We start from the raw sequence: 56,175 nt of genomic DNA on the forward strand, positions 1-56,175 counted from the left end.
TGCACGTCAGGTCCATCGCACCGCCCGGCTTGGACGGCACGATGCATTCCGCAGCGTGCACCCGCCCTGCCAGCAGCAGGACAGCAGCGAAGATGGAAAACAGGATCTTCATGGCTTCATTATGATCAGAAGCGGTGCTGGATGCCAACCATTACGCCGTGCTGGCTGTCGCCGAAGCCGGCATCGTCGCGCGACAGGCCGACCAGCTGGTCATGCTTGCCTTTGGTGTAACCGACAGTCGCATACAGGTCGGTGCGCTTGGACGCTGCGTAGCGATAGCGCAGCACATACATGGTCGGATCGGCGTCCTTGCCCGCAGCCAGGTTGCGCTGGTCGATGTGGTAGACGGCACCGGTGATGGTGACGTTTGGCTGCGGCTTGTATGCCACGCCAGCCCACAGCGTGTTGCCTTTTACGTCAGCCGTGGCGGCCTTGCCGGACACCAGCTTGAAGGTTCGGCCGCCGAGCCAGAACTTGAAGTCGCCCGTGGCGTAGTAGCCACCCAGGTGGTAGGCGGTGGTCTCGTCGCGGTTGCCGGTAGCGACCACGTTGTTGCCGTTGATGCGCTCCGCGGTGAACATCGCACCCAGCGACTCGGACTGGTAGCTGACCGCGCCTGCGTACTTGGCGCTGTCGGCCGAGCTGGCGTCGGCGCCCTGCTGCTCGCCCATGCCGTAGCTGAAGCCATAGTTCCAGTCGCCGGTCTTGCCGGAGTATTTGATCAGGTTATCGAAGCCGGTGGTCATGCCGTACTTGCTTGGCAGGGTGGCGCTGCCGCCGGTCGCCCAGGAATAGTAAGGCGCAAAGCCCATTGGGTCGAAGCGGATGACGGTGTCGTACACGCTGGTGAACGAACGGCCCAGCACCACGCGGCCCCAGTTGCCCTCCAGGCCGACGTTGGCTTGGCGCTTGAACAGGTTGCCGTCCTGCGCGCCGGTATCCATCAGGATGCCGCTTTCCAGCTGGTACACGGCTTTCAGGCCGCCGCCCAGGTCTTCGTTGCCTTTGATGCCCCAGCGCGAAGTATTCATGCCGCCGGAGCTGACGTGGGTGACGCTGCCGCCGCCGGCCTGGGCATTGTTGGTAATGTCGACACCCATGTCGAGCAAGCCGTAGACCTGCACATTGGATTGGGCGTGGGCGGAAGTATAGGCGGCAAACATCATTGCGACGGCCGCTGCCATCGAAGTTCTTTTCACAATCAGTCTCCTGGGTTTATAGTTATTTCAGTCATGCCTCGCTCTGGCACGGTTCAACTATAAAATCGCCAACCTTTCAAACGCCTTTCAGGCAAATGCCATGCGAATATTGTTAGTGGAAGACCACACCGAATTACAACACTGGCTTTCCAAAGCCCTGCGTGATGCCAACCTTTCAGTCGAATGCGCCGATAACGGCGCCGACGCCGACTCCCTGCTCCTGACCCAGGAATATGCCCTGGTGATACTCGATTTGACTCTGCCCCGCATGGACGGGCTGGAAGTGCTGAAACGCCTGCGCGCGCGCGGCGGCAAGACGCCTGTATTGATCCTGACCGCGCGCGGCGGCCTGGAAGACCGCGTGCAGGGCCTGAACCTTGGAGCCGACGATTACCTTGCCAAACCTTTCGAACTGGCGGAACTGGAAGCGCGCGTCAAGGCTTTGCTGCGCCGCAGCGTGGGCAATGAATCGCTGGTGTATGAATGCGGCGCGCTGCGCTTCGATACGGTCAGCCGCATGTTTTCCTATTTCGGCGAAAACCTGCAGCTCACGCCGCGCGAACATGCCGTGCTGGAAGCGCTGATCACCAAAGGCGGCAAGCCGGTGGCAAAAGAAAAACTGTTCGACCAGGTGTTCTCGCTGGCCGATGACGCCAATCTCGATGCCATCGAACTGTATATCCACCGCGTACGCAAGAAGCTTGATCGCAAGGAGCCCGGCGCCGCGGCCATCACTACCCTGCGCGGGATAGGCTACCTGCTGCAGCCGGCCGAAGCGAAGGCCTGATGAAGGCCATGCTCGCCATGGGCAGCCTGCGCGGCCAGCTGCTGCGCTGGCTGCTGCTGCCATTGGTCCTGCTGGAGATCATTAACACCATTTCCGTCTATTACAACGCGGTGGACGCGGCCGACATGGCGTACGACCGCTCGCTGCTGGCCTCCACCCGCGCGCTGGCGGAACGCGTGTCGGTCGAAGGCGGCAAGGTGGTGGCCGACGTGCCCTACGTCGCGCTGGACAGTTTTGAGACCGACACGCTGGGCCGCATCTACTACAAAGTCACCGGCATCAATGGCGAAACGGTGTCCGGCTACGACGACCTGCCGAAAGTTCCGCCGAATGTGCCGCGCTCCGAGAACTATCCTGCCCTGGTGCGCTTCTATCACGCCAACTATAACGGTCAGCCAATCCGCATCGCGGCCCTGCTGCAGCCGGTGTACGACGACAATATGCGCGGCATCGCACTGATCCAGGTCGGCGAAACGCTCGACGCGCGCAATGGCCTGACGCTGAAAATCCTGTATGACACCATCGCCTGGCAGGCGAGCGTGGTGCTGCTGGCGGGCCTGCTGGTGTGGTTTGCAGTCAAGCTGGTGCTGCGGCCGTTGATGCAGTTAAAGCATGAAGTCGAGTCGCGCGACGTATCCGACCTGTCCGACCTTGATCCGGCATTGGTGCACAAGGAAGTGCGGCCTCTGGTGCAGGCCATGAACGCATCCACCACCCGCATCGCGGGCCTGATCGCCAGCCAACGCCGCTTCATCGCCGACGCTTCGCACCAGCTTCGCACTCCGCTGACGGTACTGAAAACCCAGGCCGAACTGGCGCAGCGCGAGCTGGAACGGGCTGCGTCAGCCTCGCCGGAGCTGCGCAATGTGGTTGCCAGCATGGCCGCCACCACCGACTCCACGGTCCATCTCGCCAATCGACTATTGATGCTGGCTCGCATCGAGCATAGCGAGAATCGTGAGCCGGTGCCGGTGCCATTACGCGAGACGGTACAGCAAGTCGCGCTGGAATTGGCTCTATCCGCCGTGAACCGCGGCATCGACCTTTCGCTGGAGGGCGATGGTGAAGCCAGCGTCTACGGCCAGGCTTTGCTGCTGCACGAGCTGGTGTCAAACCTGGTCGACAACGCCTTGCACTACACTCCGCGCGGCGGCAGCGTCGTATTACGCGTGATGCCAGGCGAAACGCAGGTCGTTCTGGAAGTTGAGGACAGCGGGCCCGGTATTCCGCCTGAGGATCGCGACCGCGTGTTCTCTCCCTTCTACCGCGCCGCTTCGACCATGCAGGCCAATCCGGGAGGCTCCGGCCTGGGGCTGGCCATTGTGCGCGATATCGCCGTCCTGCACCACGCCGAGCTTGAACTCGACCAAGGCTCGGGTGGGCGTGGTCTGCTGGTGCGCGTCAAGTTCCCGCGCGCCATGCCTCCACCGGCAGCATGATGCTGATGCGGGTGCCGGACAAGCAATCCATAGCAAAGGTGCCGCCCAGCGCCTGGACCCGCTCCCGCATGCCCGCCAGCCCGACGCCTGCAGCAGTGCGCGCCGGGTCGAAGCCTACGCCATCGTCTGCCACCGCGATCTGCAAGGCCTCGCCGTGCCGCGCGACTTCGACATTGGCCGTGCCGGCGCGAGCGTGCTTCACGATGTTAGACAGCGCCTCCTGCACGATACGGTAGGCCGAGATCGCGGCGTCGCCATCCAGACCGGCGAAATCGCCCTCGGTGCGCAGCGAGAAGCGGCAGGCCGGGTGGCTGCTGCCGACTTGCCGCACCATTTCTTCCAGCGCACCCTGCAGGCCAAGCATGTCCAGCATTTCCGGCCGCAAGCGGCGCACCAGCGTCCTGCCACTGTTGTACAAGCCCAGCGCCAGCTTCGTGATCGCCTGCGCCTTGTCGCGAATCTGCGTCGCCGCGTCCGTCGGCGGCAGATTGCCCGCCAGGCCGGCGATCTGCTGCGCCTCCAGCCGCACCGCGATGAGCGTCGCGTTCAACTCGTCGTGGATCTCCAGTGCAATGGCCTGGCGTTCGTCTTCGACTGCCGTGGTCACGCGTTGCAACAGGCGACGTTTCTCCGCATCAGCCGCGCGCACGGCTTGCATGGACGCCCGCAGCGATGCGGCAAAGCCGCTGGTCATCTGCCACGCCAGCCCTGCGCAGACAAGCAAACCCGCCAGCGCCACCGCCAGTTCAAGCTGGAAACGCGAGCGAGCCTTGCGCAGCATGACAGTTGGCGACATGCGCACCTGCACGTAGCCCATGTTGCCGACATTGCGGTTGCCGCCGCCAGTCACGTAAAGCAAACGCTTGTGCACCGCGGCCTCGTAATAGCGCGCCTCGGGCACCCCGTCGCCGCGCGCGGTCACGTCCAACAGGGGCTTGCGGTCCGCATCGAGCAAGGTCACGCGATGGATCGCGCTGTCGGTCTGCAGCATGCCGTCGATCGTCGCGCGCAGTTCGTCGAACTGCCCACGTACCAGGCTGATTTCACTGCTCGTCACCAGTGCTGTGGCCAGCAACTGCCCGCGCTCCGCAAGCTCGGCATGCACCTCGGATTGACGCGATTGATAGCTGTACCAGGTAAGTGTAACGAACAGCGCCAGCACCGGCAGCAAGGTAATCGCCAGCAGCCGCCCGCGGGTGCCGACGCGCCATGTGACCCGCATCAGGCTTGCAGTACGCCGTGGCGCACGGCCAGGCGGGTGATGTCTGCCGCGCGCTCAACACCCAGCTTGTCCTTGATGGCCTGGCTGGAGTTGCTGATGGTCTTGCTGGAGACGCCGAGCTTTTCGGCGATTTCAGCGTTGGTCAGGCCTTCCGCCATCAGCTTGAAGATTTCAAGCGAACGTTCATCCAGCAGCGCCTGCGGCGATTGCTCGCCCAGCACCGACAGGCTGGCCAGGCGTTCCGCGATGGCCGGCATGAAATACAGCTCCCCTTGCGCAGCACGCTGCACGGCGGTGAAAAGTTCGGCCGGATCGCAATCCTTGGTGACCAAGGCCCGCGCACCAATGCGGTAGGCCTCCTTGACCAGCGCATCCTGGTCGAACTGGGTCAGGAAGATGATGTGCGCCTTGGGGGCCGCTGCCAGGATCTGGCGCGCCGCGTCCAGGCCCGTCATTTGCTCGCCGAAGCGCATATCGAGGATAGCAACGTCGGGTGCCAGTGCCTGGTAAGCCTCAACGGCTTCAGCTGGCGTCCGGGCCTGGCCGACAACTTCCACGCCGAAACCGGCAAGCGCCATCGCAAATCCCCCCATCACGACCGGGTGATCATCTGCCAGCAGTACTTTGATCTTATTCATAGCATTCCTCATTTCCAGATGATGGAAGGATATCACGCCAAAGGGTAGCAATAAAAATTGCTTGCATATTTCCATTGAATGGAAGAATATCTTGCCATGGACTGGCAATTCGGCCTACCAACAAGAAGAAAGGAGCATTTCCATGAACTTCGATACCTCTCGCAAGAACTACTCTGGCCTGGCTTTCGTCGCCGTACTGCACCTTGTTGCCGCCGGCATCGCCCTGAAGCACTCAACGATCCTGATCACCCGCAGCGAGCCGACCGTGATCGTCGATGTACCGCCGCTGGAGCGCCAGGATCCTGAGCCGCAACGCTCCAAGGAATTCGAGGTCCAGGAAAAGGCAGCGCCGGTGATCGCCCCGCCTCCGCCGGACGGCATCAAGATCGAGGTTCTCGAACACACCATCACGACATCCCCGCCGGAGACTGCACATGGCCACAGCGAACCAGGGGGCGGCGGTGGCGGCACCGGCGGTGGCAGCGTCGAAGCTGTGCGCCACGAGCCAGTGAACGTTGCGGCGGTGATCGATGCGGCCAATTGCGCGAAACCCACCTACCCCGCCGGTGCCTTGCGCAACGGCGACGAAGGCACAGTCACCCTGGCCTTCCTGATCGGCAAGGACGGTCACGTGGCCAGCGCCAAGATCGAACGCACCAGCGGCCACCGCGACCTGGATCGCGCCGCGCTGCAAGGCCTCTCGCTGTGCGCCTTCAAGCCCGGCACCGTAGACGGCGTGGCACAGGAATCGTGGGCTCGCATGCAATATGCCTGGCGTCTCGACGAGTGAGCAATAGAACGCGGCCGTAAAGCGAATTCCCCTATCATGCGCCGGTTAACCATGTGGTTCCCGGCGCATGCTCTATGTTCATCAAGCTTTCTTTCCGCCAATTACTTCTGGGCGTCTTCCTGCTGATCGCCCTGCTGCTCAGCGCTACCTCGATCCAGGCTTTGCTCACGCTGGACCGGCTGGCCACTGAAAGCCGCGAAGTCGGCCAGCACGCCGTCGTGCTGACCGCGAACGTGCAGCGCCTGGCCGAACGCAGCGTGGCCATGGAACGCAGCGCGCGCCAGTTCCTGGTGCTGGACGATCCAGCCTTCCGAGACCGCTACGCGGCAGCCTGGCGCGACGGCCAGGATGCGCTGTCGGCGCTGGCGGCCGGACTGCCCTCCGCGCCCAAAGCCAGTTTCGCCGCCTGGCGCGACCAGGGCGAGCAAGCCTGGCGCGCACTGGAGGCTCCCAACGCCAAGCGCGCCCAGCGCCAAAAGATGCTGAACACCGCGTTGGCGGGCCTGGCACCGGTCAACGAAGAACTGGCGGACGAAGTCAAACGCGAAGTCGACCAGCGCAACCAGCGCATCCTGCTTGGCCTGGAACATCGGCGCAGCGTGCTGGGCGGACAACTGCTGGCCTCCATCAGCCTGGCCGCCGCCCTGGCCCTTGGCTGCGGCATGTGGCTGTCACGCCCCCTGGCGCAAATCGAAAGCGCCATCGACCGCCTGGGCGGCAACCGCTACGACCAGCCAATCGAAGTCGAAGGACCCAACGACTTGCGCCGCCTTGGCCAGCAACTGAATTGGCTGCGCCAGCGCCTGGCCAGCCTGGAAGCTGATAAATCGCGCTTCCTGCGTCACATCTCTCACGAACTGAAAACCCCGCTGGCCGCGCTGGTGGAAGGCGTCGCCCTGCTGGAGGATGAAGTGGCCGGCACGCTGACGCCGAACCAGCGCGAAGTGGCCGGAATCCTGCGCCAGAACACAGCCTCGCTGCAAAACCAGATCGAAGACCTGCTGCGCTATAACACCGCCACCTTCGCCGCCCAGCACCTGCAGCGCCAGCCCACCGATATCGTGGCCCTGCTGCGCGACACCGTCGACGCCCAGCGCCTGCAGTGGCAGGCGCGCCGCCTCGATGTGACGGTGGACGGCAGCGCCCCGGCCATTTCGGTCGATCCCGGCAAGCTCGCCATTGCCAGCAGCAACCTGCTGACCAACGCGGTCCGCTATAGCCCCGAAGGCGGCACCGTGCGCTTCATCATCGGCGAGCAGGCCGGCACATTGGCCATCGACTGCATCGACCAGGGGCCTGGCGTGGCCCCGGAAGATGCTGCCCATATTTTCGAACCCTTTTACCAGGGGATGCGCCAGCCGCCAGGCGCACGGCGGGGCAATGGCGTCGGCCTCTCCATCGTGCTCGAATACATCAGCGCCCACGGCGGATCACTGCAATTGCTGCCGACCAGTAGCGGCGCACACTTCCGGATCGACCTGCCTTATGAACATTAAAACCCTGCCTTTGCTGCCGATCCTGCTGCTCGCCTCCTGCGCGCAGCGACAGCCAGTAGCGCCAACGCTGCCGCCCTTGCCGCCGCCTCCGGCGCCCGCGCCACTGACGCTGCTTGTCGCGCCGCAGGACGAAGTGGCGCCGCTGCTGGCCTACTACCAGTCGCTGCGCCGCATGACGCAAGGCGAGTTGCTGAAGGAACTGAGCGGCTTGTCGCTGCAGCAGAAAACACCAAAGGTGCTGCTGCAATCGGCCATGGTGCTGTCGCTCACGCGCGGCAGCGGCGACCTGGCAAAGGCGCAGGCGCAATTCGACGTCGTCGCCACCGCGCCGGAGCCGGAAGCGCAAGGCTTGCGGCAGCTGGCGCAACTCCTCTCTGCACAATGCGCCGACACGCGCCGGCTGGTCGACGAGAGCGACCGCCTGCGCATGCAGTTGAAGGACAACCAGCGCAAGAACGAACAATTGAACGAAACCCTGGAAGCGCTGAAAGAAATCGAGCGCGGCCTGCCTGCGAGAGCCAGTAAATGAATGCACTTGTTTCCCCACGCTTGCTGCTGGTCGACGACGACGCCGACCTGCTGCGCCTGCTGTCGATGCGGCTGAGCGCCAACGGCTACCAGGTCACCGCCGTCGGCAGTGCCGAAGCCGCGCTGGCCAACCTGTCGATTGCGCTGCCCTCGCTGGTGATCAGCGATGTGCGCCTGCCCGAGCGCGACGGCATGTCCCTGTTCCAGCAAATCCGCAACCAGCACCCGGCGCTGCCGGTGATCCTGCTCACCGCCCACGGCACCATTCCCGACGCGGTGGAAGCGACCTCGCTCGGGGCCTTCGCCTACCTGACCAAGCCCTTCGATGCGAAGGTGCTGCTTGACCGCATCGGCCAGGCCCTGAGCGTGGCCGCACCGGACGCCACACCGGAGGCCGGCAGCGGCGCCTGGCGCGCCGAGATCATCAGCCGCAGCCGCGCCATGGAAGAAGTGCTGCATGAAGCGCAGCTGGTTGCCGCCTCCGACGCCAGCGTACTGATACGCGGCGAAAGCGGCACCGGCAAGGAATTGCTGGCACGCGCCATTCACCGCGCCAGCCGCCGCGCCGCCGCGCCGTTCATCGCCGTGAATTGCGGCGCGATTCCCGAGCAATTGCTGGAGTCCGAGCTGTTCGGCCATGTAAAAGGCGCCTTTACCGGCGCCGTCGCCAGCCGCGAAGGCTTGCTGCAGGCAGCCGACGGCGGCACCCTGTTCCTCGACGAGATCGGCGATATGCCGCTGCTGCTGCAGGTAAAGCTGCTGCGCGTGCTGCAGGAGCGCGTGGTGCGCCAGGTCGGCTCCGACAACGGCCGCCCGGTCAACGTGCGTGTGCTCTCCGCCACCCACCGCGACCTGGAAGCGGCCATGCTGGAAGGACAGTTCCGCGAGGACCTCTACTATCGCCTGAACGTCATCACGCTCACCCTGCCCCCGCTGGCGGAACGTCGCGAAGATATCGGGCTGCTGGCCACGCGCTTCCTGCAAATGCTGGCCGCCAAATACGGCAAGACCGTCAACGGCTTTGCTCCGGAAGCGTTGGAAGCGCTGTCGCGCGCCTCCTGGCCCGGCAATGTGCGCCAGCTCTACAACGTGGTGGAACATGCCTGCGCCCTGGCTACGGCGCCGCTGGTGCCGCTATCGCTGGTGCAGCGCGCGTTGCGCGTGCCGTCGCTGGAAGTCCTCAGCTATACGGAAGCCAAGCTGCGCTTCGAGCGCAATTACCTGGTGCAGCTCCTCAAGCTCACCGACGGCAACGTGGCCGATGCCGCGCGCCTGGCAGAGCGCAACCGCACCGAGTTCTATCGCCTGCTGCAAAAGCATGAATTGAACGCCGCGCAGTTCCGCATTGAACCTGTCGCCGAGGGGCGACAGCCATAAAGCCCGCCAAATCAAGGCCTTGCGCATTGCAGCCCAGACCGTGTCGCCGCGTGGCGACAAATTCAATGTTGCCGCACAGCTAAGTCATTGATTTCTCTACATGGCACGCGCCTTGCAATACCAGGGACAACGCACAAGCGTTGACTGCCAACTTGAAAATGGAGAGATAGACCATGAAGGATTCCAAACTGATCGCAGGCCTGTTCGCCGCCGCAGCATTCGCCCTCGCCTCGCTGTCCGCACACGCACAGCAAGAAGGCGCCATGGCCGGTGCCGCCGTGGCCACCGCCGATTCCACGCTGCAGGCCAAAGTCAAGGCAGCCCTCTCGGACCAGAAAGAGATCATCGTGTCCGCCAACCAGGGCGTAGTGGTCCTGAGCGGCACGGTGTCAAGCTCCGATGCCGGCGCCAAAGCGATCCAGGCGGCATCTGCCGTGGCGGGAGTGAAGGAAGTGAAGAGTGAGCTGACTGTCGCCGGCAAATAATGCCTTCGCTGCAGTAGTACCTCCCTTATCGGGCGACCCTGGGTCGCCCGCTTTTTTTCTCACCGGGTGTCGGCAACGCAGGACTTGTACCTGGCCGTGCATTCGGCAAAGGCAGCCTTTCCGATCGCCGCCTGGCCAAAGAATCGCACGCGCGCTCCGGCCGGCTTGGCGTCTGTTGTTTCCGCCCCCGACGCGCACAGCAGCGCCGCAGAGGCGAGCCATCCCATCCTGTTCATCTTTGCAAATGCTTTGAATTGAAGTTCTTGGCTTGCGCCATCCGCAACAGCAGGCGATGCCCGATCCTGTCCGTCCAGTTGAAGTTATTTTGCAGCACGACCACGGCGGTACGCGTCTGTTCGTCAATGCCGATGTAAGCGGTGTAGCCGGCCACCAGGCCAATCTGGTGCGCGATCCTATGGCCATCGATGTCGTCGACAAACCAGGCGCTGGCCGCCGCCTCCCGTTCACGCTCGAACTGCACCTTCAGGGTATCCCGCAGGCCCGCATCGAGCACGCCGCTGCCGGTCGAGGCCAAGTGGGCATTTGCGTAGGCCAGCAGATCGCTCGCGTTTGAGTAGAGTGCCGCCGAACCACTCATGATGTCGGTGAACTGCCAATCGGGGACAAGCTCGCCGCGCCGGATGAATTTGGGCTGGTCACCCGCGTGGCCCAAGGCCCGTTCGCCGTAGCCAGGCAATTTCTCAGGCACATAGCCAGTCCTGTGCAGGCGCAGCGGATCAAGTACTTTCTCGTGCACCAGCGCATCGACCTTCTTCCCGGTTTTCAGTTCCAGCACATAACCAAGCACGCCGTAGCCGATGTTTGAGTACTGAGGCACACCGCCATGATGCTTCTTGAATGTCGACAGGTACTCCAACAAATAAGCCCGGTCGAAGTGGCGATAAAAGCTCTTGCCGGTGAACAGATACTCCACAAAATAGAGCAATGTCCTCTCGGTCATCGGCTGACGTGGCAGGCCCGCGGTATGCGTGACAAGCTGGCGCAAGGTGATGCGTTTGGCATCCTCGCTAAGCGGCACACTCGCAGGCAACAGCGTCGCGAGGGTTTCGTCCCAACCCAGCACGCCCTCTTGCACCAGTACCGAAGTCGTCGCCGCCAGAAAGCCTTTGCTCAGCGACCCGACGGCAAACAGCGTTTGGCCATCGGGTTGGTGCCCGCCGTCCTGGTGCGTGGTCCCAAAGCCGAAGAACTGCCGCTTGCCATCGGGCGTCAGTACGCCAACCACCAGCCCCGTCGTTTCATTGGAATCGATCATCGGCTGCGCCAAGGCAGCAACCTCGGCCCCGATGTCGCCAGTTGCTGCCAGATGCTGTGCCGCGCGGAAGTCCGGATCCAGCTGCTTATCGGACAAGGTGCCGCATCCCGCCAGGACGGTCGAGATACAGGCCAGGCAAAAAATGCGAACCCAATTCTGCATAAAACTAAGATAACGACTGCTTTCGCCAGGCTTTATTCAAACTCGAAACGTACGTCTTTGACGATCTGGTGTTTGCCCCAATAGAAGTTGCAAACCCGGGCGGATTCGGCGCCATCCTTGCTCTCCGGGACACAACCACCCTTGATCGTGACTGTCTTCCCGCCTTGCAGCGACAAGGGGAACTCAAGCGCAGGGCCTTCAGGAACCTCGTGCTCCAGCCGGACGTTATCCGCGTAGTCATCCACCAGCGCGAAAATAAGAACTTTGTCGGCTTTCAGCGTGTAAATATCGTGCTGGAACGCCGCGCCCCTCACCAGGCACATTTCGATCAGGTATTTTTCGACGGTCTGTCGCTTGCACTCCGGCCCCTCTGCCGCATGCACGCCAAAGGCCGCGCCCAAGGTGCAAACAAGTGTCGCGAAAGATTTCACGTTAAACAATTTTATATTCCAAAAGGAAACAATTATATCAAAACTTCATGCCATCGCAGCTTGGAACAAAATAAGAAAATGGCCCCAGCGGGGCCATTGGGACGCCGGATGACGGGACGGTCAGGCGAGATTTTCCAGGCGGATCTTAGTGACGTTGCCGACAATGCTGGACAGCTTTTCGATCTTCTCGATGGCTGCGACCACGTTTTTCTCCTGCGTCTGGTGCGTCAGCAGGATGATGTCGGTGTGGGTCTCGCCTTCCGCCGGTTCCTTCTGCATCATCGCATCGATGGAGATGGTGGCGTCGGCCAGGATGCGGGTCAGCTCCGCCAGCACGCCCGGGCGGTCAGCCACCGTCATGCGCAGATAGTAGCTGGTGGTGATCTCGGACATCGGCATGATCTTGATGTCGGTCATCGCATTCGGCTGGAAGGCCAGGTGCGGCACGCGGTGTTCAGGATCGGCCGTCGCCAGGCGGGTGATGTCGACCAGGTCCGCAATCACGGCGGAGGCAGTCGGCTCAGGACCGGCGCCTTTGCCGTAGTACATGGTGGCGCCAATCGCGTCGCCCTGCACCAGCACTGCATTCATCGCGCCTTCCACATTGGCGATCAGGCGCTTGGCAGGGATCAGGGTCGGGTGCACGCGCAACTCGATGCCCTCGCCGCCGTTCACTTGCGCGCGGCGTGCGATGCCCAGCAGCTTGATGCGGTAGCCCAGTTGTTCGGCATATTTGATGTCGATCGCCTGCAGCTTGGTGATGCCCTCGATATGGGCCTTGTCGAACTGCACCGGGATGCCGAAGGCAATAGCGGACAGGATGGTCGCCTTGTGCGCCGCGTCGACGCCTTCGATGTCGAAGGTTGGATCGGCTTCCGCATAGCCCAGGCGCTGCGCCTCCTTCAGCACGGTGGCGAAGTCCAGGCCCTTGTCGCGCATCTCGGACAGGATGAAGTTGGTGGTGCCATTGATGATGCCGGCGATCCATTCGATGCGGTTGGCGGTCAGGCCTTCACGCAGGGCCTTGATGATCGGGATGCCGCCTGCAACGGCAGCCTCGAACGCCACCATCACGCCCTTGGCCTGGGCCGCGGCGAAGATTTCGGTGCCATGCATGGCCAGCAGCGCCTTGTTGGCGGTGACCACGTGCTTGCCGTTCGCGATGGCCTGCATCACCAGTTCCTTGGCGGTGTCATAGCCGCCAATCAGCTCCACGACGATATCGATTTCCGGATCGTTGACGATCGCGAACGGGTCTGCCACGACTTTGCACTGGCCTTCGGTGCGCTCTTTTGCGCGCTCCAGGTTGCGGGCCGATACGGCCACAATCTCAATGCCGCGGCCGGCGCGGCGGCGGATCTCTTCCTGGTTGCGTCGCAATACGCTGAACGTGCCGGCGCCCACATTACCTACGCCCAGCAAACCTACTTTAATCGATTTCATCTTCAAATTCCCTGGTGTTGTTAGCTGTGCCCGTGCCGCTTTCGGTAGCCTTCCATGAAGCGCGCGATGCGGCCGAATGCATCTTCCATATCGTCCGAATTCGACAGGAACACCACACGGAAGTGGTCCGGGCTATGCCAGTTGAAGCCCGTGCCCTGCACGATAAGGACCTTGGTTTCTTCCAGCAGTTCATACGCGAATTGCTGGTCATCCGCGATCGGGTAGATCTTCGGATCGAGGCGGGGGAACATATAGAGTGCAGCTTTTGGCTTGACCACGCTGACACCCGGAATGTCGGACAACAGCTTGTATGCCAGGTCGCGCTGCTTGAGCAGGCGCCCGCCAGGCGCCACCAGGTCGTTGATGCTCTGGTAGCCGCCGAGCGCAGTTTGGATCGCAAACTGCCCCGGCGCGTTGGCGCAAAGGCGCATCGAGGCCAGCATGTTCAGGCCCCAGATGTAATCCTTCGCATATTTCTTGTTTTCGCCCGAGAGCACCATCCAGCCGGCGCGGTAGCCGCAGGAACGGTAGCTCTTGGACAGGCCGTTGAAGGTCACGCAGAACACGTCGTCGCACAGAGCGGCGATCGAGGTGTGGGTGACGCCGTCATACAGCACCTTGTCGTAGATTTCGTCGGCGTAGATGATCAACTGGTGCTGGCGCGCCAGTTCAATAATCTGCAGCAGCACTTCGTCCGGGTACAGCGCGCCGGTCGGGTTGTTCGGGTTGATGACGACGATCGCCTTGGTGTTCGGCGTGATCTTCTTGCGCATGTCGTCGATGTCGGGGAACCAGTCCTGCTGCTCGTCGCAGACATAGTGCACCGGCTTGCCGCCGGACAGGCTGACCGCCGCGGTCCACAGCGGATAATCCGGCGCCGGCACCAGCACCTCGTCGCCGTTGTTCAGCAGCGCGTTCATCGACATCACGATCAGTTCGGACGCGCCGTTGCCCAGGTAGATGTCGTCCATGGTGACGTTGGCGACTTTCTTCTGCTGGGTATAGTGCATCACCGCCTTGCGCGGCGCGAACAGGCCCTTGGAATCGGTGTAACCGGCCGCATTGGGCAGGTTCATGATCATGTCGTGCACGATCTCGTCCGGCGGATCGAAGCCGAACGGCTGCATATTGCCGATGTTCAGCTTGATGATCTTGTGGCCCTCTTCTTCCATCAGGCGGGCCTTCTCCGGCACAGGGCCGCGGATCTCGTAACAAATCTCGTTAAGCTTGTTGGATTTCTGAACCGGACGCAAAATCAATCCCTTACGTATAAATGCTGCATTGCGAAAATACCCATTCTGCCGAATTAAATTGGTTTAATCAACCATCGATATGCGCAAAACGTTACAATAAGATCTCTATTGTATTTAAATATAGCGAAAAGTTATGAAGCTCCACTCCAGCACCACCGGCCAATACCAGACCGTTTCCGGCTATTTCGAAGGTGGAGTCGAGATCAACGGCAAGCCGTTCGACTACAGCCTGCTGGTGCTGCCGGAAAGCGCACCGCGCCCCTGGCCCGTGGCAAAGTTCGAGGAACTGACAGTCGAACATTTCGAACAACTGCTGGCCGAACAGCCCGACGTGGTCATCCTCGGCACCGGCGAGCGCCAGCGCTTCGTCCATCCGCGCCTGGCCGCGCCGCTGATCTCCAGGCAGATCGGCGTCGAATGCATGGACACCAATGCCGCCTGCCGCACCTACAACATCCTGATGGGCGAAGGCCGCAAAGCCCTGCTGGCATTGATCATTGAAAAATAACACTTTGCCCCCAACTAAACGCGCATGAGCCAAACCATCCCCGACTTCAGCGCCGCCATGACCGGCGGCCAAACCTTCCAGCTCTCCGGACGCCCCGCCAAAGCCACCGTACTGTTCTTCTACCCCAAGGACAACACCCCGGGCTGCACTACCGAGAACATGGCGTTCCGCGACCTGCACGACCAGTTCACCGCTGCCGGTGCTGAAATTTACGGCATCAGCCGCGACTCGCTGCGCTCGCACGAGAACTTCAAGACAAAACTGGGCTTGCCGTTCGAACTGATCTCCGATCCGGACGAAGCGGTGTGCCTGGCCTTCAATGTCATGAAGATGAAAAAAATGTACGGTAAAGATGTACGCGGCGTTGAGCGCAGCACGTTTGTGATTGACGCAAAAGGCCGATTGGTGAAAGAATGGAGAGGCGTGAAAGTACCAGGTCACGTCGATGAAGTGCTGGAATTCGTGGCAAACCTGGGCTGATGGCAAGGCCCTCGCCGCGAATGTGTTAGCTCAACGGGAGCTTTACATTTGAACGTGTCAGCCAGATTTTGAGTCGAGCAAGTCCTTCCACCCACTGTCCCCGGTGGCATGCCCACCGGCTTTCGGGCGACGCAGACGCCCGCCAGGCATCCTTTAGTTTTTCCGAACCACCCCATAGTTCATCCATGCCGGGCATTCGCCCTCGCGTGGATGCATCTTTTTTAGATTGAGATCCTGATGCCACTGCCAAAACTGCCTAGCAAGCCAGCCACCCTGCTGCTGGCTAAAGACTACCCGAAGGCGAGCGGAGCAAATCCGGTTCCCTTCCCTACTGAAGAAAAGGCAGCACCAGCGCCGAAGAAAGCGGCGCCCAAGACTGCTGCCAAAGCAGTAAAAGAACCGGTTGCGAAAAAGACTGCAGCGAACAAGACGCCTGCATTGAAGGCCGTCAAGCTGCCGGACGACGTACCAGCGCCACCGCGCACCAAGGCTGCGCCGCAGGCGCGCTCCAAGGTCACGCCGATCAAGGCCGATGCACCGCACCCGGCCAAGCACAAGGAACACGAAGTCGTGCTCAAGTCTGCCTCCAGCCGCAAGGCCGACGTGGTGGGCAGCACCAAGCTGTTCGTGCTCGACACCAATGTGCTGATGCACGACCCGTCGTCGCTGTTCCGCTTTGAAGAGCACGATGTCTTCCTGCCGATGATGACGCTGGAAGAACTGGACAACCACAAGAAAGGCATGTCCGAAGTCGCGCGCAATGCGCGCCAGGTATCGCGTACGCTGGATGCCCTGATCAGCAACACCGACGACGACGACATGGAAACCGGCATCCCGCTGAACAAGCTGGGCAACAAGGATGCCAAGGGCCACCTGTACTTCCAGACCAGGGTGCAGGTAGCCGACCTGCCGGAAGGCCTGCCGCAAGGTAAGGCCGACAACCAGATCCTGGCCGTGGTGCGTTCACTGGAAGCGGAGCAGCCTGGCCGCGCCGTGGTGCTGGTGTCGAAAGACATCAACATGCGCATCAAGGCACGCGCCCTGGGCTTGCCGGCGGAAGACTACTTCAACGACCATGTGCTGGAAGACACCGACCTGCTGTATTCGGGCATCGTCCAGTTGCCGGACGACTTCTGGAACAAGCACGGCAAGGACATGGAATCCTGGCAGGAGAATAAGCACGGCCAGTCGAGCACCTTCTACCGCGTGACCGGCCCGTTCATCCCTTCCCTGCTGGTGAACCAGTTCGTGTACCTGGAGCCGAACAACGGCGAGTCGCCGTTCTACGCGCAAGTGAAGCAGATCAACGGCAAGACCGCCGTCCTGCAAACCCTGCGCGACTACTCGCACAACAAGAACAGTGTGTGGGGCGTCACTGCCCGCAATCGCGAGCAGAATTTCGCGCTGAACCTGTTGATGAACCCGGAATGCGACTTCATCACCCTACTGGGCCAGGCCGGCACCGGCAAGACCCTGCTCGCGCTGGCCGCCGGCCTGGCGCAGGTGCTGGAGACCAAGCTGTATAACGAGATCATCGTCACCCGCGTCACGGTGCCGGTGGGCGAGGATATCGGCTTCCTGCCGGGTACCGAGGAAGAGAAGATGGGCCCGTGGATGGGCGCCTTCGACGACAACCTGGAAGTGCTGAACAAGTCCGACGGCGAAGGCGGCGAATGGGGCCGTGCGGCGACGCAGGACCTGATCCGCTCGCGCATCAAGATCAAGTCGCTGAACTTCATGCGCGGCCGCACCTTCGTCAACAAGTTCCTGATCATCGACGAGGCGCAGAACCTGACGCCGAAGCAGATGAAGACCCTGGTGACGCGCGCCGGTCCTGGCACCAAGATCCTGTGCCTGGGTAATATCGCGCAGATCGACACGCCTTACCTGACCGAAGGCTCGTCCGGCCTGACCTACGTGGTCGACCGCTTCAAGGGCTGGGCACACAGCGGCCACGTCACGCTGGCCCGCGGCGAACGTTCCCGCCTGGCAGACCACGCGAGCGACGTGCTGTAAGCAACGCCGCCCGCAGTCCACAAGCCCCGCCAAGTGCGGGGCTTTTTATTTTCCGCGCCGTGCGATCGGATGGTCTTCGTTCAACTGCAGCAGGTCCCACAGGTTGCCGTACAGGTCCGAGAAGACGGCAACCATGCCGTAGTCCTGCCGCTTCGGCTCGCGCACGATCCGGACGCCTTTCGCCTTCAACCGCTCGAAGTCGCGCCAGAAGTCGTCGGTATTCAGGAACAGGAATACCCGGCCGCCGGCCTGGTTGCCGACAAAAGGTTCCTGCTCCGGCCTGGATGCGCGCGCCAGCAGGATGGTTGTTCCACTGCCACCAGGCGGCGCCACGACTACCCAGCGCTTGTCCTGCTCGGGCTGGTGGGTGTCGTCAAGCAGCTCGAAGCCGAGCGTGTTGACATAAAAATCGATCGCCTCGTCATAGTCGCGCACAACGAGGGCAATGTGAACAATGGACTGCTTCATCAAGTTTTCTCCGTGACGAAATCGTGCTCCGCGTGAAACATCTTCGCGACATCTGCCGCATACATGCGCGTGGCATATTTGACCGTACCCCTCATTTCCGGCGCATCCTCCTCCAGATCTTGCGCACTACAAAGCCCGCTAAAAACAGAATCAACGACCAGGGCAGCAGGTAGGCCAGTCCAGTGATTGCACTCGCGATACCTTCCGACAGGTTGCTGCCAAACTCGCCGGTTGCCCGCTTGACCGGCGACCAGAAACCTCGCTGGGTGCGGGACTGGATGGAGACGTTCAGCAAGTCCATATTAACCCGCTCCATCAGGCGCGCTTCAACGCCGGTCGCCGATTCCAGTTCGCTTTGCACCGTCGCCAGTTCCTGCGACAGCTTGATCAAGGCTTCGGCGTTGTTGCCTACTTTGCTCTCCAGCGCCAGCAACTTCTCGCGATATGAGCGCAGCATGTCGAGTCGCTTGGCGTTGTCGCGGATCGGACCTTCAAGGTCCTCCGCCGAGGTGTTACGTGAGGCAAGCTCACCGCCTGTCGCCGCAAGTGCAATCAATTTCTCGATGCCGGGCCGCTTCACGCGAACACGGAAATGGGCGCTCGACTCCCTTCCGCCCTCCAATCCGGATGCCAACAACGTGCACTGGTTCGTCGCGTCGGCCTGGCAGGCCCCGACCAGTTTGTCGAGCAGTGGCTTGACGCCTCCTTCAGGCGAATCGACCGTGACCGAGTGTTCGTAGGCGAGATACTTGCCGCGTTGGACTCCGGCTGACGAACCATCCGTCGCCGGTCCCGCCATGCGTGCCTCCGCGACAGCGCCTGCCGCTCCTGGCGGCGGAGCATATTTCGCGGAACAGCCCTGCAGCAATAGCAGCGCAAACACGCTTGACTTTACAATGGTGGGAAGGATTAAAGTACGTTTACCCATATGACGAAAGGAACTCCAAATGTATGAACTGACTGTAGAAAACATGACATGCGGCCACTGCGTATCGGCCGTGACCGAAGCCGTGCATACAGTTGATCCGGCAGCCTTTGTCGAGGTCGACCTGAAGGGCAAGCACGTCAAGGTCAACTCGGCTTCGGCACTGGAGCCGATCAAGGCAGCCATTGTGGATGCCGGATATCCTGTTACCCGCGCGGTTTGACGCGGACGCCCTGCTCCAGTTCCGGGTAATGCCGGAATACGTCATCCTCGTTGTTGGCGAGGCGGCGTTTGGATGCCAGGTAGGCGGCGACGCGCGGACGGGCCGCCACGCGCCCGGCCAAGCGCTGCAGGCCGGGCCAACGCCCTTCATAGCCAGCCATCGCTTTCGGGAAGGCATAGCGCAAGCCGTCCAGCAACTGGAACAGAGACAAGTCGACATAACTCAGGCGGGAGCCGACAATCCAGCCGCCGCGCGACTGGTTGGCCCGCAGCACGGTCTCGAAATAGTCCAGGTACTTCGGGATGCGCTCAATCGCAAAATCCCGCGCCCGCGCCTTCGATTCCCGCGCCTGCTCCTCGTAGTACATATTGACCGAGATCGGGTGATGCGTATCGTGAGCCTCGCCAACAATGTCCGCAATGGTCAGCTGCAGCTGGTTGCACCACAGGCGCCCCGCTTCGGAGCGCGGCGCCAGCTTGTGCCGCGCCCCGAGGAACATCAGGATATTCGCCGTCTGACCGATCATGAGTTCACCGGCCTGCAGGATGGGCGGCGCGAAAGCGGCGCGCGGATCGCTGCCGCCGGCGATCAACTCCGTCATCGCCTTCATGCCGCCCTTGCCGCGCGCCACGTCAACGTAAGGAACGTCGGCCTCGACCAGCGCCAGCCGCACGAATTCTCCCCGGCCCTGGATCGTCGGCCAGTAGTAAAGCTTGTAAGGCTCCATCATTGCTCCTCCTGTGCCAGCAGCCATTCTGCGACGGCGCGCACCTCTTCGCGCGGAGCGTCGCCTTCAGGCCGCACAACATAAAAATCGAATCCGCCGAGCACCGGGCCAACCGGCGCTTCCAGCAGTCCCAACCTGATTTCCTCGCGCACCAAGGGCAAGGCAGTCAGCACAACACCTTGCCCTGCAATCGCCGCTTGCACCGCGTGCGACTCTTCCGAAAAACGCGCGCCTGTCGTGACATCCAGCTCTACGCCTGCCGCTTTCGACCATTTATCCCAGGTCAAGGCGCCCTTAAAGCCGCGCTGCCAGTCAAAGTGGATCAGCGGATGGCGTGCCACGTCGCCCGCCTTGCGCAGCTTCAGGCGCGGGCTGGCCACCGGCGCGAAGCCGGCATGCATCAGGCGTTGCGCTTGCAGCCCCGCGAAATGCCCGGCGCCACCGCGTACCGCAAGGTCGGCCGCGCCGCCGGCCAGGTCAACCGGCTTGTTGCTGGCCAGGACGTTGAGGGCAATGCCGGGATGGGCCGCGTTGAACGAAGCAAGCCGCGGCACCAGCCAGCGCGCCGCGAAGGATGGTGTGGTCGACAAGGTGACCGTGCGGCGCTGTTCTCGCCGCAGCCGTTCGACGCCGGCAGCGATGGCGTCGAACCCGCTGCCGGCTGCCTGCATCAGCGTGCGGCCCTCAGGTGTCAGCTCGACGGCCCGGGTCTTGCGCAGGAACAGCCTTACGTTCAGTGCCTCCTCCAGCGCACGCACCTGGTGGCTGATCGAAGTCGCGCTGACCGACAGCTCCTCGGCAGCGAGCTTGAAGCTTTGCAGCCGCGCCGCGGCCTCGAAGCTGCGCAGGGCGGACAGGGATGGAAGGCGGCGTTTCATGTGAAGGACTATACATGAATTCAGTTCATCCATCTGCTGAGAATTGATCGTTTGTCACCGTCTGCCGCGCAGCGCACAGTACACCCATAGCAACCAATTGGAGAGAACAATGACCACGATCCTGCATATCGATTCAAGCGCCCGGCCCGGGCGCTCCGGCGAACAGGCGCACGGTTCGCATACGCGGCGCCTGACTGCACGCTTCATCGCGCGCTACCGGCAGCTCGATAGCAGAACAGAAGTCATCTATCGCGATGTGGGAGCCGTGCCGCCATCCCCTGTGACCGGGGGCTGGGTACATGCTGCGTTCACGCCGCCGGCGGCGCGCGAGCCATGGATGGTGGAAGCGCTGGCGCAAAGCGACGCGCTGGTCGACGAAGTGCTGGCCGCCGATATCATCGTGGCAGGAGTGCCGATGTATAACTTCGGGCCGCCGGCACAGTTCAAGGCCTGGTTGGATAACATCGTGCGTGTCGGCCGCACGTTCGGCTTCGACCGCTCACGTGCCGGTGAACCATATTGGCCACTGCTGGCAGATGCCGGCAAGCAGCTCGTCATCCTGTCCTCGCGCGGCGATTACGGCTACGGCCCAGGGCAACGGCTGGAGGGCATCAACCATGTCGAAGGATCGGTGCGCAGCGTATTCCGCTACCTGGGCGTGACGCATGCATACGATGCAGCCGTCGAATACGACGAATTCGGCGACGAGCGCCTGCTGCGCTCCCTCGCCGACGCGGAAAGCGCTACCGACCGTATCGCACAAGTCATCGCCTCCGCCCGCACGCGACGCCACGCCGCATGATGCAAGTCGGGGTCAGGTCTGGCAATCCGCCATATTTTTCGCATTGCGAAAAATATGGCGGATTGCCAGACCTGACCCCGACTTTCAAATAGCTTGGCTATAATGGCCCGATGCCCGAACTCCACACCATCTTACTGCTCGCCGCAGCAGGACTTTTCGCCGGCACGCAGAATGCGTTGGCTGGCGGCGGCTCTTTCATCACCTTTCCCGCCCTGCTGTTGGCCGGGCTGAACCCGGTTGCGGCGAACATGACCTCCACGGTCGCCATGTTCCCGAGCCAGGCGACATCCGCCGTCGCTGGCCGCAAGTTCGCGGAAGGCGTGAGCGGCCTGACCTTCACGCAGCTTTTCACGATCAGTATTGTCGGCGGCATTTTCGGCGCGATCCTGCTGTGGATTACGCCCCCGACCTTCTTTGCCAGGCTGGTGCCCTGGCTGGTGCTGTTTGCCACCACCATGTTCGCCTGGGGTGCTTTCCGGCGCCAGCCGTTGCAGGCCGCTTCCAGCATGCCGAAGTGGATGCTGGCCGTTGTCCAGGCCTGCATTTCGATCTATGGCGGCTATTTTGGCGGCGGCATCGGTTTCCTGATGCTGGCCGCGCTGACCATCGCTGGCCAGCAGATCCGCGCTGCCACCGCCACCAAGAACATGCTGGCGATGGCGATGAACGCTTCCGCCACCCTGATCTTCGCCTTCTCCGGCATGATCAGCTGGGCTGCCGCCCTGGCCTTATGCGCGGGTGGTATTGCGGGCGGCCTTCTGGGTTCGTGGCTGATCTACCGCCTTCCCCCGCAACTGATGCGCATCTTTGTTGTGATCGTGGGCGCAGTGCTCACCGTGTACATGTTCCTGCGCTGATCCCAGCGTTTGCAGGATCGGGCAATCCGGCCGGTCGTCGCCGTGGCAGGTTTTAGCCAGGCTAGCCAGCGTGTCGCGCATTTCGGTCAATTCCACGATGCGCTGGTTCAGTTCATCGACGTGGCTCATCGCGATCGTCTTCACGTCCGCGCTGGCACGGCCTGTATCCTGCCATAGCGACAGCAGGTCGCCGATCTGCTCCAGCGAAAACCCGAGGTTGCGCGCGCGCTTGATGAAACGCAGAGTATGCAGGTCGTTTTCGCCGTAGATGCGGTATCCGCTGACGGTGCGCGCAGTTTCGCGCACCAGGCCAATGCTCTCGTAGTAGCGGATCATTTTGGCGCTGACGCCGGATGCGGCAGCGGCTTGTCCGATATTCATTTCCCTTACTCCTTCGAAGGCTGCCAGCGGCGCAGCAGCAAGGCATTGCTGATCACGCTGACCGAGCTGAATGCCATCGCGGCGCCCGCCAGCAGGGGATTCAGCATGCCGAGGGCCGCCAGCGGAATCCCTGCCACATTGTAGATGAAGGCCCAGAACAGGTTTTGGCGGATCTTGCTGAAGGTGCGGTGCGAGATGTCGATGGCGTCGGCCACCAGCAGCGGCTCGCCGCGCATCAGCGTAATGCCGGCAGCGTTCATGGCAACGTCGGTGCCGGTCGCCATCGCGATGCCGACGTGCGCCGCAGCCAGCGCCGGCGCGTCGTTGATGCCGTCGCCGACCATGGCAACGCGCCTTCCCTCGGCCTTGAGCCGCGCAATGGCCGTGGTTTTGTCGGCCGGCAGGAGGTTGGCTTCCACGCTGCCAATGCCGATCGCCTGCGCTACCGCTTGCGCGCTGCCCTGGTTGTCGCCGGTCAGCATCACCGTCGCGATGCCGCGTGCGTGCAGGCGCTCCACCGCGGCGCGCGCATGTTGCTTGGGCTGGTCGGCGAAGGCGAGCAGGCCAAGCAGCTTGCCCCTTCCCGCGCCGGCTTCGGCCAGCCAGGAAATCGTGTGCCCCTGCGCTTCCAGTTCGACGGCTTGCAGCTGCAGAGGCGCCAGTTCGACGCCGCGCTCCGCCATCAGGCGTCCGCTGCCAAGCAGAAGGTCGAGGCCATCGACCTGCGCAGCCAGGCCCCGCCCCGCCAAAGTCGTCACTGCGCTTGCCGTCAGCGGCGCCAGCACGTCCCCGCCCGGTGCGGCTTCCGCGTCGAGGACGGCGCGTGCCAGCGCATGTTCGCTGCCGCGCTGGATCGCCGCCGAAAGCTGCAGTGCACGGCCGGCAGGCACGCCATGCGGCAGCAATTGCGCCAGCACCGGTTTGCCTTGCGTGAGCGTGCCGGTCTTGTCGAACACCACGGTATCGACCTGGCGCGCCATTTCCAGTGCCTCCGCGTCCTTGATCAGGATGCCGTGCCGCGCCGCGACGCCGGTACCGGCCATGATGGCTGCCGGCGTGGCCAGGCCAAGCGCACAGGGGCAGGCAATCACCATCACCACCACCGCATTGAGCACGGCCTGCTCGACATCGCCCGTGGCCAACCACCAGCCCGCAAGCGTCAACAGCGCCAGCACCAGCACCACAGGAACGAACACCGCGGCAACCTTATCGACCAGCTTCTGCACCGGCGCCTTGGCTGACTGCGCATCTTCCACCAGGCGGATGATCCGCGACAGCATGGTCTCGGCCCCTGTCGCGCTTGTGCGCACCAGCAGCAAGCCTTCGCCATTGATTGCGCCACCGGTCACGCGGTCGCCAACGTGCTTGGCAACTGGCAGGCTTTCGCCGGTAATCAGGGATTCGTCAACGTGGCTGGCGCCATCCATCACCTCGCCGTCCACCGCCACCCGCTCGCCGGCGCGGATCACCACGATATCGCCCACCCGCACCTGGTCGATCGGCAGGTCGGCGTCCGATCCGCCCTCGCGCCGCACGCGCGCCGTCACCGGCCGCAAGTCCTGCAGCGCGCGGATGGCGGAAGCGGTTTGCCTCTTGGCCCGCGCTTCCAGCCACTTGCCCAGCAAGACCAGTGTCAACACCACTGCCGACGCTTCGAAATAGAGATGCATGCCCTGCCCTCGCGCCAGCGCCAGGTACACACTCAGGCCATACGCCGCGGAAGTGCCGAGCGCCACCAGCAGGTCCATATTGCCCGCGCGCGCTTTCACAGCCTTCCAGCCGGCGCGATAGAAGCGCGCGCCGAACACGAATTGCACCGGCGTCGCCAGCAGCCATTGCAGCCACGCCGGCATCATCAGGTGCACACCAAGCCATTCGGCGACCATCGGCACCACCAGTGGTAGCGACAGTGCAGCGGACAGGATCACGGCCACGCCTTCGGGTATGCGCGGCGCGGAATCGGCAGCCGGCGCGGCCAGCTCACTGGCGGCATAGCCAGCCTTGCCGATGGCCTGCTGCAGGGCGGAAAAGGCCACCGGCGAATCGGAATCGACGCGCGCGGTCTCGGTGGCCAGGTTGACGGCGGCATGCGCCACGCCCGGCACGGTCGCCAGCGCCTTTTCGACGCGGCGCACGCAGGATGCGCAACTCATGCCTTCAATACGGACGGTTTGCTGGAACTGACTCATGGGATACTCCTCGCCTATGCTCTGGCGACCAGTATCAAGTATCCCACGATGGGAAGGTCAAGCGCTATATTGAAGTGAATATCGTCAGCGCACTTCGCAGTCGACGGCGCGTTGCGCCCGGTTGTCGGCAGCGCGCGGGCCAGCCGTCTGGCTGTTGAAGACGGGCGGCGGGTTGAACTGCATGCCCGGATTCTGCGGTACCACCACGGGCGGCAGCGTCATGTTCGGCGTAAAGCCGAACTGGCCGGCATTGAAAACCTGGGTTCCCGCAGGGTTGTTCAGGTGGACCATGCCATCCAGCACCTGCACATACAGTCCCGGCGCCCGCACCGTTTCCGCCCCCGGCAACTTGCCCGCCACCGGCACGATTTCCGCCACGAACAGCGTACCGCGGATGCCGATGGTGGCCGCCGGCGTTTTCAGCTCAAATTTCTCCCTGCTGCGCTTGCCCAGCAGGCCCGATGCCGCCCGCAAGCCCCCTTTGACCAGGTTGAACTGCGCCCGGTCAGCATCCTGCTTGCCGCTGTCGAAGCTGAAATTCTCGATCGTCAGCGTGCTGCCGGGCCGCAGCGTAATTTCACTATTGTCAATGAAACGCAGCAGGGCGTAGGTATTTTTCTCCGTCACCAGCGTATCGCCATTCTCGACCTCGGATTTGATGGCAAGCACCTTCACCGTGCCGTCGGCCTTGCGCGCCATCAGCGGGCCGCTCAACTGGACCACGGTCCCCGCTACCGGCGCCGCCAGCGCCAGCGCGGACAGCAGCCACAGTAACGCCAGCAGCAACCCCTTAGTTGCAGTACATTTTTGTAGCGGGTTCATTCTTTTTCGCTCCGGTGGTTTGGTCCTGGGCCAGCTTGTCGCCTTTATCGTCCTTCTTCGCCTGTTTGTCTTTGCCTTCGTCCGGCGAAACGGCAACCGCCCCCTCGCCCGGCGCTGCGGCGGCACTATTGATGACCTGGATGGTCTGGCTGATCGCTTGCTGCACGGGGTTGGTGGGTTGCGCTTCGGTGGGCGGCAGCACGAGCTGGCAGCCGGGCAGGCTGGGGTCCAACTGGCATTGATCGACCGAAGTCGGCGGCTGCACGGGCGGCGTCACGATGGTGCCATTGACGCCGATACTGCCGCCCGGCGCCTGCACCGTTCCAGCCACATAGTTGACGTCTGAACCGGCAGCCAGCTTGACATTGCCCGTGTTGCTTTTCACCAGAGCGCCGCTGGCAATGGTCAGGTCGTCGGCATCGCTGCCTGTGCCCGCCGCTTCCAGCAGGATGTCGCCGGAATTGGACAGCACGCTGCCGAAAATGCTGAGCGGGCTATGTGCCGTCAGCCGGATATTGCCGCTGTCGCTGCTCACGACCCCGCCGGACGCCAAGGTGAGCGCGCCGTAGTTGTCGAGTACGATCTCGCCGCTGTTGCCGGAAGCGAGTTTCAGCTGCAACAGCGAAAGCGGGGCCGGTTTGCCGGCATTATTGCTGATGTAGATCGGCGCCGCGCCGCTGGTGGCAGTGCTTTCCGCATCCAGCTCCGCGACAAAGGTCTGCAGCGCTGCCGCCGCGGTCCCGATATTGGCGCCCGCTTTCGCCACCAGCTTGCTGGCACGGATCGCCGCGCCGTCCGTGGCCAGGGCGCCATCGGAACGCAGCGTCGCCGTGCCGGCAAGCTGGATGCCATTGATGTCATAGCCGCTGCCGCCCGCACTATTGCCGCCCTGCAGGCGCACCACCGAGAGCGCCTGGCTGCTGCGGAAGTCAAGGTTGCCGCTGCTGACCACCGCGGCCAGGCGGGCCACCTGGTTGCCACTGTGGTCCAGCTGGACGCCGGCTCCGGCATCGATGCCAAGTTCCTGTACCTTCAGGGCCGCTGCCGCATTGGCGGTATCCTGCGTAATGCCGGCGGTGGTAATCAGGCCCAGGCGCGTGGTCAGCGCATTCAGGTTGGCGGCGCCGCCGATATGGATGGCGCCGGCGCCCCAACCCGGGAGCCCCCCTGTGCCGCTGGTCGCGGTGCCAGGCTTGGTCCCGGGGATGGGCGCATCGCTGCCGTCGTCGCGATTGCCAATACCCAAGGTACCGGCGGCGATCCTGTTCAACTGGGTCAGCGACAAACAAGCCGTGCCGCAGGCGGCGCCGATGGTGATGCTGTAGCCGGGCGTGGCCGGCGTCAGCGAGGCAAGGCTGGCCATCACATCGGCCGTGAAATCCATGGCATCGGCATTCAGGTGCACCACGTCCGCCTGCAACGGCGCTGCCACCTGGAGCGAGCCGGAACGCGCCTCCAGTTCCAGTTCCCTGCCGGGCAAGCTGACCGCCCCGCCAACTTTCATGCCGCTGGCAGCGGCGATGAACAGGCGCGGCGTCTTCAGCGACGCCAGGCCGGCGCCGCTCAGGTGCGTGTTGGGCGTGCCGCTTGGCCGGTCGCCGCCAAGTTCGACGGTGCCGGCACTGTCAATCCCGATCATCTCGGCTGCCATGCCAGTGCCGGCAGCCCCGCTCAGCACCACGGAGCCGCCGCGCAGCTTGATGCTCTGGGCGCTGACCATGGCAGTATTGCTCAAGGTACCGCCCGCCTCTGCCCCCAGGCCTGCGCCCGCCGGCAGCTTGACTGACCCGATCAGGTCGACATTGCCGCCGGTCTGCAGTACAAGCGACTTGAGCAGGCTGGAGCCGGACAGGTCCAATTGATTGGCCGTGATATGGCTGGCATTGGGGACCGGATTGCCGTTCGGATCGAAGAAGCCGCCGCCGACCAGCAGGTTGGGCGCCGACAACCGGCCCAGGTCGGCATTGCCCACCACCAGCCCGCCGCTATCCGATGTGGGCGTGCCTCCCACGGTGATGGTCCCGCCGCCCAGGCTGGAAACGCGGATGCTGTTGCTAGCGCTGGTCTGGCCCGCCAGGCTCATGGCGTTCGCCTCCAGGCCGACGTCGGTGGCATTCACCTGCGCACCAACTTCGCTGGCCAGGCTGCCGTTATTGGCGCGCAACAGCATCGGCCCACCGCTGACCATTGCGGTAGGCGCCAGCCGCAGCGAGCCGCCTTCCAGTTGCACCGGCTTGCCATTGCCATTCACCGCACCGCTGACTACCAGAGTGCCGAGGGCTGCCACGTGCAGGTTGCCAAAACCGCCAGTGCTGGCACTATCTGCCTGGCTCACCGCCTGGACCTCGAGCGAACCGCTGTCGAAGTAATTCAGGTTGCCAACGCCCTGGGCGCGCAGGATGTTGACCTGGTTGTTGCCGCCGGACAGGTTGACCTGCCCGCTCCCGTCCAGGGTCAGGCTGGCGGCACGCAAAGGCATGCCGTACTCTTGGTTCAGGCTGCTAGCCTTGAGGCTCAGGTTGCCGGACGTCTGCACCCCGGTCAGGCCATTCCCATACGTGAGGTTCAGGTTGCCCACGTTATTGAAGCTGATGTCGCCCGTCGCCATCGCGGCAAGCCCCATCACCTGGTTGGGGCCCGTCAGCGCCACCGACCCTGCGTTAACCAGCAGGACCGGCGCTGTGATGGAACCGTTGCCTGCAAGGGCGCCGCTGGTTTGCAGGGAAACGCCGGAGCGCGGCTTCAGCGCACCGTTGACCGCAATGGCGTTGCTGGCCAGGGTCAGCATCGCATTACCGGCATTGCTGGCTGCCAGGTCCAGCAAGCCATCAATGCTGAGTGTGCCGTAATGCTGGCCGAAGCCGATATTCAGGTTTTGCGTATTGATGGCGGAAAGCTCCGCACCGTCCAGCGCCAGCACGCCAGGCGTACCGTCGCTCGCCTCGCCCAGCTTGATGGCCGTGGTCAGGCTGTACGGATTTAACGACACGCTGTTGGCCGCTTGCACCTGGGCGCCGCTGGCGATGCGCATGCTGTCGGCCTTCCAGCGTTGCTCCCGCCCCGCCACCAGGACACCCGGGCCGACGTCGATTTCAGCACCGCTCAACTCGATGGCGCCCATGCCGGTCTCAAGGCCCGCCGTCAACTTGACGGCGCCGCTGCCGCTGGCCGTGCCCGATGCCGGGTCGTTTGCCTGCAAGCGCAGCATGCCGCCATTGGTCGCCAGCCGGCCCTTGACCATGATGTGGTTGCCGGCTTGGGCCAGCAGGCCGACGCCCGGGGCGCCAATGGCAACCGGATCAACAAAGGTGATGTCGTGTTTGGCCTGCAAGGTGACGTCGGCAGTCGCGCCATTCAGCAAGGCTGTAGCCAGTTCGGTGACGCCGCTGGGATTGCCCGCGTTGAAATTCGCCACGTCGGTCAGGGTGGCAGGCACGCCTGGCGCCACCTTCACTTCGATATCATAGGGATCGAGCAGCCACTGGCCAAGCCGCCCCTGCACGGCGCCGGCGTCAACACGCAGGCCGCCCAGCTCTAGCTGGCGCGCCGATGTTTCCACCAGCCCGCCGTCGCCGCCTTGCCTGCCGCCGCGGGCGGAAATGCTGCCATGCACGCGCGCGGTCTCGTCGGCCCAGACCACCACCTTGCCGCCCCTTCCGCTGCTGCCGGCGTCGGCCGTCAGCACCGCGTCCCTGCCCACGTAGACCTGGCGTGCATTCGGCACCTGCGGGTTGGCGCCACGGTAATCGCCGCCGACCAGCACGCTGCCGCCGCCTTCCTCGCCGCTGGCATCGACCCGCGCATCGCCCGTCAGGCCGACTTGCTGCCCCAGTATGGCAATTTCGCCGCCGCGCGCCGTGGTGCGGCTGCCGCCTTCCAGCATCGTGCTGCCGCTGGCGCGCAGCAGCACCTGGCCCTGCGCGCCACGCACGGCGCTGTCGGCGCTGACGGTGCCGCGCTGCTTGACCAGCGCGCCGAAGATGCCGACACGGCCACCTTGCGCCACCAACTGGCCCAGGTTCAGCGCCTGGTCGGCAGGCGCCGATACCACCACCTGCAGCGCCGGGTTGGCGCTATCCACCAGTTGCACGCTATGGCCGGCGGCCAGCATGACCGCCCCTCCCGGCGCCTGGATGATGCCGCTGTTCTCCACCTGCGGCGCCACCAGGTAGACCTGCCCACCATGCCGCGTGGCGATCTGGCCCTGGTTCTCCACCTTGCCGGCGCCCGCAGCACCCGTGAAACGCATGCGCCCGGCAAGGAAATCGGCATCAGACAAGGCCAGGCTCGACGCCACCAGCCCTTGCACGTCGATGCGCGCGCCCTGCCCGAACAACACGCCGTTCGGGTTGAGCAGGTAGACCTGGCCGTTCGACTGCAGACTGCCCAGGATGCGGCTGGGATCCTGTCCGCTGATCCGGTTCAGCACCTTGCTGGCGGCGCCCTGCTGCAGGAAACGCGTCACCTCGTCGGCGCCGATCGAGAAGCTTTGCCAGTTGATGATGGTGTTTGGCGTATTGGCCACGGTGAAGACATTGCCTTGCTGGGTGAAGCTGGCCTGGCCCGCCACCACCCTGGGCGCCACCGGATTGGCTTGCGCGCTGCCGAAACAGGCGGCTATCGCCAGGCCCAGCAGCTTGCGCTGCAACGTGCTGTGCTTGCTGTGCTTCATGATGATGTCCTCAATAAGCAAGACCGATGCGCAGGTGCAGCCTGCCGCTGCCGTCGCGCCCGGTGGGGCCGCCTTGTACCACATGGCCATAATCGAGTTGCAGGTTGGCCTGGCTGCCCAGCAGCAGGCGCAGGCCGAGCCCCGTGCTGGCCAGGCTGGCTGACGTCAGCTCGCCCGGCAACGCATCGTTGCGCCGCACGTGGGCACGGTCGTGGAAGGCCAGCAACCGGCATTGCCAGCGCTCGCCGCACAAGTTGGGTGTGTACAGTTCCAGGTTGACGCCTGCCCCCTTGTCGTTGGCAATTTCGCGCTCGGGCAGGCCGCGCACCGAAGCCGCGCCCCCGGCGCCGAATTGTTCGCCCGGCACCAGGGCGTCAGCGCTGTACTGGCCATTGAGGATGGCACGCCATTGCCAGTCCTGCGGCAGCAGGCGGCTGACGCTGGCGCCCAGCCGCACGATGGTGTAATCGTCGGGCGCCCCGGCGCGTGCCCGGTTGAAGTCGTCCTGGCCGCCGCGCTTGCCGCCTGGCACATTGCGCAGCAGGGTCAGCGACAGGCCGCTGTCGCCCTGCGCTGAACTCCAGTTGCCCAAGTAGCCAACGCTGAGCGGGCGCACAGTCACGTCGTTGCCCAGCTCCTGTCCCAGCAGCACCACGCTGTTGCGGAAGGCCTTCGACTCGGCACCGAACAATAGCCGCCCTTCATAACCGGGCCTGCGCGCCAGGTAGCGGCTGTAGCGCAGGCCGAACACCGTGCCCTGCCCGCTGACCGCCACATTGAAGGCGCCCACGCCCACGGTGCCCGAGTCGACATTCGAATAGCTGGCGTACAGGTCCAGCGTATCGCCCAGCTGATACAGCGGAATGTGGTAGCCCAGGCCATAGACCTTGACCCGCCCCGGCTCTTCCGCCGAAGTGGTGTACTGCAGGCTGGCCACATGGTCGAGCCCGAACAGGTTGGCATGCTGCAGCCCCACGCCGATGCGCGCGCGGCCGGTCTGCTCCGTACCGCTATTGTCGGCATTCAGCAAAACCTTCCATGGCCGCTCGTCGGCGACTTCCAGCATGGCGTCCACTTCGTCATCGCGCCCCCCGCTTTGCAGCTTCATGGTGACCTGGCGCGCCGGATGCTCGTTGGCCAGCTTCAATGCCGCCGAGATCGCCTCCATATCCGGTACCTGGCCTTCGCGCAACGGCGGCAGCGCACGCCGCACATTGGCCTCGTCGACATAACGCTGGCCGTGCACCCGGACCTGGCCGATGCGCGTCTGAACCACGTCCAGCCGCACCACGCCGCGCGCCAGTTCCTGCTCGGGCAGCGTAACCGCGACCAGCGCGTAACCGGCAGCATGGTAGGCGGCAGTCAGGGCTTCCAGCGCCTGTTGCACATCGCCGAAATCGCGCCCGCGGCCGGTGAATGGCGCCAGCACGCGCGCCACCTGCTCCGGCGGCAGCAGTGTATTGCCGCGCACATCGTACCGCTCGATATCGAATCGAACGATGCCGGGGTCGGGGACAGGATCAGGCGCGGGAGCAGAAGAAGCCGCAGTGCAAAGGGTGACAGCAAACAGGAACGCGAGGCGTCGTTTCATATTTTCTGTTCAGGGTAAAGGTGGGCAGCAGCCATTGTCGCGCGTTGCGGCGCGAAAATCGCTGCTTGCAAATGGCGAGGAAGTCGGAACGCGGGGGACTGATGTTTTTTCGCAAATGGACAGGCTGGCGCCAGCTCACCATGCATAGCCGTAGCGCAGCGTCACGCGGCTGCGCGCATCGTCGGGCATGATGTCGGAACGCACCACCCGCCCCAGGTCCAGCTGCATGCTGGAATGCCTGTCCAGTTTCATGCGTACGCCGATGCCGGCGCTGCCCACGTTGCGGCTGCGCAGCTGGCCGTTCGACGCCCGGTTGTAACGCAGCGCATTGCGGTCGTAATACAGCAGTGCGCGGCAATGGCGTCCGGCGCCCAGGCACAGGTCCGGGGAATACAGTTCGACATTGCTGCCCAGGCCGCCATCGCGGATGGTGTCCCGGTTTGCCATCAGGCGCAGCGCGGTCATCGGCGCCGGCGCCAGGCTGTCCAGCAGCGCGACGTCGCCGGGGCTGTACTGGGTGTTGACGCTGGCTCGCACCAGGAAGTCGCGCGGCAGCGCCTGGGTCAGCGAAGCAGCCAGGCGCATGGTCGGCATGCTGCCAGGCAGGCCGGGCAAATTCGACTGCGGATAGCTGGTGGCGGAGAAATCAAAGGCAGGCGCGTTGCGGTCGCGGTCGCGTTCGGTGCTGGGCGGTGCGGCCAGCGCACCGGTGCAGGCGGCCAGGGCCAGGATCGACACAAGGCAAGGCTTCATGATGGTTCTCCCGGCATGCAATTGCCTGGCAAACGAGCAACTCTTGTTACCTTCAGTTTAGGACATAAAGGCCTTAACCACAGCCTCATTGTACGCCTGGCGGTGCGCACGCACAGTTGAGTGTTGCTTATTTGCTGTCGAAATTTGTGACGCCATCCCAGCCTGGTCCGGGCGGCTGCAAGCGGTAGTGCGCGATGCGTTCAAGGTAGAGGGAATACAAGGTGGCATGCGGGGCTGCCGCAGCCAGCGGCGCCAGCGCGTCGTGGGCCGCCTGCCACTGCTGGGCGCGCACCAGGGCCAGCACTTCATGCCAACGTTCCAGTTCGGCGCGCACCGCGGCGCCCTGCCCGCCTTCCAGCCCGAGCGGCTCGAAGATGGCCACAGGCTCCAGCTTGCCCTTCACCCGCACCAGGTCCAGTTCGCGCCAGGCGAATCCGGGCGCCGCCGCACGCGTTGCGGCGCCGACGACAATTCCCGCCCCGTACACCTTGGTGATGCCCTCCAGCCGCGATGCCAGGTTGACCGCATCGCCCATCACCGTATAGGCGCGGCGGATGCGCGACCCCATGTCGCCCACGTGCATCGGCCCGGTATTGATGCCGATGCCGATGCGCAACGCCGGCCAGCCGCGCTGCTCGAATTCCACGCTCAGGCGCCGGGCGCTGGCCTGCATCTCGAGGGCCGTTGCCACCGCCCGCGCGGCGTGGTCGGCGCAAGCCAGCGGCGCCCCCCAGAACGCCATCACCGCATCGCCAATATATTTGTCGAGGGTGCCGCGGTGGCGGTCGCGGATCTCTTCCGACATGGCCGTCAGGTAGCGGTTGATGTATTCGCGCAGTTCCTGCGGCGACAGGCTCTCGGCAATAGTGGTGAAGCCGCGCACGTCGACGAACATCACGCTCAGTTCGCGGCTGGCCCCTTCCATGCTGTAGGCCGCCGGGTTTTCCGCCATTTCCGCCACCAGTTCCGGCGCGACGTATTCGCCAAAGCGCGACACCAGGGCACGCCCGCGGCGCACCTCGAAGAAATAGCCCCAGGCCAGGTTCAGCACGAACAGCCCGATCCCCAGCAGCAGCAAGGTGGCCATATTGAGCACGGCGTCGTAGCGGCGGTACAGCAGGAAGTTCAGCGCCACCGTCCCGGCCAGCGCCGCCAGCGACAGCAGGATGCCCCAGGCCGGCGCCAGCACCGGCAAGGCCAGCGCCAGCAGCCCGCCCAGCACCAGGGCTTGCAACACTTCGATCTGGGTGGCCACGTCGGGCCGCTGCTTGAAACTGTCGTCCAGGATCGATTTGACCAGGTTGGCGTGGATTTCGACCCCGGGGTATTCGGCGTTCACGGGCGTGGCGCGCAAGTCGTTCAAGCCCGGCGCGCTGGTGCCCACCAGCACGATGGTGCCGGCCAGCAGTTCCGCCTTGGCACGCCCGGCCAGTACGTCGGCCGCAGGAACATAGCGGAAGGCGCCGCCGCCAGGCCCGCCGCGCCCGCGGAACTGCACGGTGTTGGTCAGGGCCTCCCCCACCGGGATGCGCAATTGTCCTTCGCGGTGGAACAGGGCGATGGCATCGAGGCCGCCAGCCTGGCGCTCGGCGGCACTGAGCGTATCGACCGTGCCCTGCCACAACGGCGCAATGGCGCGTCCGCCCAGTGCCGCCGACACCGTGGCCAGCGCCAGGGTCGGGTAATAGCCGTCGCCGATGCGCTGCAGCAGTGCCGAAGAACGCACCAGGCCATCGCTGTCGACCAAGGCGGTAAAGATGCCGGCGCCCTGCGCTGCCTCTTGCAGCCGCGCGATATTGGCTTCGTAGCCCTGCGCCGTGTAGGCATCCAGCGTACGCCCGTTCAGGCTCTCGACCGTGAAAGCCGGCGCCGGCAGCACGCCCTTGCGCTGGCTGCCCGACAGGCTGTAGCCCAGCACCACCGGCTGGCCGCGCATGGCCGCCGCCAGCCGTCCGTCGTAATCGAGCTGCGGCTGCAGGCTGGCCAGCGCGCGCGCCAGCCCCGGAACCTGGCGCAATTCGCCCTGCGCCAGCTGTTCCAGCACGCCGTAGCCGGAGCTGGTGTCGGGCTCGGGAAAGGAAATGTCGAAGCCGACCGCAGCCGCCTCGTAGGGCCCGGTCAGTTGTTCCACCAGGCGCGCGATCTTGTCGCGGCTCCAGGGAAAGCGCCCCACTTCGGCCAGGCTGCGCTCGTCGATGTCGACGATCACGATGCGCGGGTCCAGTTCAGGCTTTTCCAGCCGCATGCGCAGCCCGGCAAAGAAGCTGTCCATGCGCGCCAGCGATTCCGACGGCAGCACCTGCACCAGCTGCAGCACCGCCAGCGCCGTCAGCAGGAGGCCCAGCAGCCAGCGCGCGCCGTAGCGCTGCAGCAGCTTGCGCATCACGGGCGGTACCCTGGGATGCGCGATTCATCGACCGCGTCGACCTGGCGCGGGTCCATGTACTGGCTGGCATACTCCAGGTACACCTTGCGGCGGATGAAGATGTCGAACAGGTCGGGGTCGATATGCCCGTTCAGGCTGAACTTGCCGAGGATTTCCAGCGACTCGGACAGCATCTTGCCTTTCTTGTAGGGGCGGTCGCGCGCGGTCAGCGCCTCGAAGATATCGGCGATCGCCATCACCCGGGCCGGCACCGACATCTGCTCGCGCACCAGCCCGCGCGGGTAACCCTTGCCGTCCATCCGTTCGTGGTGGCCGCCAGCATATTCCGGCACCTGCTGCAGGTGGTGCGGCCAGGGCAGCGATTCCAGCATGCGCACCGTGACCACGATATGGTTGTTGATCACCTTGCGCTCGGCTTCGGTCAGGGTGCCGAAGCGGATGGTCAGGTTTTCCACCTCGTCATCGCTGAGCAGGGCATGCTCCTGGCCGTCCGGCCCCATCCAGCGCCGCTGCGCGATCTCACGCACGCGCTGCTGCTCCTGCGGCGCCATGCCCTCTCCGCCTATATTGGCGTGGCGCAGGAAGTCCCGCTCTGCGCGCAATGCGTCCTGCTCCGCCGCCAATGCCGCCTGCAGTGCCGCGCGCTCGCCGCCGGCCAGTTCGGCGCGCAACGCACGCAGTTCAGCATCGCGCAGCAGCACCTCAAAGCGCGTGTCCAGCAGGCCGATGCGGTCATAAATGGTTTGCAGCTTGGTAGCCTTGTCCACCACGTGCACCGGGGTCGTGATCTTGCCGCAATCGTGCAGCAGGCCGGCCAGCCAAAGCTGCTTCCGCTCGCCCTCGGACAGGTGGAAGCCTGCCAGCGGCCCGCTGTCGGCGGCGTGCGCGGCGTCGGCCAGCATCATGGTCAATACCGGCACCAGCTGGCAATGGCGCCCGGTGTACGGCGACTTTTCGTCGATGCCGATGTTGATCAGGTTGACCAGTGCTTCCAGCAGTTGCTCCAGCTGGGCCACCAATTGTTGCTTGGTCAGCGCTACGGCCGCCTGCGCCGCCAGCGCCTCGATGAAGCGCTGGTCGGTGGCGCTGAACACGCCGTCGGCGTTGCGCGCGTTGACCAGTTGCAGCACGCCCAGCAACTGGCCTTCATGATTGCGCATCGGCACCGTCAGGATCGAGCGGGTGCGGTAGGCAAAGCGCTGGTCGAACTGGCGCATGCCGGAAAAATTGAATTCGCTGGCCTGGTAGACATCGTCGATATTCACCGCGCAGCCCTCATTGGCGGCGTAGGCCGCCACCGAATCGAGCTTGGGCGCTCCCTGCGCATCGACCAACGGCACTGGCGCGATATCGATGGCAGCGCCGCTGCTGCCGCCCAGGTGCAGGCCCAGCGTGTCGTTGACGGTGATATGGAAATGCAGCTTGCTGCGGCTGGCGTCGGGACGGTACAGGGTGCCGCCGTCGGCATGGGTCAGGTGCTTGGCCGCCAGCAGGATGCGCTCGAGCAGCATGCCGGTATCCTGCCCGTCGCCAAGGGCGACGCTCAGTTCGGTCAGCTGCTCCAGCCGAGCCGCTATCTGGGTCGGGGTCAAGTCTTCCATGAGGCAAGTGTATCCCTGCCGCGCCGGCGCACACAAGAAACTGCCGATGCCGGGCAAAAAAACGCTATCATCCCCTTGTCAATTCGACCATGGGACCCGTGATGAAATTCAAGTTCTGGGGCGTGCGCGGCTCCATCCCGGCGCCCGGGCCTCGTACGGTGCGCTACGGCGGCAACACCACTTGCATTGAAGTACGCAGCGACGACGGCACCCTGATCGTGCTGGACGCCGGCACCGGCCTGTTTCCGCTGGCGCAATCCCTGCTGGCCGATGCCAGGCGCCCGATCGAAGCCAACCTGTTCATCAGCCATAGCCACTGGGACCACATCCACGGACTGCCCTTCTTCTCTCCCCTGTTCCTGAAAGACAGCCGGGTGCGCCTGCACGGCGCCGGCGATCCGGCCAGCGGCAAGGGCATCGAGCACGTGATGGGGGTCCAGCTGCAGTACAGCTACTTCCCGGTCGGCGAAGCGCAGATGGGCGCAACCATCGAGTACCGCACGCTGGAGCCGGGCGATGCGGTCGAGGTAGGCGATGCCCGCGTGCGCCACGCGCTGATGAACCACCCGGTGACGGACCTTGGCTACCGCATCGAGTGCAACGGCAAGTCGCTGTTCTTCACCGGCGACCACGAGCCGCCCGGCAGCGCCGAACACGTAGCCGCCATCGATGCCATGGTGCAGGGCGTCGATGCGCTGATTGCCGACTGCTCCTACACGCGCGAGGAATATCCGTCCAAAGTAGGCTGGGGCCACGGCACTTTCGACAGCGCCCTGGCGCTGGCGCTGCGCTGCGGCGTGCGCCGCCTGTACTGCACCCACCACGAACCGACCCGCAGCGACGACGAGCTCGAAGCCGTTTTCGCCGACGCCATGGCGCGCCACGCCGGGCAACTGGACGGCCTGCAAGTGTTCCTCGCCTACGAGGGACTGGAAGTCAACCTTTGAGCCCGCAAGCATGAGCGAAACCGACCAACTGCCTGATACCAGTTCCAGCGCCGAAACCGAACGTCGCCTGGCCTTCTTCCGCAAGCTGCAAGCCGTCACCACCAAGATCCACGCCACCAGCAACCTGGACGAAATCATGCTCGACCTGGGCATGGAGTTCTGCGACCTGTTCGAATGCGACCGCTTCACCCTGTATGCGATGAACGACGAGAAGAACTATATCGTCTCCAAGGTGAAGACCGGCATGACCAGCTTCCGCGACCTCAAGCTGGCCATCAACGCTTCCAGCATTGCCGGCTACGTCGCCATGACGCGCCAGACGCTGAACATCCGCGACGTCTATGACGCCGACGAATTGCGCCGCATTTCGCCCGAATTGCACTTCCAGCAGGGCGTCGACCAGCGCACCGGCTACCGCACGCGCCAGATGCTGGTGGCGCCGCTGGTGGCGATGGCCCATGACCGCCTGCTGGGCGTGGTCCAGTTCATCAATACGCGCAACGGCCAGCCCTTCTCGTCCATCGCGCTGGAAGGCGTGCGCCAATTGGGCGACACCCTGGCCGTGGCCTTCAGCCAGCGCCTGAAACCGGCCCCGCTGCCGCGCACCCGCTACGATGCGCTGGTGGCCGACAGCGTGCTGTCGGCGCAGGAACTGGAGCAAGCCCTGCGCACCGCGCGCGAGAAGGAAGCCGATGTGGAAGCGGTGCTGGTGCAGGACTTCCACGTCAAGCCCGCCGTCCTCGGCGCAGCGCTGTCCAAGTACTACACCATCCCGTACGAGCCGGCGCGGCCCGACCGCGTGCGGCCGGTCGACCTGCTGAAAAAGCTGCCGCTGCAATACCTTGAGGAGTCGGGCTGGCTGCCACTGGAGGAGAACCGCGACGGCCTGCTGGTGCTGACCATCGACCCAGACCGCGTGATGCAGTCGCACATCGTCAACCAGGTGTTCCCGCGCGTGCACGTCAACTATCGCGTCACCACGCGCGCCGAATTCACACAGACCCTGGGGCAGTTCTTCGGCACCGGCGATGCCACCAGCGTGGACGAACTGCTGTCCGGCATGGGCGAGGATGGCGACAGCGACGTCGAGGCGCCGCAGGAGGTATCGGAAGCGGTCGAGAACGAGCTGGTCAAGCTGCTCAACAAGATCATCGTCGACGCGCACCGCCAGGGCGTGTCGGACATCCATATCGAACCGCTGCCGGGCAAGGGCAAGACCGGCATCCGCTTCCGCAAGGACGGGGTGCTGGTGCCCTACATCGAAATCCCAGCCTCCTACCGGGCCGCCATGGTGGCGCGCATCAAGATCATGTGCGACCTCGATATTTCCGAGCGCCGCAAGCCGCAGGATGGCAAGATCAAATTCAAGAAATACGGCCCGCTCGACATCGAATTGCGGGTGGCCACCATCCCTTCGGCCGGCGGCGTCGAAGACGTGGTGATGCGTATCCTGGCGGCAGGCGAGCCGATCCCGCTCGACAAGCTGGGCGTGCTGCCGGCCAACCTGGACCGCCTGCGCGCCACGGTGGAAAAGCCCTACGGCCTGTTCTTCGTATGCGGCCCGACCGGTTCCGGCAAGACCACCACCCTGCACTCGGTGCTGAACTACCTGAACACGCCCGAAACCAAGATCTGGACCGCGGAAGACCCGGTGGAGATCACGCAGAAAGGCTTGCGCCAGGTGCAGGTCAACCGCAAGGCCGGCCTGGAATTTTCCACCGTGATGCGCGCCTTCCTGCGCGCCGACCCGGACATCATTATGGTCGGCGAGATGCGCGACAAGGAAACCGTCAGCATGGGCATCGAAGCTTCGCTGACCGGCCACCTGGTGTTCTCCACCCTGCACACCAACAGCGCGCCGGAATCGGTGGTGCGCCTGCTCGACATGGGCATGGACCCGTTCAATTTCGCCGATGCGCTGCTCGGCATCCTGGCGCAGCGCCTGGCCAAGCGCTTGTGCGGCAATTGCAAGGAGGCTTACCAGCCGGGCGAAGCGGAACTCGACCTGCTGCTGTCTGAATACTGCGAAGAACTGCAGAACACTTCCGCGTTCCAGCGTGACGCGCTGGCCGCGCGCCAGCAGGTAGTGGCCGGCTGGCGCGAGCGCTATGCCGACGCCGAAGGCCGCTTCACGCTATACCGGCCGGTCGGCTGCGAACAGTGCAACAAGGGCTACCGCGGCCGCGTCGGCCTGCACGAATTGATGATCGGCACCGACCGCGTGAAAAAGCTGCTGCAGGAGCATGCGCGCGTCGCGCAGTTGCTGGCGGCCGCGCTGGAAGACGGCATGCTGACTTTGAAAATGGACGGGATCGAAAAGGTCCTGCTGGGTATTACCGATATCAAGGCCGTGCGCCAGGTGTGCATCAAATGATCTCCCACATCTTTCTGGGTGCCGCCGATTTCGAGGCAGCCTTCCGCTTCCATGGCGCCGTGATGGCGGCCTTGGGCCACAAGCTGCGCTTCCGCGACGATACGCGGCCCTGGGCCGGCTGGCAGCCGGCACAAGGCGGCCGTCCGCTATTCCTGGTCGGCCGCCCGTTCGACGGCCAAGCGGCAGGCGCCGGCAACGGCCAGATGGTGGCCCTGGCGGCGCCATCGCGAGCGGTCGTCGACGCCGCCTACGCCGCGGCGCTGGCCCATGGCGGCAGCTGCGAAGGGCCGCCCGGCCTGCGACCGCACTACCATCCCGACTATTACGGCGCCTACTTCCGCGACCCGCACGGCAACAAGCTGTGCGTGGTCTGCCACGACCCGGCCTAAAGCGTGCGGCCGCTGTCGCCGGTGATCGCCTGCAGCGTGCCATCCAGTTTCGCTGTCAACGCCAGCGCATCCGCCTCGCCCGGCAGCAGCTTGTACATGAAAGTCGTCGCGCCAAGGCGCCCGTCCGGCATGGTGGCGAATTGCGGGATCTCGCCGCAGCGCTCATAGCCAAGCTTCAGGTACATGCCTTCCGCCGGTTCACCGCTGCAGGTGTCGAGCACGATCAGGGTGCGGCCCAGGGCACGCGCTGTCGCCTCCGCGTGACGCACCAACGCCTGCGCCACGCCTTGGCGGCGGGCGCGCGGGTGCACCAGCATCTTGGACAGTTCTGCGCGGTGGCGGCTGTTCGGCATGGCGGCCAGCACCAGTTGCAGCGTACCGTCGATCCGCCCGTCCGCGCCGCGCACGATGAACAGCCGGCGCTCGCCGCGCCCCACGGCGTCATGCAGGCCAAGCCAGAACGCCCGCGCCTCCTCGCGCGGGCATGGCAGTTCGAATCCTACGCTGGCGCCGGCCAGCACGCAGGCACGCAGCACTTCCGCCAATTGATCGGCGTGCGCCAGCAGTCCGGCGCCATCCAGTTGTTCTATGGTTCGCATATCGCAATCAGGTAATGGGCCTGGTCCGGCCCGGGACAGGAAAAACGCGTCGCACCATGCAGGTGGAAGCGCAGGCAATCGCCCGGCTGCAGCCGGTGCAGGCTGCCGTCGATGGTGTAGTCCAGCACCCCCGACAGCATCCACATATGCTGCTCCAGGCCATTCACCGGCGGCTGCGCGTATTCGATCACGGCGCCGGGCGGCAGCCGTCCTTCGATCATCTCCGCCCGGAAGCCGCGCGCCGGCGGCGACACCATGCGGCGCACGAATCCGGTGGCCGGATCGTGCCACTCGGCCTGCTCGGCGCGGCGGATCAACTGCACCGGCGCCTGCTCCACTTCCGCGATCAGGCGCGACATCGGCATGCCGTAAACAGCGCACAGCTTGCCCAGCATTTCCGCCGTCGGGCTGGTTTCGCCGCGCTCCAGGCGCGACAAGGTAGCGCGGCTGATGCCGCTCTGCGCAGCCAGTTCCTCCAGCGACAGCATGCGCTCTTCGCGCAAGCCGGCCAGGCGCCGCACCAGGCGGTCTTCGAATGAATTTCCCATAATTGAGAATATATCCCAATTTTGAGAACTTGTGAGCAAAATAAAAGGGCGCCGCAGCGCCCCTTCGGGAATTACATGATGTGCTTGCCGACCCACCATGCCACCGCCGCCACGAAGGCGGAAGCAGGAATGGTAAAGATCCAGGCCCACACGATATTTCCTGCCACGCCCCAGCGCACGGCCGACATCTTCTGCGCCGAACCCACGCCGACGATCGCGCCGGTGATGGTGTGGGTGGTGGAGACGGGAACGCCCCAGAAGGACGCCATCAGCAGGGTGATCGCACCGCCGGTTTCGGCGCAGAAGCCGCCCACCGGTTTCAGCTTGGTGATCTTCTGGCCCATGGTCTTGACGATACGCCAGCCGCCGAACAGCGTGCCGAACGAGATCGCGCCGTAGCAGGCCACGATGACCCACACCGGCGGCGCCGCGTCGCCGGCAGCCACATGGCCGGAAGCGATCAGCAGCATCCAGATGATGCCCATGGTCTTCTGCGCGTCGTTGCCGCCGTGGCCCAGCGAGTAGCCGGCCGCGGACAGCAGCTGCAGCCGGCGGAACCAGCCGTCAACTTTGCGCGGGGTCGATTTCACAAAGACCCACGACACGATCAGCATGATCAGCGAACCAAGCACGAAGCCCAGCAGCGGCGCCACGACGATGAACACCACGGTCTTGATCAAGCCGCCGGAGATCAGCGCGCCGGTACCGGACTTGGCCACCGCTGCGCCCACCAGGCCGCCGATCAGGGCGTGCGAGGACGAGGATGGAATGCCGTAGTACCAGGTGATCACGTTCCAGACGATCGCCCCTATCAGCGCGCCGAAGATGACGTAATGGTCGATCACCGAGGGTTCGATGGTTCCCTTGCCGATGGTGGTCGCCACTTTCAGGCCGACCACGAATATCGCGATGAAGTTGAAAAAGGCAGCCATCATCACGGCGGTCTGCGGTTTCAGCACGCCGGTGGACACCACCGTGGCGATCGCATTCGCGGCGTCGTGGAAGCCGTTCATGAAGTCGAACACCAGTGCGAGGAAGACCAGTGCCCCCAGCGCCCAGATGCTAATTTCGAGGTTGCTCATGAAATGATCTTTTTAATTATGCGTTTTCGACGATGATGCCTTCGATGATGTTGGCAACATCTTCGCAGCGGTCGGTGACGGTTTCCAGGATCTCGTAGATAGCCTTCATCTTGATCAGGTTGCGCACGTCCGGTTCGTCGCGGAACAGCTTGGACATGGCAGCGCGCATCACGTGGTCGGCGTCCGATTCCAGGCGGTCGATCTCTTCGCAGATGCCGACGATCCGGGACGCATTGTCCATGTTCGACAGCAGGGCCACGGCATCCTTCACCTTTTCGGTGCAGGCCAGGACCAGTTCGGCCAGGCGCTTGGCTTCCGGGGTGACGGAGTGCAGGTCGTACAGCGACACGGTCTGGGCGGCGTCTTCCATCAGGTCCAGGATGTCGTCCATCTTGGTGATCAGCTTGTGGATGTCGTCGCGGTCCAGCGGGGTGATGAAAGTCTTGTGCAGCAGGTCCACCGCCTGGTAGGTGATCTTGTCAGCCTGCTTTTCGATGCTTTCGATGGCGTGGACACGGTTTTCCAGGTCGTCGAAATTGGCCATCAGGCCCAGCATCTCTTTGGCGCCCTTCACGCAAAGTTCGGCATGCTGGTTAAACATGTCAAAGAATTTGCCCTCCGAGGGCATCAAGCGTCCAAACATTTTTGTTCTCCGTTGGTTGATTCGTAGATACTGCAGCATGGCCACCCAGCGTGGCCCGCCTGGTAATCAGTCGCCTTGGTAGATCGACAGGTTACCGGTGTAATTGCCAAACTTGGTGTACGCACCGATCCAGGTCAGGCGCACCGCACCGATTGGACCGTTACGCTGCTTGCCGATAATGATCTCGGCGGTACCTTTATCCGGCGAGTCCGGGTTATAGACTTCGTCGCGATACAGGAAAATGATCACGTCCGCGTCCTGCTCGATAGCGCCGGATTCGCGCAGGTCGGACATGACGGGACGTTTATTGGGACGTTGTTCCAGCGAGCGGTTCAGCTGGGATAGCGCAATGACGGGGCAATGCAGCTCTTTGGCCAGTCCCTTCAGGGAACGCGAGATCTCGGAGATCTCGGCCGAGCGGTTGTCGCCCGGCTGGCTGCCCTGCATCAGTTGCAGGTAGTCGACCACGATCAGGCCCAGCTTGCCGCATTGGCGGGCCAGGCGGCGCGCACGGGCGCGCATCTCGATCGGGTTCAGTGCCGGGGTCTCGTCGATGTAGACCTGGGCTTCATTCATTTTCTGGATGGCGTGCGTCAGGCGCGGCCAATCCTCGTCGATCAGTTTGCCGGTACGCAGGCGGTGCTGGTCCAGCAGGCCGACCGAGCCAAGCATACGCATGGCCAGCTGCACGCCGCCCATCTCCATCGAGAACACGGCGACCGGCAGGCCCGCCTCCACCGCCACGTTTTCGGCGATGTTCATGGAAAATGCGGTCTTGCCCATTGATGGCCTGCCAGCAACAACCACCATGTCGCCAGGCTGCAGGCCGGAAGTCATTTTATCCAGGTCGGTCCAGCCGGTCGGCACGCCGGTGATTTCGGAGCTGGAGTCGCGCGAATACAGTTCGTCGATACGCTCCACCACCTGGGTCAGCAGCGGCTGCACCGGCAGCCAACCGGCGGCGCCGCGCGAACCGGCTTCGGCGATGGCGAAAATCTTTGCTTCCGCCTCGTCCAGGATCTGCTTCACGTCCTTGCCCTGCGGGCTGAAGGCGTTGCCCGACACTTCGTCGGCCACGGTAATCAGCTTGCGCAGCACGCCGCGGTCACGCACGATTTCCGCATAGCGGCGGATATTGGCGGCCGAAGGGGTGTTCTGCGCCATGGCGTTCAGGTAGGCCATGCCGCCCACCTCTTCCGCCTTGCCCAGCATGCTGAGGGCCTCGAACACGGTCACCACGTCGGCCGGCTTGCCCGAGTTAATCAGGCGAATCATCTGCTCGAAGATGATGCGGTGGTCGTAGCGGTAGAAGTCTTCCGCATTCATGAAGTCCGCAATACGGTCCCACGCCGCGTTGTCACGCAACAAACCACCGATGACAGATTGCTCTGCCTCGATCGAGTGCGGCGGGATGCGGAGGGAATCGACTTGTGGGTCGGACTGGGGTGCGGCGTTCATGGCGCGCATTATACCTGCTTCGGCAACGCCGTAATAATCCCTGAAAATAAAAAAAGCCGGGCGAACCCGGCTTTCTTGCTGTATTTACGACGCTGATTAAGCAGCTTCGCCAACAACAGCCACGGTCACTTCTGCGACCACGTCGGTGTGCAGGGCAACAGCCACTGGGAACTCGCCGGTGGTCTTCAGAGGACCGGTTGGCAGGCGCACAGCGGACTTTTCCACTGCGAAGCCGGCTTTGGTCAGGGCTTCAGCGATGTCGAAGTTGGTCACGGAACCGAACAGGCGGCCGTCAACGCCGGCTTTCTGCGACACGGTCACGGTCATGCCGTTCAGCTTCTCGCCTTGGGCTTGGGCAGCAGCCAGCTTGGCGGCAGCAGCTTTTTCCAGTTCGGCGCGCTTGGCTTCGAATTCAGCAACAGCAGCAGCGGTAGCGCGGCGTGCCAGTTTCTGAGGGATCAGGAAGTTACGGGCGTAGCCGTCTTTCACTTTCACCACGTCGCCCAGGTTGCCGACGTTAACAACTTTTTCCAGCAGGATGATTTGCATATTAATTCTCCAGGATCTCTGATCTGATCGCTAATTAAGCGTGGTGCAGATCGGTGTATGGCAGCAGGGCCAGGTAGCGGGCGCGCTTGATCGCGGTGTCAACTTGACGCTGGTAGTGCGCCTTGGTGCCGGTCAGGCGTGCTGGCATGATCTTGCCGTTTTCCTGGATGAAATCTTTCAGGGTGTCTACGTCTTTGTAGTCCACTTGCTCAACGCCAGCGGCGGTGAAGCGGCAGAACTTCTTGCGCTTGAACAGTGGGTTTTGTTGCTTGCGCTTTTCTTTCAGCTTGAGCTTGTTTTTGTCGAACTTTTTACCGAATGCCATTTTAGGCTCCTGTATTTAAAAATTGCGCTGTTTAGACAGCACGAAAATCAATGATGTGAAACACCAGGGTTCTGCTATTGCGGTTCTTCTTGGCCAGGAAACCGGTGAACTCGTACAAGCCTCCAAGGGGCGCCTGACTGAATCGTTTTGACAACTCACCTGCCGCAACGGCAGGGACTTCAAACTCGGTCAGTCGGGCAATGCCTGCCTCTGTCTGCTGCGAACTGTGCTGCAAGCTTGCATTCACAATCGGCAGGCCGGCCGGGGTGTATCGAATCTCATCCCGTTCGGCGATCAGGGCGGTAACCCGGAGCTGGTTGTACAGACCGTCTCCTGTCAGGAATTACGCCGCTACAGGAGCTGCTGGGGCTTCGGCGCGATGGCTCTTGGCCGCGTCTTCACGCTGGACCGACTTCATCATCGGGGAAGGAGCGGTTTCCGCTTTCTTCATCTTGACGGTCAGGTGACGCAGCACGGCATCATTGAATTTGAATGCGGTTTCCAGCTCAACCAGGGTCTCGTTGTCGCATTCGATGTTCAGGCAGATGTAGTGTGCCTTGGCCAGTTTCTGGATCGAGTACGCCATTTGACGGCGGCCCCAATCTTCAACACGGTGCACGTTACCGCCGCGCGAGGTCACGCTGGTCTTGTAACGTTCGATCATCGCGGGCACTTGCTCGCTTTGGTCCGGGTGGACGATAAATACGATTTCGTAGTGACGCATTAATAACTCCCTTAAGGACTGTGAATATAGCCCACCCCGGCGTCAAGACGGGTGTGGGAAGAGGTAAGCCCGCAAGCATAGCAGACTTTGCCGGCCGGCTCAAGGTTTACTGATGGCGCGCAAAGCCCCCTGCCCGCTGGGCTGGCATGCCGGGGCATGGACCAGTCGACGCCGCCTGGAAGCTGCGCCCTTGCATTGCTCCGGGTAAGAACGCTGGATGACGCGCTGCTTGCCTGCGGCTTAATCGCCTGAGGCTTCGCCCCTCGCCGCCATGGCAGGCTGCGTCGCCTCAGACGATTGCAAGATCCCGGCGAGGAACCCGAGCCCGGCCGCCAGCCAGACCAGGGAGGCGACCACATCAAACGTCCACACACGATCGGGGAATTTGTACAAGTAAGGCACCACCAGCAGCCCGCGCAGCAGGCAAATCGCAGCAATCGTGCCCTGCGCCATTTGCGCAAATGGCAACCAGCGCAAGCGCCCTGCGCCAGCCAGCGCATACAAGGAGCAGATCAACATCAAGGCCCCTATGACTACCGCGCCAGCCGGCGCGAACCACGTCCCGGCGCGGGCTGATGCAACGACCTTGGGCGGCGCCTGCAGGAAGGCATACCACTCCGGCCCCAGCCAAGGCGCCGCGAAATGAATCACGGCACCGAACAAGGAAATCCCCGCCGCCAGCAAGAAAGCAAACCGTCCCATCCTGCCCTCCAATGGTTGTCGAAACATTATTAAGCCGAATATTTTCTGTCATTGCAACAAATTTGCTTGCAATTCCTTTCATACTGTACAAAAATACAGACTGTCTATATCCACAGTTCACCATAGCGCCATGATCAAGCTCACAGCACGACAAGAACAGATCCTCAACCTGATCAAGGATGCGATCGACAGCACCGGCTTCCCGCCTACCCGCGCCGAAATCGCGGCGGAGCTTGGCTTCAAGTCCGCCAATGCTGCAGAAGAACACTTGAAAGCCCTGCAACGCAAGGGCGCCATCGAAATTACCGCCGGCACCTCGCGCGGCATTCGCCTGACCGGCAACTTCGGCGGCCCGGCGACCGGTGCAGCAGCGCCGCGCCCGGCCGCTCGTGCCAATGTCGAATTCGACGACATGCCAGCCGTCCCGGCCGGCATGCTGGTTTCCCTGCCGCTGATCGGCCGCGTCGCCGCCGGCTCGCCCATCCTGGCCCAGGAAAACCTGGAGACCACCTACAGCGTCGACCCCAAGCTGTTCTCGGCCAAGCCGGACTTCCTGCTGAAGGTGCGCGGTGAATCGATGCGCGACATCGGCATCATGGACGGCGACCTGCTGGCCGTGAAAAAGACCGACAGCGCCCGCAATGGCCAGGTCGTGGTGGCCCGCATCGGCAACGATGTCACCGTCAAGACCTACCGCAAAACCGGCAGCAAGATCGAACTGCTGCCGGAAAATCCGGACTTCAAGGTGATCACAGTGACCGAAGAAGACGACTTCGCCCTGGAAGGCCTGGCCGTTGGCCTGATGCGAACCTGGCACTAAGACCGTCCTGCGCTCGGGGTGCGACGTGCGCCCTGGGCCTTTCTCCCGCGCTGGCCCGGCTGGCGCAATCCCTGCCCCTCCGCTGGCCCGCGCGCCGTTTTAAGCCAGCCTGCGCCCCCATTTCTGCATTCTGTCGCACTCGGGTTCCAAGACAAGGGCCGCTCGAGTTATCCTTCTTGCATCGAAAAAAGGAGAGGAGATCACATGCACGTCCGCCGTATCAGCTCGATCCTGTGCGCCTTGGCGCTGTCCATTTCCACCGCATACGCCGCCGCCCCGCAACAGCAGTTCGCCAACATGGGCGACCTGCAGCTTGAAAACAAAGCCACCATCAACGATTGCTCGATCGGCTACCGTACTTTCGGCACCCTGAACGCTGACAAATCAAACGTCATCCTGTTCACGACCTGGCACACCGGCACCAGCCGCGATGCGGCAGGGATGCTGCAAAGCGGCGCCCTGTTCGATCCGGCGCCATGGTACGTGATCGTGGTCGATGCACTGGGCAATGGCGTATCCTGCTCCCCTTCAAACAGCAAGACCCAACCCGGCCCCTCCTTTCCGCAGTTCTCGGTACGCGACATGGTCGCCAGCCAGCACAAGCTCCTGACCGAAAAACTGGGCATCAAGCACCTTCACGCCGTCATGGGCTACTCGATGGGCGGCATGCAGGCCTTCCAATGGGCCGCCAGCTACCCGGGCTTCATGGACGTAGCCATTCCCATCGCGGGCACACCGCGACTGACATCGTCCGACATGCTGTTCCTGCGCATCGTTGAAAAGTCGGTACTTGACGAGCCAGCCTACGCAGGCGGCCGCTATGCCCAGAACCCGGCGCTGCCAATGTATAACCTGCTGTTCGCAATGAACTTCGACAGCCCGGCGCATCGCAGCGCACGCACCGCGCCGAAGGACTTTGAAAAATTCTTCCGCGAGAGCCAGGCCTCCGATCCTGACGGCACTGACGCCAACAATTCCCTCTGGCAGATCCGCGCTGTACTGGGCCACGATATCGCCCAGGGCGGCAAGCTGGAAGACGCGGCGCCGCGCATCAAGGCGCGACTGGTCCCGATCAATGCAGCCCAAGACCACTTGGTCAACCCTGGGCCGGCAATCGCCTTCTCCAAGCTGCGCAAGGAAGAAGCCACCGTGCTTGACACCGACTGTGGCCACGCAGCGCTGCGCTGCGCCATGCCTGCCATGAAGGCCGTTGTGGAAAAAGCGCTACGCTAAACCTGCAGCCTGTCTAGCCAATCCTGCATTTCGTCGCAGCCACGCTCCCCGGGTGGCTGCGCTCACTTACAGTCACAAAAAGCACACCACAACCGGGGAGATTTGATGTTCAAGCCTTTCTGCATCGCAGCTGCGATGCTGGCGGCGCAATCCGCGTTCGCCTTCGACAACCAGGCCAACCACTACCGCCTCAGCATCGACAAGGATGCCAAACGCGCCCACGTCGAAGCCGACGTCTGGGTCGAGGGCCGCGACCTCGCGCTGTTCAACTGCATGCCGATACCGCAGCTCAAAAACGGCCAGGCCGACCTGATCGAAAAACTGCAAGTGCACGACATGGCCGGCAATGCCGTCGTCCTGAAAGACAAGGGCGAAGGCGAATACGACGTGGACGGCGACCGCCGCCTGCGCCTGTCTTACGACATCCGGCTGGAGCACGACAAATACCAATGGCCGGGCGGGAACGAAGAAGTGTCCTATCACACCGACGAAGGCTTGATGTCGGTCGGCTATCCCTTGTTCATCGTCCCCGGCGAGAAAATGCTCGGGCAAACCGAAGTCACATTCGACCTGCCGATAGGATGGAAAGCCAATACGCCTTGGCGCAGCACCGGCAAGCCGGGCACCTTTTTGGTCGAGTCGCGGCGTGAACTGGTGAACAACGCCTTCTTCTTCGGCACGGCTCACGCGGAAACCTTCAAGGCGGGCGGTGTTGAAATGACGCTGGTGATGGGCAAGCAGTACTGGAAGCGGCGCGACGCCTTCATCTCCATGATCGACAAGCAGATGAACAGCTACCAGAAGCTGTATGGCCGCGGACCGGTCGCCGACCGCTTCCTGATCGTGATCAACCAGGGCGATAGCGGCGACGGCGGTGCGTTTGCCGGCTCCTTCAGCCAATACCTGAAAGACGACGGCAGCGAAGTCGCCCGTCCGATCTGGGGCAAGGTAATGGCGCACGAACTGGCCCATTTCTGGGATGGCCACTCGCTGGTGCCGAAGAACGAAAGCGAAGAGTGGTTCAAGGAAGGGGTGAACGACTACGTCACCGTGATCACCATGGCGCGCAACAAGCTGATGGACCGCAGCATGCTGATCCAGCAGCTGGAAAATCTCGCACGCGGCCAGAACGTCGCGCGCAACGTGCAAGGCTTGACCGTCACCGTACGCGAAGCGGTGAAGGACAAGCACCGCAACTGGCTGCTGGTCTACGGCGGCGGCACGATCGCCGGCCTGGCGATGGACGTCGAACTGCGCAAGGCCAGCAAGGGCAAGGTCAGCCTCGACACGCTGCTGAACGAGATGTACAAGGAGTTCGGGCGCAAGGGCAAGCAATACGACCAGGCCGATATTGTCCGCATCGGCAAGGCGATCAGCGGCGTCGACCTCGACCCGCTGCTGAACAACATCGTCGCCACCAGCAAGGCGCCGGATCTGAGCCCGCTATTCAAGGAGATCGGCCTGCGCCTTGAGCAATTCGGCATGCTGGAAACCTACCTGCTGCGCGATCCGGCCGCGACCGCCGAACAAAAGGCCCGCTTCAGCGCCATCTTCGGCGTCCCGTACTAAATAAAAGTCGGGGTCAGGTCTGGCAATCCGCCACGTTTTTCGCATGGCGAAAAACGTGGCGGATTGCCAGACCTGACCCCGACTTTCGTTTCTTAATCCAATGCGTTCTTGAAGTCGGCGATCAGGTCGGCGGTATCTTCGATGCCGACGGAGACGCGAATCAGGCTCTCGGCGATACCCATCGAAGCGCGGCGTTCGGGGCCCATCTCGTAGAAGATGGTGTGCGAGACCGGGATCACCAGCGTACGCGTGTCGCCGAGGTTGGAAGTCGGGATCGCGAGCTTCAGCTTGTTGAGGTAGTCGAAGCAGTCGATGCCCTCCTTCAGCTCGAAGCTCAGCAACGAGCCGAAGTCCTTGAACAGCTCCGCTGCGATGCCATGCTGCGGGTGCGATTTGAGGCCCGGGTAGTACACGGCTGCCACGCGCTCGTCGGCTTCCAGCATTTCGGCCAGGGCGCGCGCGTTGGCCGACGTGCGGTCCATGCGCAGTGCCAGCGTTTCGGCGCCGACGGCGATATGGTGTGCAGCTTCCGGCGCCAGCGATGCGCCGAAATCGCGCAGCGCCTTGGCGCGGATTTGCACCAGGCCCCACTGCACCGCTGGATTTTTCTTGTAGTTCTCGAAGATATTCGGGAACCTGGTCCAGTCGTAAGCGCCGGTGTCGGTCAGCGCGCCGCCCAGAGCGTTGCCATGGCCGCCGATGGATTTGGTCAGCGCATTCACCACCAGGCCCGCGCCCACGTCCTTCGGCCGGAACAGGTAGGGCGACGTCATCGTGTTGTCGACGATGTACAGGATACCGCGCGCGGCACACAGTTCACCGATGCGTTTGAGGTCGGCGATCTGGGTGCGCGGGTTGGCGATGGTCTCCACGAACACCATGCGGGTTTCTGGCTTCAGCGCCGCGGCTACGTTTGCCACGTCGGTGGCGTCGACAAAGTCCACGCCCACGCCCTGCCCCGCCACGGTCTGCCACAGCGAGTTGGTATTCCCGAACAGGAACGACGACGACACGACATGGTCGCCGGCACGCAGCAGCGCCTGGAACACGGCGCCGATGGCGCCCATGCCCGTGGCAAAGCAGATCGTGCCCACGCCCTGCTCCATCTTGCTGACCTTGTCCTCCAGCGCGGCAACCGTCGGGTTGCCCTGGCGGCCGTAGCGGAAGCCCGGCTCCTTGCCCTGGAACACCGACGCCAGCTGGCGCGCGTCGGCGTAGCCGAACGTCACCGAGGTATGGATCGGCTTATGCAGGGAGCCGTGTTCGATGCCTTTCTGGCGGTCGTTGTGCAGGATGGTCGTCGTGAAGCCGTAGTTCTTCATCAGGATTCCGTCGTAGCAGTGTTCAGGTTCAGTTGCGTGCGTGCCGCGTCTTCGGCAACCTTGGCCTTGGTCGGGTTGTGGCGCGCCTGTTCGATGCGGTCCAGGTACTCGGCCGACACGTCGCCGGTGATGTACTTGCCGTCGAAGCAGGAGGCCTCGAACTCGGTCAACGCCGGGTTCACGTCGGCGATCGATTTCTTCAGATCTTCCAGGTCCTGATAGACCAGCGCGTCGGCGGTGATTTCCTTGCAGATTTCGTCCAGCGTGCGGCCGTGGGCGATCAGTTCGTCGCGGGTCGGCATGTCGATGCCGTACACGTTCGGGTACAGCACTGGCGGTGCGGCGGAGGCGAAGATCACTTTCTTGGCGCCGGCTTCGCGCGCCATTTGCACGATCTCGCGCGAGGTGGTGCCACGCACGATCGAATCGTCCACCAGCAGCACGACCTTGTCCTTGAATTCGTCGCCGATGGCGTTCAGCTTCTGGCGCACGGATTTCTTACGCATTGCCTGGCCCGGCATGATGAAGGTGCGGCCGATGTAGCGGTTCTTGATGAAGCCTTCGCGGTAATCCACACCCAGGCGCATCGCCAGCTGGATCGCGGCAGGACGCGAAGAGTCAGGGATAGGCATCACGACGTCCACGCCTTCGGCCAGGCCTTCGCGCTTGATCTTGTCGGCCAGGTATTCGCCCATCTTCAGGCGGGTGTTGTAGACCGAGGCGCCGTCAATCACCGAGTCGGGACGCGCCAGGTAGACATATTCGAACACGCATGGATTCAGTTTTGGCGCAGCGGCGCAGATCTGCGCATGCAGCTGGTTGTCGTTGTCGATGAAGATCGCTTCACCCGGCAACACGTCGCGCACGAAGCGGAAGCCCATGCCTTCCAGCGCGACGGATTCGGATGCGATCATGTATTCGGTGCCGTCGGCGGTTTCGTTCGCCCCCAGGCACAGCGGGCGGATGCCGTTCGGGTCGCGGAAGGCCAGCATGCCGCTGCCTGCGATCTGCGCCACCGCGGCATAGCCGCCGCGCACGCGCTTGATCAGCACCGTCACCGCCTGGAAGATGTTGGCCGGGGTCAGGGTGACGTCCGTGGAGGCTTTCTGGATCTCGTGCGCCAGCACGTTCAACAGCACTTCCGAATCGGAATCGGTGTTGATGTGGCGGCGGTCGTTCTTGAACATCTCGTCCTTGAGCTGTTCCCAGTTGGTCAGGTTGCCGTTGTGCGCCAGCGTGATGCCGAACGGCGCGTTGACGTAGAACGGCTGCGCTTCTTCTTCGCTGGAGGAACCGGCGGTCGGGTAGCGGCAGTGGCCGATACCGGAATTGCCGTTCAGCGAACGCATATTACGGGTACGGAACACGTCGCGCACCAGGCCATTGGCCTTGTGCATCGAGAACGTGTTGCTTTGGTTGGTTGCGATGCCTGCCGCATCCTGGCCGCGGTGCTGCAACAGCAGCAGCGCGTCATACAGCATCTGGTTGACTGGTTGGTGGGATACGACGCCGACGATGCCACACATGGTGTGCTCCTAAACTTGGTGCTGCGGATTTAAAGAATTCTAAAAATGGACATGCTCCGCCATCGCGGCGGGCAGGAATGGTTTTACGGTACGCACGCCGGATTCCGCCATGGGACTCAACAGCGCGCCTTTCCAGAATTCCTGCTTGGGCATGGAGGTCATCCCACACAATATGACGCCGGCCAGCACAATCACAATGCCCCGGCCGAGCCCGAACAGGGCTCCCAGGCCGCGGTCGGCGAACGACAGGCCGCCGGCTTCGATCAGCGCATTGATTGCCATGGTCAACAAGGCCATGAGGATGAGCACTCCGATAAACAGCGCAATGAAGGCAACGATCAGGCGCACCACCTCGCCCGGCAGGGCTTCCGGCAGCATGGGCGCAAGCCATGGACCGTAAACGTTGGCGATGACGAAGGCAACGATCCAGCCAGCCAGCGACAATACTTCCTTGACCAGGCCGCGCATGGTACTGATGACGATGGATGCGATCAGCACGAAAATAACCAGGTAATCGAAAATCGTCACGTCAGCGCAGCCTCAAATCGTCAGTCAGGCCGGGGTCACGTTGCCGCTAAGGCCCAGTTTGCCCAGCTTGGCTTTGACCTTTTCGGCCTCTTCCTTGTTCGGGAATGGACCGACTCGCACGCTGGTCAATTCGCCGTTGGCGGTGTTGACTTTCTGCGCATAGGACTTGATGCCGGCTTCGCCAAGCTTGCGCTGCAGCTCGTCCACTTTGTCTTTGGTCGCGAAGGCGGCGACCTTGACCACGTATTTGGTCGAAGGCGCTGCTTCGGCTGGCTTGCCTTCCAGGATAGCCATGGCGCGCGCATCGTCAGTGTGGGCAGGCTTGGCTTCCTGTTTAGGTTCCGGTTTCTTTGGTTCAGGCTTCGGTTCGGGATGCTTCACCTCGGCCTTGGCGACTTTCTGCTCGGTCGCTTTCGGTTCGGCCGCTTTTGGCGGCTTCGGAGTTTCGGTCACGGCCGGCTTGGTCGGCACGTGGACAATCTCTTCGCCTTTATCCAGCGACGCGCCCGCTGCGGCAACAGGAGCCACGGTACGCGTCGATGGCGACGCGGAGACTGGCTTGTTGGCCGCCGGAGCTGGCGCCGGGGCAGGCTGCTCGAGCGCAGGCGCCACGGCAGGGCCGCCATTCAGCGGTTCGCCCGGCTTGTCCTTCGACGGCATGCTGATGGCGATATCGGACACCGATGATTTCGGCTCCGAGTCGAGCAGCATCGGCAGGCCGATGGCAACGGCCAGCGCCAGCGCGATCGCGCCTACCAGGCGACGGCGGGCGCGTTTCTTCTCCGGCAGGACCGGATCGGGGGAATTTTTGCTGGAATTGCGGCGCGGCGCCGCGTCGGCGCCAGCGCTGGATGCGCGCTTGGAACGGGCCTTTTCGTCCAGGGCCCTGTCGTCCTGCGCGCGGTAGTAGCCGCTGTCTTCACCAGCAGCATCTTGCTTGTTTTTGCCAAATTTCGATAACAAGCCCATGCGGAATGTTCTCAGTGGAGTGAGGATTTTTTCGCCGCCATGACGCCGGCGACAGTCAGAAATGATCCAAAGACCACAATTCTATCATTCTCGCCTGCCCTGCTCATCGCATTTGCGAATGCCTGGCCTGGATCATCGAAAATATTGACGGTTTTTTCGTCCATTTTCGGCTCAATTAGCTGCACCTTGGCAGCCAGCTCGGAAGCGGCGGCTGCGCGCGGCGATGGCAAATTGGTAAGGCACCAATGGTCCACGCATGGCGCCATGGCCTTGATGACGCCATCGATATCCTTGTCGTGCATGGAACCGAACACCGCGAAGGTAAATGGGCTGAAGCCCATATTGCCTACGTTCTGCGCCAGCGCCGCCGCCGCGTGCGGGTTGTGCGCCACGTCGTAGATCACCGTCGGACGGCCTGGCAGCACCTGGAAGCGGCCCGGCAGCTCTACCATCACCAGCCCGGTACGCACCTCCTGCGCGCCAACCGGCAGTTCCATCTTCAGCGCCTCCAGGGCCGCCAGCGCCGCGCAGGCGTTCAGCAACTGGTTGGCGCCGCGCAGGCCGGGATAGGCCAGCGAATTGCGGCGCTGCGACCGGCCGCCGTAGTTCCACTGCTGCTTGTCGCCCGCATAATTGAAATCGCGGCCCATCAGCCAGAGGTCAGCGCCGATTTCCATGGCGTGGTCGATCAGGGACTGCGGCGGCACCGGGTCGCTGCAGATCGCTGCCTTGCCGGTGCGGAAGATGCCGGCCTTTTCAAAGCCGATCTGTTCGCGCGTACCGCCCAGGTAATCGACGTGGTCGATATCGACGCTGGTCACGATCGACACGTCGGCATCGATCACATTGACCGCATCCAGGCGGCCGCCCAGGCCAACTTCCAGGATGACCACGTCCAGCGTCGCCTGCGACATCAGGTGCATGATGGCCAGTGTGGTGAACTCGAAATAGGTCAGCGAAATATCGCCGCGCGCCCGTTCCACGAAATTGAAGCTCTCCACCAGTTGCTCATCGCTGGCCATGTCGCCGTTCAGGCGCGCACGCTCATTGAAGTGCAGGAAGT

The 56,175-nt window shown here is 63.3% G+C and carries 54 protein-coding genes and 1 pseudogene (2 of these 55 running past the window's edge); 19 read left to right on the forward strand and 36 right to left on the reverse strand.

The window, feature by feature from the left end:
* On the reverse strand, positions 1-112 hold the beginning of the coding sequence (locus ACN9MW_RS23625; protein ID WP_426163296.1) for a tripartite tricarboxylate transporter substrate binding protein. Its footprint begins 833 nt before the window's first position; 112 of the gene's 945 nt are visible here — the first part of the coding sequence; it begins with the start codon at positions 110-112; the stop codon falls past the left edge of the window.
* Positions 113-125: 13 nt separating this feature from the next.
* Positions 126-1,199 carry a porin gene (locus ACN9MW_RS23630; RefSeq protein WP_426163298.1) on the reverse strand — a complete coding sequence of 358 codons (1,074 nt, stop codon included), beginning with the start codon at positions 1,197-1,199 and terminating at the stop codon, positions 126-128.
* Positions 1,200-1,299: 100 nt separating this feature from the next.
* Between ACN9MW_RS23630 and ACN9MW_RS23635 the strand changes: the two genes are divergently transcribed.
* Both ACN9MW_RS23635 and ACN9MW_RS23640 read left to right on the forward strand, forming a co-directional pair.
* On the forward strand, positions 1,300-1,986 hold the full coding sequence (locus tag ACN9MW_RS23635; protein ID WP_426163300.1) for a response regulator: 687 nt from the start codon (positions 1,300-1,302) through the stop codon (positions 1,984-1,986).
* Positions 1,986-3,425, forward strand: coding sequence for a sensor histidine kinase (locus ACN9MW_RS23640; protein ID WP_426163302.1), 1,440 nt, complete (start codon positions 1,986-1,988; stop codon positions 3,423-3,425). Before ACN9MW_RS23635 ends, ACN9MW_RS23640 begins: the two co-directional genes overlap by 1 nt.
* Here ACN9MW_RS23640 and ACN9MW_RS23645 read toward each other — a convergent pair.
* Both ACN9MW_RS23645 and ACN9MW_RS23650 read right to left on the reverse strand, forming a co-directional pair.
* A complete protein-coding gene (locus tag ACN9MW_RS23645) occupies positions 3,388-4,647 on the reverse strand; it encodes a sensor histidine kinase (RefSeq protein WP_426163304.1) in 1,260 nt (419 codons plus the stop codon). The two genes, ACN9MW_RS23640 and ACN9MW_RS23645, sit on opposite strands and share 38 nt — an antisense overlap.
* Positions 4,647-5,285, reverse strand: coding sequence for a response regulator (locus ACN9MW_RS23650; RefSeq protein ID WP_426163306.1), 639 nt, complete (start codon positions 5,283-5,285; stop codon positions 4,647-4,649). The genes ACN9MW_RS23645 and ACN9MW_RS23650 overlap by 1 nt, the downstream gene beginning before the upstream one ends.
* Before the next feature lie 142 nt (positions 5,286-5,427).
* On the opposite strand from ACN9MW_RS23650, the gene ACN9MW_RS23655 reads away from it, so the two are divergent.
* The 5 genes from ACN9MW_RS23655 to ACN9MW_RS23675 all read left to right on the forward strand — a co-directional run bounded on the left by ACN9MW_RS23655 (position 5,428) and on the right by ACN9MW_RS23675 (position 9,961).
* Positions 5,428-6,075 carry an energy transducer TonB gene (locus ACN9MW_RS23655; protein WP_426163308.1) on the forward strand — a complete coding sequence of 216 codons (648 nt, stop codon included), beginning with the start codon at positions 5,428-5,430 and terminating at the stop codon, positions 6,073-6,075.
* Positions 6,076-6,149: 74 nt separating this feature from the next.
* A complete protein-coding gene (locus ACN9MW_RS23660) occupies positions 6,150-7,571 on the forward strand; it encodes a HAMP domain-containing sensor histidine kinase (RefSeq protein ID WP_426163310.1) in 1,422 nt (473 codons plus the stop codon).
* A complete protein-coding gene (locus ACN9MW_RS23665) occupies positions 7,561-8,100 on the forward strand; it encodes a hypothetical protein (protein WP_426163312.1) in 540 nt (179 codons plus the stop codon). Before ACN9MW_RS23660 ends, ACN9MW_RS23665 begins: the two co-directional genes overlap by 11 nt.
* Positions 8,097-9,476 carry a sigma 54-interacting transcriptional regulator gene (locus ACN9MW_RS23670; RefSeq protein WP_426163314.1) on the forward strand — a complete coding sequence of 460 codons (1,380 nt, stop codon included), beginning with the start codon at positions 8,097-8,099 and terminating at the stop codon, positions 9,474-9,476. The genes ACN9MW_RS23665 and ACN9MW_RS23670 overlap by 4 nt, the downstream gene beginning before the upstream one ends.
* 173 nt (positions 9,477-9,649) lie before the next feature.
* Complete coding sequence (locus tag ACN9MW_RS23675) at positions 9,650-9,961, forward strand: BON domain-containing protein (protein WP_426163316.1); 312 nt, start codon at positions 9,650-9,652, stop codon at positions 9,959-9,961.
* A 59-nt stretch (positions 9,962-10,020) separates the two neighbouring features.
* Here the strand turns inward: ACN9MW_RS23675 and ACN9MW_RS23680 are convergent, their stop codons facing one another.
* The 5 genes from ACN9MW_RS23680 to ACN9MW_RS23700 all read right to left on the reverse strand — a co-directional run bounded on the left by ACN9MW_RS23680 (position 10,021) and on the right by ACN9MW_RS23700 (position 14,526).
* A complete protein-coding gene (locus tag ACN9MW_RS23680) occupies positions 10,021-10,188 on the reverse strand; it encodes a hypothetical protein (protein ID WP_426163318.1) in 168 nt (55 codons plus the stop codon).
* A 5-nt stretch (positions 10,189-10,193) separates the two neighbouring features.
* Entirely contained in the window at positions 10,194-11,333 is a 1,140-nt protein-coding gene (locus ACN9MW_RS23685) for a serine hydrolase domain-containing protein (protein WP_426163320.1), read from the reverse strand.
* A gap of 98 nt (positions 11,334-11,431) precedes the next feature.
* On the reverse strand, positions 11,432-11,830 hold the full coding sequence (locus ACN9MW_RS23690; protein ID WP_426172282.1) for a hypothetical protein: 399 nt from the start codon (positions 11,828-11,830) through the stop codon (positions 11,432-11,434).
* Positions 11,831-11,950: 120 nt separating this feature from the next.
* Complete coding sequence (locus ACN9MW_RS23695) at positions 11,951-13,273, reverse strand: homoserine dehydrogenase (RefSeq protein WP_426163322.1); 1,323 nt, start codon at positions 13,271-13,273, stop codon at positions 11,951-11,953.
* Between the two features lie 20 nt (positions 13,274-13,293).
* Positions 13,294-14,526 (reverse strand): pyridoxal phosphate-dependent aminotransferase, encoded by a 1,233-nt coding sequence (locus ACN9MW_RS23700; protein ID WP_426163325.1) that lies wholly within the window; start codon positions 14,524-14,526, stop codon positions 13,294-13,296.
* A 133-nt stretch (positions 14,527-14,659) separates the two neighbouring features.
* Between ACN9MW_RS23700 and ACN9MW_RS23705 the strand changes: the two genes are divergently transcribed.
* The 3 genes from ACN9MW_RS23705 (at position 14,660) to ACN9MW_RS23715 (ending at position 17,530) form a co-directional block, all read left to right on the forward strand.
* Positions 14,660-15,034 (forward strand): Mth938-like domain-containing protein, encoded by a 375-nt coding sequence (locus ACN9MW_RS23705; protein WP_426163327.1) that lies wholly within the window; start codon positions 14,660-14,662, stop codon positions 15,032-15,034.
* A 24-nt stretch (positions 15,035-15,058) separates the two neighbouring features.
* The gene (locus ACN9MW_RS23710; protein WP_426163329.1) at positions 15,059-15,514 is read left to right on the forward strand and encodes a peroxiredoxin; all 456 of its coding nucleotides are present in this window, start codon (positions 15,059-15,061) and stop codon (positions 15,512-15,514) included.
* 237 nt (positions 15,515-15,751) lie between these two features.
* Positions 15,752-17,530, forward strand: a complete 1,779-nt coding sequence (locus tag ACN9MW_RS23715) for a PhoH family protein (RefSeq protein ID WP_426163331.1) — start codon at positions 15,752-15,754, stop codon at positions 17,528-17,530.
* Between the two features lie 45 nt (positions 17,531-17,575).
* On the opposite strand, the gene ACN9MW_RS23720 is transcribed toward ACN9MW_RS23715, so the two are convergent.
* Together ACN9MW_RS23720 and ACN9MW_RS23725 are read right to left on the reverse strand one after the other, a co-directional pair.
* On the reverse strand, positions 17,576-17,998 hold the full coding sequence (locus ACN9MW_RS23720; protein WP_426163333.1) for a VOC family protein: 423 nt from the start codon (positions 17,996-17,998) through the stop codon (positions 17,576-17,578).
* Between the two features lie 91 nt (positions 17,999-18,089).
* A complete protein-coding gene (locus ACN9MW_RS23725; protein ID WP_426163335.1) occupies positions 18,090-18,926 on the reverse strand; it encodes a DUF4349 domain-containing protein in 837 nt (278 codons plus the stop codon).
* A 19-nt stretch (positions 18,927-18,945) separates the two neighbouring features.
* Between ACN9MW_RS23725 and ACN9MW_RS23730 the strand changes: the two genes are divergently transcribed.
* Positions 18,946-19,146: a heavy-metal-associated domain-containing protein gene (locus ACN9MW_RS23730; RefSeq protein WP_426163337.1), complete on the forward strand. Its 201-nt coding sequence runs from the start codon at positions 18,946-18,948 to the stop codon at positions 19,144-19,146.
* Here ACN9MW_RS23730 and ACN9MW_RS23735 read toward each other — a convergent pair.
* Positions 19,130-19,876 carry a glutathione S-transferase gene (locus tag ACN9MW_RS23735; RefSeq protein WP_426163339.1) on the reverse strand — a complete coding sequence of 249 codons (747 nt, stop codon included), beginning with the start codon at positions 19,874-19,876 and terminating at the stop codon, positions 19,130-19,132. The genes ACN9MW_RS23730 and ACN9MW_RS23735 overlap by 17 nt on opposite strands.
* Positions 19,873-20,751: a LysR substrate-binding domain-containing protein gene (locus ACN9MW_RS23740; protein WP_426163341.1), complete on the reverse strand. Its 879-nt coding sequence runs from the start codon at positions 20,749-20,751 to the stop codon at positions 19,873-19,875. The genes ACN9MW_RS23735 and ACN9MW_RS23740 overlap by 4 nt, the downstream gene beginning before the upstream one ends.
* Positions 20,752-20,860: 109 nt before the next feature.
* Between ACN9MW_RS23740 and ACN9MW_RS23745 the strand changes: the two genes are divergently transcribed.
* On the forward strand, positions 20,861-21,553 hold the full coding sequence (locus ACN9MW_RS23745; RefSeq protein WP_426163344.1) for an FMN-dependent NADH-azoreductase: 693 nt from the start codon (positions 20,861-20,863) through the stop codon (positions 21,551-21,553).
* 110 nt (positions 21,554-21,663) lie between these two features.
* Positions 21,664-22,410: a sulfite exporter TauE/SafE family protein gene (locus ACN9MW_RS23750; RefSeq protein WP_426163346.1), complete on the forward strand. Its 747-nt coding sequence runs from the start codon at positions 21,664-21,666 to the stop codon at positions 22,408-22,410.
* Positions 22,411-22,473: 63 nt separating this feature from the next.
* Here the strand turns inward: ACN9MW_RS23750 and ACN9MW_RS23755 are convergent.
* The 8 genes and pseudogenes from ACN9MW_RS23755 to ACN9MW_RS23790 all read right to left on the reverse strand — a co-directional run.
* Positions 22,474-22,791: pseudogene (locus ACN9MW_RS23755) on the reverse strand (MerR family DNA-binding protein); the annotation flags it as partial.
* 5 nt (positions 22,792-22,796) lie between these two features.
* Positions 22,797-24,980, reverse strand: a complete 2,184-nt coding sequence (locus ACN9MW_RS23760; RefSeq protein WP_426163348.1) for a heavy metal translocating P-type ATPase — start codon at positions 24,978-24,980, stop codon at positions 22,797-22,799.
* 84 nt (positions 24,981-25,064) lie between these two features.
* Complete coding sequence (locus tag ACN9MW_RS23765) at positions 25,065-25,766, reverse strand: FecR family protein (RefSeq protein ID WP_426163350.1); 702 nt, start codon at positions 25,764-25,766, stop codon at positions 25,065-25,067.
* Between the two features lie 4 nt (positions 25,767-25,770).
* Positions 25,771-30,474, reverse strand: coding sequence for a filamentous hemagglutinin N-terminal domain-containing protein (locus ACN9MW_RS23770; protein WP_426163352.1), 4,704 nt, complete (start codon positions 30,472-30,474; stop codon positions 25,771-25,773).
* 10 nt (positions 30,475-30,484) lie between these two features.
* A complete protein-coding gene (locus ACN9MW_RS23775) occupies positions 30,485-32,065 on the reverse strand; it encodes a ShlB/FhaC/HecB family hemolysin secretion/activation protein (RefSeq protein ID WP_426163354.1) in 1,581 nt (526 codons plus the stop codon).
* A 135-nt stretch (positions 32,066-32,200) separates the two neighbouring features.
* A complete protein-coding gene (locus ACN9MW_RS23780; RefSeq protein ID WP_426163356.1) occupies positions 32,201-32,818 on the reverse strand; it encodes a hypothetical protein in 618 nt (205 codons plus the stop codon).
* A gap of 127 nt (positions 32,819-32,945) precedes the next feature.
* The gene (locus ACN9MW_RS23785) at positions 32,946-35,201 is read right to left on the reverse strand and encodes a CHASE2 domain-containing protein (RefSeq protein WP_426172283.1); all 2,256 of its coding nucleotides are present in this window, start codon (positions 35,199-35,201) and stop codon (positions 32,946-32,948) included.
* Complete coding sequence (locus tag ACN9MW_RS23790; RefSeq protein WP_426163358.1) at positions 35,201-36,805, reverse strand: HD domain-containing phosphohydrolase; 1,605 nt, start codon at positions 36,803-36,805, stop codon at positions 35,201-35,203. The genes ACN9MW_RS23785 and ACN9MW_RS23790 overlap by 1 nt, the downstream gene beginning before the upstream one ends.
* Before the next feature lie 101 nt (positions 36,806-36,906).
* Between ACN9MW_RS23790 and ACN9MW_RS23795 the strand changes: the two genes are divergently transcribed.
* Genes ACN9MW_RS23795 through ACN9MW_RS23805 form a run of 3 tightly spaced genes read left to right on the forward strand, consistent with a single transcriptional unit; the run spans position 36,907 to position 40,515 of the window.
* Positions 36,907-37,752, forward strand: a complete 846-nt coding sequence (locus tag ACN9MW_RS23795; protein ID WP_426163360.1) for an MBL fold metallo-hydrolase — start codon at positions 36,907-36,909, stop codon at positions 37,750-37,752.
* 10 nt (positions 37,753-37,762) lie between these two features.
* On the forward strand, positions 37,763-40,126 hold the full coding sequence (locus ACN9MW_RS23800) for a GspE/PulE family protein (RefSeq protein WP_426163362.1): 2,364 nt from the start codon (positions 37,763-37,765) through the stop codon (positions 40,124-40,126).
* Positions 40,123-40,515 carry a VOC family protein gene (locus ACN9MW_RS23805; RefSeq protein WP_426163365.1) on the forward strand — a complete coding sequence of 131 codons (393 nt, stop codon included), beginning with the start codon at positions 40,123-40,125 and terminating at the stop codon, positions 40,513-40,515. Before ACN9MW_RS23800 ends, ACN9MW_RS23805 begins: the two co-directional genes overlap by 4 nt.
* Here the strand turns inward: ACN9MW_RS23805 and ACN9MW_RS23810 are convergent.
* The 10 genes from ACN9MW_RS23810 to ACN9MW_RS23855 all read right to left on the reverse strand — a co-directional run bounded on the left by ACN9MW_RS23810 (position 40,512) and on the right by ACN9MW_RS23855 (position 47,145).
* Positions 40,512-41,114, reverse strand: coding sequence for a GNAT family N-acetyltransferase (locus ACN9MW_RS23810; RefSeq protein ID WP_426163367.1), 603 nt, complete (start codon positions 41,112-41,114; stop codon positions 40,512-40,514). The genes ACN9MW_RS23805 and ACN9MW_RS23810 overlap by 4 nt on opposite strands.
* The gene (locus ACN9MW_RS23815) at positions 41,102-41,662 is read right to left on the reverse strand and encodes a helix-turn-helix domain-containing protein (protein ID WP_426163369.1); all 561 of its coding nucleotides are present in this window, start codon (positions 41,660-41,662) and stop codon (positions 41,102-41,104) included. Before ACN9MW_RS23815 ends, ACN9MW_RS23810 begins: the two co-directional genes overlap by 13 nt.
* Before the next feature lie 71 nt (positions 41,663-41,733).
* Entirely contained in the window at positions 41,734-42,744 is a 1,011-nt protein-coding gene (locus tag ACN9MW_RS23820; RefSeq protein WP_426163371.1) for an anion permease, read from the reverse strand.
* A 16-nt stretch (positions 42,745-42,760) separates the two neighbouring features.
* Complete coding sequence (locus ACN9MW_RS23825) at positions 42,761-43,387, reverse strand: DUF47 domain-containing protein (RefSeq protein WP_426163373.1); 627 nt, start codon at positions 43,385-43,387, stop codon at positions 42,761-42,763.
* A 66-nt stretch (positions 43,388-43,453) separates the two neighbouring features.
* Positions 43,454-44,845, reverse strand: a complete 1,392-nt coding sequence (locus ACN9MW_RS23830; protein WP_130312785.1) for a replicative DNA helicase — start codon at positions 44,843-44,845, stop codon at positions 43,454-43,456.
* A 96-nt stretch (positions 44,846-44,941) separates the two neighbouring features.
* Positions 44,942-45,394: a 50S ribosomal protein L9 gene (gene rplI, locus ACN9MW_RS23835; RefSeq protein WP_055931250.1), complete on the reverse strand. Its 453-nt coding sequence runs from the start codon at positions 45,392-45,394 to the stop codon at positions 44,942-44,944.
* A 34-nt stretch (positions 45,395-45,428) separates the two neighbouring features.
* Positions 45,429-45,719, reverse strand: a complete 291-nt coding sequence (gene rpsR / locus ACN9MW_RS23840; RefSeq protein ID WP_057259638.1) for a 30S ribosomal protein S18 — start codon at positions 45,717-45,719, stop codon at positions 45,429-45,431.
* A gap of 31 nt (positions 45,720-45,750) precedes the next feature.
* The gene (gene priB, locus ACN9MW_RS23845) at positions 45,751-46,044 is read right to left on the reverse strand and encodes a primosomal replication protein N (protein ID WP_028104934.1); all 294 of its coding nucleotides are present in this window, start codon (positions 46,042-46,044) and stop codon (positions 45,751-45,753) included.
* A gap of 18 nt (positions 46,045-46,062) precedes the next feature.
* Entirely contained in the window at positions 46,063-46,443 is a 381-nt protein-coding gene (gene rpsF / locus ACN9MW_RS23850; RefSeq protein WP_426163377.1) for a 30S ribosomal protein S6, read from the reverse strand.
* Between the two features lie 240 nt (positions 46,444-46,683).
* Positions 46,684-47,145: a hypothetical protein gene (locus ACN9MW_RS23855; RefSeq protein WP_426163379.1), complete on the reverse strand. Its 462-nt coding sequence runs from the start codon at positions 47,143-47,145 to the stop codon at positions 46,684-46,686.
* A 130-nt stretch (positions 47,146-47,275) separates the two neighbouring features.
* On the opposite strand from ACN9MW_RS23855, the gene lexA reads away from it, so the two are divergent.
* The 3 genes from lexA to ACN9MW_RS23870 all read left to right on the forward strand — a co-directional run bounded on the left by lexA (position 47,276) and on the right by ACN9MW_RS23870 (position 50,767).
* Positions 47,276-47,965, forward strand: coding sequence for a transcriptional repressor LexA (gene lexA / locus ACN9MW_RS23860; protein ID WP_426163381.1), 690 nt, complete (start codon positions 47,276-47,278; stop codon positions 47,963-47,965).
* Positions 47,966-48,169: 204 nt separating this feature from the next.
* On the forward strand, positions 48,170-49,198 hold the full coding sequence (locus ACN9MW_RS23865; RefSeq protein ID WP_426163383.1) for an alpha/beta fold hydrolase: 1,029 nt from the start codon (positions 48,170-48,172) through the stop codon (positions 49,196-49,198).
* 105 nt (positions 49,199-49,303) lie between these two features.
* Positions 49,304-50,767: a hypothetical protein gene (locus tag ACN9MW_RS23870; RefSeq protein ID WP_426163385.1), complete on the forward strand. Its 1,464-nt coding sequence runs from the start codon at positions 49,304-49,306 to the stop codon at positions 50,765-50,767.
* A 92-nt stretch (positions 50,768-50,859) separates the two neighbouring features.
* Here ACN9MW_RS23870 and ACN9MW_RS23875 read toward each other — a convergent pair whose 3' ends face one another.
* The 5 genes in view from ACN9MW_RS23875 to folC are tightly spaced (at most 39 nt apart) and all read right to left on the reverse strand, a layout consistent with a single transcriptional unit that may run on beyond the window.
* Positions 50,860-52,089 (reverse strand): cystathionine gamma-synthase family protein, encoded by a 1,230-nt coding sequence (locus ACN9MW_RS23875; RefSeq protein ID WP_426163387.1) that lies wholly within the window; start codon positions 52,087-52,089, stop codon positions 50,860-50,862.
* Positions 52,089-53,615 carry an amidophosphoribosyltransferase gene (gene purF, locus ACN9MW_RS23880; RefSeq protein ID WP_426163389.1) on the reverse strand — a complete coding sequence of 509 codons (1,527 nt, stop codon included), beginning with the start codon at positions 53,613-53,615 and terminating at the stop codon, positions 52,089-52,091. Before purF ends, ACN9MW_RS23875 begins: the two co-directional genes overlap by 1 nt.
* 39 nt (positions 53,616-53,654) lie before the next feature.
* Complete coding sequence (locus tag ACN9MW_RS23885) at positions 53,655-54,143, reverse strand: CvpA family protein (protein WP_426163391.1); 489 nt, start codon at positions 54,141-54,143, stop codon at positions 53,655-53,657.
* 24 nt (positions 54,144-54,167) lie between these two features.
* On the reverse strand, positions 54,168-55,112 hold the full coding sequence (locus ACN9MW_RS23890) for an SPOR domain-containing protein (RefSeq protein ID WP_426163393.1): 945 nt from the start codon (positions 55,110-55,112) through the stop codon (positions 54,168-54,170).
* Between the two features lie 11 nt (positions 55,113-55,123).
* Positions 55,124-56,175, reverse strand: partial view of a bifunctional tetrahydrofolate synthase/dihydrofolate synthase gene (gene folC, locus ACN9MW_RS23895; protein ID WP_426163395.1) — the 3' portion only. It continues 238 nt past the right edge of the window; 1,052 of the gene's 1,290 nt are visible here — the last part of the coding sequence; its start codon lies beyond the right edge, outside the window; it ends in the stop codon at positions 55,124-55,126.

Origin of the sequence: Pseudoduganella sp. R-34, from assembly GCF_049904655.1 — a bacterium.
GTDB lineage: Bacteria > Pseudomonadota > Gammaproteobacteria > Burkholderiales > Burkholderiaceae_D > Rugamonas.

Bases quoted from the DNA above. Each gene is read 5' to 3' on its own strand.
- ACN9MW_RS23635 (WP_426163300.1), top strand. From the start codon at position 1,300: ATGCGAATATTGTTAGTGGAAGACCACACCGAATTACAACACTGGCTT.
- ACN9MW_RS23640 (WP_426163302.1), top strand. From the start codon at position 1,986: ATGAAGGCCATGCTCGCCATGGGCAGCCTGCGCGGCCAGCTGCTGCGC.
- ACN9MW_RS23645 (WP_426163304.1), bottom strand. From the start codon at position 4,647: ATGCGGGTCACATGGCGCGTCGGCACCCGCGGGCGGCTGCTGGCGATT.
- ACN9MW_RS23650 (WP_426163306.1), bottom strand. From the start codon at position 5,285: ATGAATAAGATCAAAGTACTGCTGGCAGATGATCACCCGGTCGTGATG.
- ACN9MW_RS23655 (WP_426163308.1), top strand. From the start codon at position 5,428: ATGAACTTCGATACCTCTCGCAAGAACTACTCTGGCCTGGCTTTCGTC.
- ACN9MW_RS23660 (WP_426163310.1), top strand. From the start codon at position 6,150: ATGTTCATCAAGCTTTCTTTCCGCCAATTACTTCTGGGCGTCTTCCTG.
- ACN9MW_RS23665 (WP_426163312.1), top strand. From the start codon at position 7,561: ATGAACATTAAAACCCTGCCTTTGCTGCCGATCCTGCTGCTCGCCTCC.
- ACN9MW_RS23670 (WP_426163314.1), top strand. From the start codon at position 8,097: ATGAATGCACTTGTTTCCCCACGCTTGCTGCTGGTCGACGACGACGCC.
- ACN9MW_RS23675 (WP_426163316.1), top strand. From the start codon at position 9,650: ATGAAGGATTCCAAACTGATCGCAGGCCTGTTCGCCGCCGCAGCATTC.
- ACN9MW_RS23680 (WP_426163318.1), bottom strand. From the start codon at position 10,188: ATGGGATGGCTCGCCTCTGCGGCGCTGCTGTGCGCGTCGGGGGCGGAA.
- ACN9MW_RS23695 (WP_426163322.1), bottom strand. From the start codon at position 13,273: ATGAAATCGATTAAAGTAGGTTTGCTGGGCGTAGGTAATGTGGGCGCC.
- ACN9MW_RS23705 (WP_426163327.1), top strand. From the start codon at position 14,660: ATGAAGCTCCACTCCAGCACCACCGGCCAATACCAGACCGTTTCCGGC.
- ACN9MW_RS23710 (WP_426163329.1), top strand. From the start codon at position 15,059: ATGAGCCAAACCATCCCCGACTTCAGCGCCGCCATGACCGGCGGCCAA.
- ACN9MW_RS23715 (WP_426163331.1), top strand. From the start codon at position 15,752: ATGCCACTGCCAAAACTGCCTAGCAAGCCAGCCACCCTGCTGCTGGCT.
- ACN9MW_RS23720 (WP_426163333.1), bottom strand. From the start codon at position 17,998: ATGAAGCAGTCCATTGTTCACATTGCCCTCGTTGTGCGCGACTATGAC.
- ACN9MW_RS23725 (WP_426163335.1), bottom strand. From the start codon at position 18,926: ATGGGTAAACGTACTTTAATCCTTCCCACCATTGTAAAGTCAAGCGTG.
- ACN9MW_RS23730 (WP_426163337.1), top strand. From the start codon at position 18,946: ATGTATGAACTGACTGTAGAAAACATGACATGCGGCCACTGCGTATCG.
- ACN9MW_RS23735 (WP_426163339.1), bottom strand. From the start codon at position 19,876: ATGATGGAGCCTTACAAGCTTTACTACTGGCCGACGATCCAGGGCCGG.
- ACN9MW_RS23740 (WP_426163341.1), bottom strand. From the start codon at position 20,751: ATGAAACGCCGCCTTCCATCCCTGTCCGCCCTGCGCAGCTTCGAGGCC.
- ACN9MW_RS23745 (WP_426163344.1), top strand. From the start codon at position 20,861: ATGACCACGATCCTGCATATCGATTCAAGCGCCCGGCCCGGGCGCTCC.
- ACN9MW_RS23750 (WP_426163346.1), top strand. From the start codon at position 21,664: ATGCCCGAACTCCACACCATCTTACTGCTCGCCGCAGCAGGACTTTTC.
- ACN9MW_RS23760 (WP_426163348.1), bottom strand. From the start codon at position 24,980: ATGAGTCAGTTCCAGCAAACCGTCCGTATTGAAGGCATGAGTTGCGCA.
- ACN9MW_RS23770 (WP_426163352.1), bottom strand. From the start codon at position 30,474: ATGAAGCACAGCAAGCACAGCACGTTGCAGCGCAAGCTGCTGGGCCTG.
- ACN9MW_RS23775 (WP_426163354.1), bottom strand. From the start codon at position 32,065: ATGAAACGACGCCTCGCGTTCCTGTTTGCTGTCACCCTTTGCACTGCG.
- ACN9MW_RS23780 (WP_426163356.1), bottom strand. From the start codon at position 32,818: ATGAAGCCTTGCCTTGTGTCGATCCTGGCCCTGGCCGCCTGCACCGGT.
- ACN9MW_RS23785 (WP_426172283.1), bottom strand. From the start codon at position 35,201: ATGCGCAAGCTGCTGCAGCGCTACGGCGCGCGCTGGCTGCTGGGCCTC.
- ACN9MW_RS23790 (WP_426163358.1), bottom strand. From the start codon at position 36,805: ATGGAAGACTTGACCCCGACCCAGATAGCGGCTCGGCTGGAGCAGCTG.
- ACN9MW_RS23795 (WP_426163360.1), top strand. From the start codon at position 36,907: ATGAAATTCAAGTTCTGGGGCGTGCGCGGCTCCATCCCGGCGCCCGGG.
- ACN9MW_RS23800 (WP_426163362.1), top strand. From the start codon at position 37,763: ATGAGCGAAACCGACCAACTGCCTGATACCAGTTCCAGCGCCGAAACC.
- ACN9MW_RS23805 (WP_426163365.1), top strand. From the start codon at position 40,123: ATGATCTCCCACATCTTTCTGGGTGCCGCCGATTTCGAGGCAGCCTTC.
- ACN9MW_RS23810 (WP_426163367.1), bottom strand. From the start codon at position 41,114: ATGCGAACCATAGAACAACTGGATGGCGCCGGACTGCTGGCGCACGCC.
- ACN9MW_RS23815 (WP_426163369.1), bottom strand. From the start codon at position 41,662: ATGGGAAATTCATTCGAAGACCGCCTGGTGCGGCGCCTGGCCGGCTTG.
- ACN9MW_RS23820 (WP_426163371.1), bottom strand. From the start codon at position 42,744: ATGAGCAACCTCGAAATTAGCATCTGGGCGCTGGGGGCACTGGTCTTC.
- ACN9MW_RS23825 (WP_426163373.1), bottom strand. From the start codon at position 43,387: ATGTTTGGACGCTTGATGCCCTCGGAGGGCAAATTCTTTGACATGTTT.
- ACN9MW_RS23830 (WP_130312785.1), bottom strand. From the start codon at position 44,845: ATGAACGCCGCACCCCAGTCCGACCCACAAGTCGATTCCCTCCGCATC.
- rplI (WP_055931250.1), bottom strand. From the start codon at position 45,394: ATGCAAATCATCCTGCTGGAAAAAGTTGTTAACGTCGGCAACCTGGGC.
- rpsR (WP_057259638.1), bottom strand. From the start codon at position 45,719: ATGGCATTCGGTAAAAAGTTCGACAAAAACAAGCTCAAGCTGAAAGAA.
- rpsF (WP_426163377.1), bottom strand. From the start codon at position 46,443: ATGCGTCACTACGAAATCGTATTTATCGTCCACCCGGACCAAAGCGAG.
- ACN9MW_RS23855 (WP_426163379.1), bottom strand. From the start codon at position 47,145: ATGGGACGGTTTGCTTTCTTGCTGGCGGCGGGGATTTCCTTGTTCGGT.
- lexA (WP_426163381.1), top strand. From the start codon at position 47,276: ATGATCAAGCTCACAGCACGACAAGAACAGATCCTCAACCTGATCAAG.
- ACN9MW_RS23865 (WP_426163383.1), top strand. From the start codon at position 48,170: ATGCACGTCCGCCGTATCAGCTCGATCCTGTGCGCCTTGGCGCTGTCC.
- ACN9MW_RS23870 (WP_426163385.1), top strand. From the start codon at position 49,304: ATGTTCAAGCCTTTCTGCATCGCAGCTGCGATGCTGGCGGCGCAATCC.
- ACN9MW_RS23875 (WP_426163387.1), bottom strand. From the start codon at position 52,089: ATGAAGAACTACGGCTTCACGACGACCATCCTGCACAACGACCGCCAG.
- purF (WP_426163389.1), bottom strand. From the start codon at position 53,615: ATGTGTGGCATCGTCGGCGTCGTATCCCACCAACCAGTCAACCAGATG.
- ACN9MW_RS23890 (WP_426163393.1), bottom strand. From the start codon at position 55,112: ATGGGCTTGTTATCGAAATTTGGCAAAAACAAGCAAGATGCTGCTGGT.